The sequence below is a fragment of the Trinickia camelliae genome, assembly GCF_053525655.1.
On record NZ_JBCHAA010000001.1, the window covers coordinates 283,539 to 341,209 of the forward strand.

47 protein-coding genes and 1 riboswitch (1 of these 48 only partly in view) are annotated in these 57,671 nt (G+C 65.8%); of the genes, 30 read left to right on the forward strand and 17 right to left on the reverse strand.

Features of this window, described 5'->3' with window-relative positions:
* The 7 genes from AAHK20_RS01350 to AAHK20_RS01380 all read left to right on the forward strand — a co-directional run.
* Positions 1 to 819: the 3' portion of a sensor histidine kinase gene (locus AAHK20_RS01350; RefSeq protein WP_449179630.1), read on the forward strand. 780 nt of this gene lie to the left of the window's left edge; the window shows 819 of its 1,599 coding nt (coding positions 781-1,599); the start codon falls outside the window, past its left edge; its stop codon occupies positions 817 to 819.
* A gap of 142 nt (positions 820 to 961) precedes the next feature.
* Positions 962 to 1,420: a response regulator gene (locus AAHK20_RS01355; protein WP_449179631.1), complete on the forward strand. Its 459-nt coding sequence runs from the start codon at positions 962 to 964 to the stop codon at positions 1,418 to 1,420.
* Entirely contained in the window at positions 1,417 to 3,066 is a 1,650-nt protein-coding gene (locus AAHK20_RS01360; protein WP_449179632.1) for an ATP-binding response regulator, read from the forward strand. Before AAHK20_RS01355 ends, AAHK20_RS01360 begins: the two co-directional genes overlap by 4 nt.
* 108 nt (positions 3,067 to 3,174) lie before the next feature.
* The gene (locus AAHK20_RS01365; protein ID WP_449179633.1) at positions 3,175 to 3,627 is read left to right on the forward strand and encodes a BCAL1086 family glycoprotein; all 453 of its coding nucleotides are present in this window, start codon (positions 3,175 to 3,177) and stop codon (positions 3,625 to 3,627) included.
* A 67-nt stretch (positions 3,628 to 3,694) separates the two neighbouring features.
* The gene (locus AAHK20_RS01370; RefSeq protein ID WP_449179634.1) at positions 3,695 to 4,156 is read left to right on the forward strand and encodes an Rrf2 family transcriptional regulator; all 462 of its coding nucleotides are present in this window, start codon (positions 3,695 to 3,697) and stop codon (positions 4,154 to 4,156) included.
* 120 nt (positions 4,157 to 4,276) lie between these two features.
* Entirely contained in the window at positions 4,277 to 4,939 is a 663-nt protein-coding gene (locus AAHK20_RS01375) for an NAD(P)-dependent oxidoreductase (protein WP_449179635.1), read from the forward strand.
* 130 nt (positions 4,940 to 5,069) lie between these two features.
* Positions 5,070 to 7,685: a mechanosensitive ion channel family protein gene (locus tag AAHK20_RS01380; protein WP_449179636.1), complete on the forward strand. Its 2,616-nt coding sequence runs from the start codon at positions 5,070 to 5,072 to the stop codon at positions 7,683 to 7,685.
* Between the two features lie 21 nt (positions 7,686 to 7,706).
* On the opposite strand, the gene AAHK20_RS01385 is transcribed toward AAHK20_RS01380, so the two are convergent.
* On the reverse strand, positions 7,707 to 8,396 hold the full coding sequence (locus AAHK20_RS01385) for a cysteine dioxygenase family protein (RefSeq protein WP_449179637.1): 690 nt from the start codon (positions 8,394 to 8,396) through the stop codon (positions 7,707 to 7,709).
* A 125-nt stretch (positions 8,397 to 8,521) separates the two neighbouring features.
* Between AAHK20_RS01385 and AAHK20_RS01390 the strand changes: the two genes are divergently transcribed.
* Together AAHK20_RS01390 and AAHK20_RS01395 are read left to right on the forward strand one after the other, a co-directional pair.
* Complete coding sequence (locus tag AAHK20_RS01390; protein ID WP_449179638.1) at positions 8,522 to 9,004, forward strand: Lrp/AsnC family transcriptional regulator; 483 nt, start codon at positions 8,522 to 8,524, stop codon at positions 9,002 to 9,004.
* A gap of 158 nt (positions 9,005 to 9,162) precedes the next feature.
* A complete protein-coding gene (locus AAHK20_RS01395) occupies positions 9,163 to 9,372 on the forward strand; it encodes a hypothetical protein (protein ID WP_449179639.1) in 210 nt (69 codons plus the stop codon).
* A gap of 45 nt (positions 9,373 to 9,417) precedes the next feature.
* Here AAHK20_RS01395 and AAHK20_RS01400 read toward each other — a convergent pair whose 3' ends face one another.
* Positions 9,418 to 11,754, reverse strand: coding sequence for an FUSC family protein (locus AAHK20_RS01400; protein WP_449179640.1), 2,337 nt, complete (start codon positions 11,752 to 11,754; stop codon positions 9,418 to 9,420).
* Positions 11,755 to 11,998: 244 nt separating this feature from the next.
* On the opposite strand from AAHK20_RS01400, the gene recC reads away from it, so the two are divergent.
* The 4 genes from recC to arfB are packed head-to-tail and all read left to right on the forward strand — an operon-like array spanning position 11,999 to position 21,835.
* A complete protein-coding gene (gene recC / locus AAHK20_RS01405; protein WP_449179641.1) occupies positions 11,999 to 15,508 on the forward strand; it encodes an exodeoxyribonuclease V subunit gamma in 3,510 nt (1,169 codons plus the stop codon).
* A complete protein-coding gene (gene recB / locus AAHK20_RS01410) occupies positions 15,505 to 19,284 on the forward strand; it encodes an exodeoxyribonuclease V subunit beta (protein WP_449179642.1) in 3,780 nt (1,259 codons plus the stop codon). The genes recC and recB overlap by 4 nt, the downstream gene beginning before the upstream one ends.
* Complete coding sequence (locus AAHK20_RS01415; RefSeq protein WP_449179643.1) at positions 19,281 to 21,416, forward strand: AAA family ATPase; 2,136 nt, start codon at positions 19,281 to 19,283, stop codon at positions 21,414 to 21,416. The genes recB and AAHK20_RS01415 overlap by 4 nt, the downstream gene beginning before the upstream one ends.
* 14 nt (positions 21,417 to 21,430) lie before the next feature.
* Positions 21,431 to 21,835, forward strand: coding sequence for an alternative ribosome rescue aminoacyl-tRNA hydrolase ArfB (gene arfB / locus AAHK20_RS01420; protein WP_449179644.1), 405 nt, complete (start codon positions 21,431 to 21,433; stop codon positions 21,833 to 21,835).
* A gap of 63 nt (positions 21,836 to 21,898) precedes the next feature.
* Here arfB and AAHK20_RS01425 read toward each other — a convergent pair whose 3' ends face one another.
* The 5 genes from AAHK20_RS01425 to thiC all read right to left on the reverse strand — a co-directional run bounded on the left by AAHK20_RS01425 (position 21,899) and on the right by thiC (position 29,083).
* Positions 21,899 to 23,179, reverse strand: coding sequence for a sensor domain-containing phosphodiesterase (locus AAHK20_RS01425; RefSeq protein ID WP_449179645.1), 1,281 nt, complete (start codon positions 23,177 to 23,179; stop codon positions 21,899 to 21,901).
* Positions 23,180 to 23,527: 348 nt separating this feature from the next.
* Positions 23,528 to 24,457: a DMT family transporter gene (locus AAHK20_RS01430; protein WP_449179646.1), complete on the reverse strand. Its 930-nt coding sequence runs from the start codon at positions 24,455 to 24,457 to the stop codon at positions 23,528 to 23,530.
* Positions 24,458 to 24,591: 134 nt separating this feature from the next.
* Entirely contained in the window at positions 24,592 to 26,193 is a 1,602-nt protein-coding gene (locus AAHK20_RS01435) for an L-lactate permease (protein ID WP_449179647.1), read from the reverse strand.
* A 302-nt stretch (positions 26,194 to 26,495) separates the two neighbouring features.
* Complete coding sequence (locus AAHK20_RS01440) at positions 26,496 to 26,960, reverse strand: hypothetical protein (protein ID WP_449179648.1); 465 nt, start codon at positions 26,958 to 26,960, stop codon at positions 26,496 to 26,498.
* Positions 26,961 to 27,151: 191 nt separating this feature from the next.
* Positions 27,152 to 29,083: a phosphomethylpyrimidine synthase ThiC gene (thiC, locus tag AAHK20_RS01445; RefSeq protein WP_449179649.1), complete on the reverse strand. Its 1,932-nt coding sequence runs from the start codon at positions 29,081 to 29,083 to the stop codon at positions 27,152 to 27,154.
* 71 nt (positions 29,084 to 29,154) lie between these two features.
* A riboswitch (TPP riboswitch) is annotated at positions 29,155 to 29,281 on the reverse strand.
* A gap of 160 nt (positions 29,282 to 29,441) precedes the next feature.
* On the opposite strand from thiC, the gene AAHK20_RS01450 reads away from it, so the two are divergent.
* From AAHK20_RS01450 to AAHK20_RS01505, 12 genes are all read left to right on the forward strand, one after another.
* Positions 29,442 to 29,942, forward strand: a complete 501-nt coding sequence (locus AAHK20_RS01450) for a hypothetical protein (protein ID WP_449179650.1) — start codon at positions 29,442 to 29,444, stop codon at positions 29,940 to 29,942.
* Between the two features lie 215 nt (positions 29,943 to 30,157).
* A complete protein-coding gene (locus tag AAHK20_RS01455) occupies positions 30,158 to 31,033 on the forward strand; it encodes a DUF1223 domain-containing protein (RefSeq protein WP_449179651.1) in 876 nt (291 codons plus the stop codon).
* Positions 31,034 to 31,055: 22 nt separating this feature from the next.
* Positions 31,056 to 31,697 carry a cytochrome b/b6 domain-containing protein gene (locus tag AAHK20_RS01460; RefSeq protein ID WP_449179652.1) on the forward strand — a complete coding sequence of 214 codons (642 nt, stop codon included), beginning with the start codon at positions 31,056 to 31,058 and terminating at the stop codon, positions 31,695 to 31,697.
* Positions 31,698 to 31,721: 24 nt separating this feature from the next.
* A complete protein-coding gene (locus AAHK20_RS01465) occupies positions 31,722 to 32,519 on the forward strand; it encodes a molybdopterin-dependent oxidoreductase (protein ID WP_449179653.1) in 798 nt (265 codons plus the stop codon).
* A 482-nt stretch (positions 32,520 to 33,001) separates the two neighbouring features.
* A complete protein-coding gene (locus AAHK20_RS01470) occupies positions 33,002 to 33,700 on the forward strand; it encodes a response regulator transcription factor (protein ID WP_449179654.1) in 699 nt (232 codons plus the stop codon).
* Entirely contained in the window at positions 33,697 to 35,166 is a 1,470-nt protein-coding gene (locus tag AAHK20_RS01475; RefSeq protein ID WP_449179655.1) for a FecR family protein, read from the forward strand. The genes AAHK20_RS01470 and AAHK20_RS01475 overlap by 4 nt, the downstream gene beginning before the upstream one ends.
* A 72-nt stretch (positions 35,167 to 35,238) precedes the next feature.
* Positions 35,239 to 37,713 (forward strand): CHASE2 domain-containing protein, encoded by a 2,475-nt coding sequence (locus AAHK20_RS01480; RefSeq protein WP_449180041.1) that lies wholly within the window; start codon positions 35,239 to 35,241, stop codon positions 37,711 to 37,713.
* Positions 37,710 to 38,477, forward strand: a complete 768-nt coding sequence (locus AAHK20_RS01485; RefSeq protein WP_449179656.1) for a DUF4136 domain-containing protein — start codon at positions 37,710 to 37,712, stop codon at positions 38,475 to 38,477. The genes AAHK20_RS01480 and AAHK20_RS01485 overlap by 4 nt, the downstream gene beginning before the upstream one ends.
* Positions 38,478 to 38,797: 320 nt before the next feature.
* Positions 38,798 to 39,718, forward strand: coding sequence for an EamA family transporter (locus AAHK20_RS01490; RefSeq protein WP_449179657.1), 921 nt, complete (start codon positions 38,798 to 38,800; stop codon positions 39,716 to 39,718).
* Between the two features lie 190 nt (positions 39,719 to 39,908).
* Positions 39,909 to 40,382 (forward strand): hypothetical protein, encoded by a 474-nt coding sequence (locus tag AAHK20_RS01495; protein WP_449179658.1) that lies wholly within the window; start codon positions 39,909 to 39,911, stop codon positions 40,380 to 40,382.
* Positions 40,383 to 40,407: 25 nt separating this feature from the next.
* Positions 40,408 to 42,021, forward strand: coding sequence for a diaminopimelate decarboxylase family protein (locus AAHK20_RS01500; protein ID WP_449179659.1), 1,614 nt, complete (start codon positions 40,408 to 40,410; stop codon positions 42,019 to 42,021).
* A complete protein-coding gene (locus AAHK20_RS01505) occupies positions 42,014 to 42,679 on the forward strand; it encodes a hypothetical protein (RefSeq protein WP_449179660.1) in 666 nt (221 codons plus the stop codon). Before AAHK20_RS01500 ends, AAHK20_RS01505 begins: the two co-directional genes overlap by 8 nt.
* A gap of 6 nt (positions 42,680 to 42,685) precedes the next feature.
* Here the strand turns inward: AAHK20_RS01505 and AAHK20_RS01510 are convergent, their stop codons facing one another.
* Positions 42,686 to 43,573, reverse strand: a complete 888-nt coding sequence (locus tag AAHK20_RS01510) for a LysR family transcriptional regulator (protein WP_449179661.1) — start codon at positions 43,571 to 43,573, stop codon at positions 42,686 to 42,688.
* A 93-nt stretch (positions 43,574 to 43,666) separates the two neighbouring features.
* On the opposite strand from AAHK20_RS01510, the gene AAHK20_RS01515 reads away from it, so the two are divergent.
* Both AAHK20_RS01515 and AAHK20_RS01520 read left to right on the forward strand, forming a co-directional pair.
* Complete coding sequence (locus tag AAHK20_RS01515; protein WP_449179662.1) at positions 43,667 to 45,322, forward strand: MFS transporter; 1,656 nt, start codon at positions 43,667 to 43,669, stop codon at positions 45,320 to 45,322.
* Positions 45,323 to 45,469: 147 nt separating this feature from the next.
* Complete coding sequence (locus AAHK20_RS01520; RefSeq protein ID WP_449179663.1) at positions 45,470 to 45,769, forward strand: hypothetical protein; 300 nt, start codon at positions 45,470 to 45,472, stop codon at positions 45,767 to 45,769.
* Between the two features lie 63 nt (positions 45,770 to 45,832).
* On the opposite strand, the gene AAHK20_RS01525 is transcribed toward AAHK20_RS01520, so the two are convergent.
* The 9 genes from AAHK20_RS01525 to AAHK20_RS01565 form a co-directional block, all read right to left on the reverse strand.
* The gene (locus tag AAHK20_RS01525; RefSeq protein ID WP_449179664.1) at positions 45,833 to 47,041 is read right to left on the reverse strand and encodes an MFS transporter; all 1,209 of its coding nucleotides are present in this window, start codon (positions 47,039 to 47,041) and stop codon (positions 45,833 to 45,835) included.
* A 191-nt stretch (positions 47,042 to 47,232) separates the two neighbouring features.
* Positions 47,233 to 48,060 carry a phosphodiesterase gene (locus tag AAHK20_RS01530; protein ID WP_449179665.1) on the reverse strand — a complete coding sequence of 276 codons (828 nt, stop codon included), beginning with the start codon at positions 48,058 to 48,060 and terminating at the stop codon, positions 47,233 to 47,235.
* A gap of 42 nt (positions 48,061 to 48,102) precedes the next feature.
* On the reverse strand, positions 48,103 to 49,155 hold the full coding sequence (locus AAHK20_RS01535; RefSeq protein WP_449179666.1) for an ABC transporter ATP-binding protein: 1,053 nt from the start codon (positions 49,153 to 49,155) through the stop codon (positions 48,103 to 48,105).
* A gap of 33 nt (positions 49,156 to 49,188) precedes the next feature.
* Positions 49,189 to 50,049 (reverse strand): ABC transporter permease, encoded by an 861-nt coding sequence (locus tag AAHK20_RS01540; protein ID WP_449180042.1) that lies wholly within the window; start codon positions 50,047 to 50,049, stop codon positions 49,189 to 49,191.
* A 69-nt stretch (positions 50,050 to 50,118) separates the two neighbouring features.
* A complete protein-coding gene (locus AAHK20_RS01545; protein WP_449179667.1) occupies positions 50,119 to 50,943 on the reverse strand; it encodes an ABC transporter permease in 825 nt (274 codons plus the stop codon).
* A 79-nt stretch (positions 50,944 to 51,022) separates the two neighbouring features.
* Positions 51,023 to 52,096, reverse strand: coding sequence for an ABC transporter substrate-binding protein (locus tag AAHK20_RS01550; RefSeq protein ID WP_449179668.1), 1,074 nt, complete (start codon positions 52,094 to 52,096; stop codon positions 51,023 to 51,025).
* 134 nt (positions 52,097 to 52,230) lie between these two features.
* Positions 52,231 to 53,262, reverse strand: a complete 1,032-nt coding sequence (locus tag AAHK20_RS01555) for a substrate-binding domain-containing protein (RefSeq protein ID WP_449179669.1) — start codon at positions 53,260 to 53,262, stop codon at positions 52,231 to 52,233.
* Between the two features lie 62 nt (positions 53,263 to 53,324).
* Entirely contained in the window at positions 53,325 to 54,707 is a 1,383-nt protein-coding gene (locus AAHK20_RS01560) for an MFS transporter (RefSeq protein ID WP_449179670.1), read from the reverse strand.
* A gap of 8 nt (positions 54,708 to 54,715) precedes the next feature.
* Positions 54,716 to 55,153, reverse strand: coding sequence for a nuclear transport factor 2 family protein (locus tag AAHK20_RS01565; protein ID WP_449179671.1), 438 nt, complete (start codon positions 55,151 to 55,153; stop codon positions 54,716 to 54,718).
* A 768-nt stretch (positions 55,154 to 55,921) separates the two neighbouring features.
* Between AAHK20_RS01565 and AAHK20_RS01570 the strand changes: the two genes are divergently transcribed.
* The 3 genes from AAHK20_RS01570 to AAHK20_RS01580 all read left to right on the forward strand — a co-directional run bounded on the left by AAHK20_RS01570 (position 55,922) and on the right by AAHK20_RS01580 (position 57,586).
* Entirely contained in the window at positions 55,922 to 56,251 is a 330-nt protein-coding gene (locus AAHK20_RS01570) for a DUF4148 domain-containing protein (protein ID WP_449179672.1), read from the forward strand.
* 389 nt (positions 56,252 to 56,640) lie between these two features.
* On the forward strand, positions 56,641 to 56,967 hold the full coding sequence (locus tag AAHK20_RS01575; protein ID WP_449179673.1) for a DUF4148 domain-containing protein: 327 nt from the start codon (positions 56,641 to 56,643) through the stop codon (positions 56,965 to 56,967).
* Between the two features lie 322 nt (positions 56,968 to 57,289).
* Positions 57,290 to 57,586 (forward strand): cupin domain-containing protein, encoded by a 297-nt coding sequence (locus AAHK20_RS01580; protein ID WP_449179674.1) that lies wholly within the window; start codon positions 57,290 to 57,292, stop codon positions 57,584 to 57,586.
* Positions 57,587 to 57,671 lie beyond the last annotated feature (85 nt).

A 57,671-nucleotide genomic window follows, 5' to 3' on the forward strand; every position in this document is an offset into this window, starting at 1 on the left:
AACGATCTCGCGCGCCGCGCCGACGAGCTCGCGCACATCAACGAAACGCTGTCGCAGCAGACGCAGGAAAACGAGATGTTCATCTACAGCGTGTCGCACGATCTGCGCGCGCCGCTCGTGAACCTGCAGGGGTTTTCGAAGGAGCTCACGCATGCGTGCGACGACTTGCGCCAGGCCGTGCGCAGCTCGGCGCTCGCGCAGCACGAGCGCGAGCACGTCGAGCGCCTGATCGACGAAGACATCGGCGAAGCGCTGCGCTTCCTGCAAAGCGCGGTGCTGCGCGCCGCGCACATCATCGATTCGCTGCTGCGGCTCTCGCGCGTGGGCCGCGTCGAGTACCGGCGCCAGGAGGTCTATGTCGGCGTGCTCGTGCAGCATGTCGTCGAGGCGATGCAGGCGTCGATTCGCGGCGCGGGCGCGGAGATCGTCGTGCACGATCTGCCCGCGGTGTGGGGCGACCCGACCGCGCTCGAGCAGGTGTTCGCGAACCTGATCGGCAATGCGGTCAACTACCTGAGCCCGGAGCGGGCGGGGCGCATCGAGATCGGCACGATTCCGGCGCCGCCGGGCGTGCGCTCGCTGCGCATTTTTTACGTCAAGGACAACGGCTTGGGGATTCCCGCAGGCGCGCTGCCGCGTCTTTTCAACGCGTTCCAGCGCCTGCACGGCAACGTCGCGGCGGGCGAGGGGATCGGCCTCGCGCTCGTGCGGCGCATGGTCGAGCGCCACGGCGGCCGCGTCTGGGCCGAATCGACCGAAGGCGCCGGCACCACGTTTTACGTTTCGCTACCCGAGGCGGCCGCACCGGTCGCCGCATAAGGAAGGGCACAAGGAAGATGAATTACTACCCCCACGCTCACTATCGTTCGCTGCCCCCCGAGGGGGCTGTTGCCTCCCTCGGGGCGGCATGGGACCCGAGTAAGGCGCTGAAGCGCCAACTCGGGTCGACACGGGAGGCAACGTGACACAGCACGAGAGCTCGAGCCAATCGGTCAGCATCATCCTGATCGAAGACGACGACGGCCACGCCACGCTGATTCAGCGCAACCTGCGCCGCGCGGGGCTGACCAACGGCTTCATCCGGCTCACGGACGGCCAGGAGGCCATCGATTACTTCTTCGGCGACGATGCGCGCTTCGAGCACGATGCGCTCAGCGCGCCCGTGATCCTGCTCGATCTGAAGATGCCGCGCATCGACGGGCTCGAAGTGCTGCGGCGCTTGAAGACCGACCCGCGCACGGCGTCGCTGCCGGTGATCATGCTGACGACCACCGACGATCCGCGCGAAATCGAGCGCTGCTACGAGCTCGGCTGCAACGTCTACGTGACGAAGCCGGTCGAGAGCGAGGCGTTCATCGAGGCGGTGCGCCGGCTCGGCTTCTTCCTGCAAGTGGTCAAGCTGCCGACGGGCGGTCGATGACCGCCCACGTTCTCTTCGTCGACGACGACGAGGGCCTGCTGCGGCTCGCGACGCGCGCGCTTACGCGCGTCGGCTACCGCGTGTCGACGGCGGCGAGCGCGCACGAGGCGCGCGCTTCGTTCGCGTCCGAGCTGCCCGAGGTGATCGTCGTCGACTACACGCTCGGGACGGCCGAGACCGGCCTCGACTTCCTGCGCGCGCTGCGCGCGGCCGGCGTCGTGCTGCCGGCGATCCTTTGCACCGGTTTCGCCGACGAGGCGCGCGTGATCGAAGCGCTGCGCTCGGGCGTCGCCGACATCGTGCCGAAGAGCGAAGGCTATCTCGACTATCTGCCCGAGGCGATCGAGCGCGTGCTGCGCGAGACGCGCGTGCAGCGCGAGCTGGCGGAAGCGCAGCGCTCGAGCGAACGCGAAGCGCACTTTCGCACGCTCGCCGAGGAGCGCGAGCGGCTGCTTGCGTCGGAGCGCACGGCGCGCACCGAGGCGGAACGCGCGTCGCGCGTGAAGGACGAATTCGTCGCGACGCTGTCGCACGAATTGCGCACGCCGCTCAACGCGATCGTCGGCTGGACCCAGATCCTGATGCGCGACGCGAGCGAGCCCGAGCGCGTCAAGAAGGGGCTCGAAGTGATCGAGCGCAATGCGCGCGCGCAGGCGCAGATGGTCGACGATCTGCTCGACCTCTCGCGCATCATGGCGGGCAAGCTGCGGCTCGATCTCGAGCGGCTCGATCTCGGCGACATCGTCGAATACGTGATCCGCTCGGTGCAGCCGGCGGCCGACGCGAAGGAGATCCGCATCACGCCGATCATCGAGCCGGCGGTGCCGGTACAGGGCGACCCGGCGCGCTTGCAGCAGGTGATCTGGAACCTGATGAGCAATGCGATCAAGTTCACGGGCAAGCGCGGCTCGGTGGAGGTGCTGCTGAGCCGTGTCGAGGGCGAAGTCGAATTGACGGTCAGCGATACCGGGCAGGGCATCAAGCCCGAATTTCTCGCGCACGTGTTCGAGCGCTTCCGCCAGGAGGACACGGGCACGACGCGCCAGCACGGCGGCCTCGGGCTCGGTCTGTCGATCGCGAAGCAGCTGGTCGAGATGCACGGCGGCCGCATCAAGGCGATGAGCGACGGCGAAGGATGCGGCGCGACGTTCACCGTGCGCCTGCCGACCGCGAATATCGAGCCGATGCGCGTCGCGGGCGCGCGCTCGCAGCCGGTCGAGATGCCGCCTGCGCTCGCCGGGCTGCACGTGCTGATCGTCGAGGACGAGCCCGATGCGCGCGAGCTCGTCGAGCGCTTGTTGCAGGAGCGCGGCGCCACCACCACCGCGCTCGACAATGCCGCCGACGCGCTCGCCGCCTACCAGGCCGCGCCGCCCGACGTGGTCGTGAGCGATATCGGCATGCCGGGCGAGGATGGCTACGAGTTCATCCGCAAGCTGCGCGCGCTGGAGCAGGCAGCGAGCGAGCGCAGCGGGCAAAGCCGCACGACACCGGCCGCCGCGCTGACCGCGTTCGCGCGCAGCGAAGACCGGCGGCGCGCGCTGCTCGCCGGTTTTCAGACGCATATCGCGAAGCCGGTGGACCCGTTGGAGCTGGTCGTCGTGATCGCCTCGCTCGCGGGGCGCACCAGTGCGTTGAGCGATTAGCCGCCCAAAGAATCAACGGAACAGATCGGCGCGTTGCGAGGTCGTATCATTGCGTCACTTCAGAACAACAACGCCCTCTCGGTACGGGGGATCAATGCGAGTGTCACCATGAACTATCTCAACGGGTTGTCGCGCTACGCGATGGCTGCGCTCGTGCTGAGCGCGCTTGCCGCGTGTCAAAAGCATGACGAATCGGCTCAGCAAGCGGCTCAGCAGCAAGCCACGAAGCTCGGCGACGCTGCCGTCCAAGCGGCGCAGCAGGCTGCGAAGAGCGTCGATAAGGCCGCGAGCTTCGTCGGCCAGCAGATCGATACGGCGCGTCAGACGGCGCAGACGCACATCGATACGGGCGCCTCGGGGCCGTCGATCAAGCTGAACGCGAGCGGCGTGTCGGCCGCGACGCAGGCTCAACTGCAAGGCGCGGCGAGCGCGGCCAACGCCGTGCTCGGGCAGGCCGCCTCCACGGCGGGCTATGGCCTCGAAACCGCGGGCCGCAAGCTGCAGAACTGGGCGAGCCAGAACAGTGCGACCGGCAGCGCCGCTAAGTCCGGCGGCGATTGAATCTGAACTTGCGGAATCTCATTAATGTAACTATCATGATTGCACATTCTCGTCAGGTGGACTTGCAGTGAATACGAGCAGCCGGTTTGCATTTGCGATCCACGTCCTCGCGCTGCTGTCCCTCCAGGACGGCGTGCCGTTGTCGTCGGAAATGATCGCGGGCAGCGTCAATACGAATCCGGCGCTGATTCGGCGGTTGTTGTCGATGCTCGCCGAGGCCGGGTTGACGACGTCGCAATTGGGTGCGGGCGGCGGTGCGCTGCTCGCACGCGAGCCGGAAGACATCACGCTGCTCGAGGTCTATCGTGCGGTCGACGAAGCGCAGTTGTTCGCGTTGCATCGCGAGCAGCCGAATCCGGCGTGCATGGTAGGCAGGCAGATTCAGGGTGTGCTGACCGGGATCGTCGGCGATGCGCAGCAGGCGATGGAAGCGTCGCTGGCAGCGCGCACGCTGGCCGATGTGACGGCCGACGTCGTGCGCGCGGAGCGTCAGCAGGAGCGCAAGCGGCGGCGAGGCGAGGCGGGGTGACGCGGTGGGCACGCCGCGCGCATCGAATGCACGGGTATGGGAGGAGGCACGAGCCTCCGTTTTTTTCGCTATATATGTAACTAACGCGGTTACATAAACATCAGAAGCAGGAGAACGATGATGCAAAAGTCCTTGAAAATTGCGCTTTTCGGCGCCACCGGCATGATCGGTTCGCGCATCGCCGCGGAAGCGGCGGCCCGTGGCCACCAGGTCACCGCGCTCTCGCGCGACCCGTCGCGCGGCGCGCAAGGTATGGCCAAGACGGCCCGCGACAACCTAAAGGCAGCCAAGGCCGACCTGTTCGATGCCGCGAGCATCACTGCGGCGCTGGCCGGCCAGGACGTGGTCGCGAGCGCCTACGCGCCGCCGCAAGACGATGCCTTGAAGATCGTCGAGGCGTCGAAGGCGCTCGTCGCCGGCGCGCATGCGGCGGGCATCAAGCGGCTCGTCGCGGTGGGTGGTGCGGGTTCGCTCGAAGTGGCGCCGGGCAGGCAACTCGTCGACGCTGAGGGCTTTCCGGCGGCGTACAAGACCGTCGCGCTCGCGCACCGTGAGGCACTGGCGTTCTACCGCACCGTCACCGATCTCGACTGGACCTTCTACGCCCCGGCCGCGATGATCGCGCCGGGCACGAAGACCGGCAAGTTCCGCACGGGCGCGGGCGCACTGATCGCCGACGCGAGCGGCAACAGCGCCATTTCCGCAGAGGATTACGCGGTCGCTTTCGTCGACGAGATCGAGCAGGGCCGTTTCGTGCGTCAGATCGCCACCGTCGCCTATTAATAGGGCGCGGGCCAGGAGCCGCGCGCTGCAAGGCGCAGCGCCCGATGTGCGGCGTCTGGCTAACATTCGGTTACGGCTTCGATAGTGAGGCGCGGCTACACTGCGCTGTTCCGTACTGCGACCGAATGCCATGAAAGCAAGCCGCGCGCGGCGTAATGCCGGCGGCGGGGCGTATCGCGCCGTGCCGCCGGTCGTTCGTACCGCCACTCTCTTCATCGCGTGGGTCCTGCCCTCGTTGTTCCGCCCGCTGTGCCTGACGTTCCTGGCGCTGTTTGATTCATCGCGCGATGCCGGTGGACGCGTCACGCGGAGCGCGCGGCGTGTCGCCCAATACGCGTCGCTTGCCGCGGCCGCAATGCTTGCCAGCGCGGCTGGCGCACCGCTCGCGCAGGCAGCGACGCCGGTCGCGCCGCCGTCGCTGCAGAGCTTCATCAACGCTGTGGCGAATCCGGCGTCGGCGCCAACTCCCGGTTCGGCGGCTTCCGCCGCCGAGGCCGCATCGGCGCCGTCGCCCGCGAGCCAGGCCGAGATCGCCCGCTCGCTCGACAGCGTCATCTCCACGCTCGACAACGACCGTCAACGCACCGCGCTCGTCGGGCAACTGAAGAAGCTGCGCGACGCCACGCGCAATCTCTCGCCGGCCGCGGCGTCGGGTGCGCAAGCGGCGCAGCAGACGCCGGGTCTCTTGGGCGCGATCGCGTCGGGGGTCGTCTCGATCGAGGCGCAAGTGCGCCATGGCGATACGCCGCTGCGCTACTGGGCGAGCCGTCTGAGCGCCGCCGGCCTCGATCTGTATGCGATCGCGACCGGGCAGGGCGCCAATTCGCCGGGCCACGTGCTGATCGATTTGTGCGCGATGCTCGCCGCCTGGGGAGCCTGCGCCGGCGCGCTCGTCTATCTGCAGCGCCGGCTGCATGCGCGCTACGGCATCGACGCCGGGCTGCAGCCGAATCCGTCGACGAGCCAGCTGATGATCTTCGCGCTGCGCCGCGTGAGCCCCTGGGTGCTTGCGTTCGTCGTCGTGCTGTCGATCTCTCATTCGCTTGCCGACTCGCTCGGCCGCACGCTCGCGATGGTGATCGCTTATGCGATCGTCGCGGGCGCGGTGTTCTCGGCGATCTGCCTGATCATGTTTTCGATGTTCGGCTCCGGGCATCGGCGCGTCGCCGTGCGCGCGCTGCTGCTCCACGCGCGGCGTCTGTTGTTCGTGATCGGCGTTTGCGGCGCGCTCGGCGACGCCGCCGTGAACTATCAAGTGGCGGGCCAGATCGGCAACAACCTCGCGTCGCTGATCTCGACGGTCTCGAACATGGCGGCGGCCATCCTGACCGGCTACTTCGCGCTCGCGTTCCGCCGCCCGGTCGCGCACTTGATCCGCAACCGCAGTTACGAAAAGCGCGTGCGCCGCAAGGCCGCGACCGAAGCGTTCGACGTGCTCGCGTCGCTCTGGCAACTGCCGATGCTGCTGCTCGCGGGCGCGTCGGTCGCCGCGACGCTCGCGGGCATGGACAGCTCCGAGAACGTGCTGCAGATTTCGGTCGTCACGGCGCTCTTGCTGGTGCTGGCCTTTTTCCTGTGCGCGGTCGTGATGCGCCTGACGCGCCTGGACGAAGTGCGCGCCCGCCGGCGGCGCTCGGCCTACGTGACGCGTCTCCTGCGCTTTGTCGGCACGCTGATCACGCTGTTCATCTGGCTCGCGTTTCTGGAATTCGCGTCGCGGCTGTGGGGTTTTTCAGTCGCGCAGATGGTCGAGGACAGCGTGACCGCGCGCGGCATCGCGCATGCGGTGACGGCGATTCTGATGACGGTGTTCATCGCGTGGCTCGTATGGATCGCGATCGATACGGCGATCCTCGAAGCGCTCAATCCGAGTGGGCCGCGCAGCAAGGCGCGTTCGCCGGGCACGCGCGCGCGCACGATGCTGCCGCTCGTGCGCAACGCCGTGCTCGTGACGATCCTCACGATCGCCGCCATCGTCACCGCCGCGAACCTCGGCATCAACGTGACGCCGCTCCTGGCCGGCGCGGGCGTGATCGGCCTCGCGGTCGGGTTCGGCGCGCAGTCGCTCGTCTCCGATCTGATCACGGGGCTTTTCATCATCATCGAAGACACGATCTCGGTCGGCGATTGGATCGATCTCGACGGCGGCCACGCGGGCACCGTCGAGCACTTGACGATCCGCACGGTGCGCCTGCGCGACGGGCAGGGCGCGATCCACGCGATTCCGTTCTCGCAGATCAAGATGGTGAAGAACCTGTCGCGCGATTTCGCGTACGCGGTGTTCGAGGTGCGCGTGCCGTTTTCAGCCGATGTCGAGCACGTGACGCGCTTGATTCGCGAAGTCGGCGCCGAGCTGATGGCGGACTTCCGCTATCGCCGCGAGATGCTCGGGCCTGTCGAGGTGTGGGGGCTCGATCGCTTCGAGCAAAACTGGATGATCGTCAAAGGACAGATCAAGACGCGGCCGCTGCAGCAATGGAGCGTCGCGCGCGCGTTCAATCTGCGCGTGAAGCGCAAGATGGATCAGGCCGGCATCGACATTCCGGTGCCGCAGATGGAGGTGCACATGGCGGAACGCGAAGGGCCGCCTGTGGCATCAGGCGCAGCGAAGAGCGCTGCGGGAGCGCACGGTGTGGCGGGGGCGCACGACCTGTCGCATGAGCCGCGCCCGGCGCCGCCCGCCACCGATCAGACTGCGCCAGTGAAGCCGCAGATCTCCGCCACGGGCACAGACGGCAAGGTGTGAGCCCTGATCGGCGAGCGGGGTTTAGACCAGCTCGCCGGCTTCGACACGCACGAGATCGTTGACGTGCGTCGAGATCTGCGTGCCGGGCACACCGTAGAGATGCAGCGACACGGCCGGCGCCGCGCTGCAGTTGCCGAGCCTGTGGATGCCCGTCATCCCGGCGCGCACGTAAGACACGGCGCCGGTCTTGCGCGGATGCATCCGCGCTTCGGTCGCGCAGCCGGCCGCTTCGTTCCAGTCGTAGAGCGTTTCCGTCAGCGTGCCGTCGATCACCGCGTAGCCGCACCACGTATGGTGGGCGTGCACGGGGCTCGCCTGTCCGGGTTGCCAGACCAGCGCGACGAGCGCATAGCGCCCGCGCGGATCGGCGGCGAGCAAATGCCGGCGATAGCATTCGGCCGAACCTTCGCGTTGTGCCGGCGCGAGCAGGGTTTCGTCGGCCGCGGCAAGCGCCAGCGCCGCGCGCACGCGGCGCGCGAATTCGGCGCTGTGCGACGGCTCGTCGGCATGCGCGGCGGCGCGGAACGCGGCGTCGAGCGCCTCGCACAAGCGCGCGAGCGCGGGGTTCTCGGGAGCGGCGAAATTGGGCTCGGCGGCGTCTTCAAGGGGGCGCCGCTCGGCGAACACGATGGGCGTGTTCAGCATGGCCGCGTCCTTGCCGGACGCGCTCGAAGCGCGGGCGAGGGGGCTGAATTCGGCATCGTGGTTCATGGGAGCTCCGTCAATCGTTGGTGTTGTTCGATGCCATATTTATACCGGTTTGCACGTAGAAAGAGTTTTCATATAATTCCCCACATAAACTAAAAAGTAGAAAATTTTTCTAGGGAGCCGCGCAAATGGGAATGGACCTGATCGATAGAAAGCTCCTCGAATTGCTTCAGGAGGATGCGACGATGCCGGTGGCGGAGTTGGCGCAGAAGGTCAATCTGTCTCAGACGCCTTGCTGGAAGCGCGTGCAGCGGCTCAAGGAGGCGGGCGTGATCCGGGCGCAGGTCGCGCTGTGCGATCCGCGCAAGCTCGGGGTGGGAACGACCGTGTTCGTCGCGGTGCGCACGAACCAGCACACCGAGGAATGGGCGCAGAACTTCACGCAGGCCGTGACGCAGATTCCGGAAGTGGTCGAGGTGTACCGGATGAGCGGCGAGACGGACTATCTGCTGCGCGTCGTGGTGTCGGATATCGACGATTACGACCGTGTCTACAAGCTCTTGATTCGCGCCGTGCCGCTTTACGACGTCAGTTCGAGCTTCGCGATGGAGCAGATCAAGTATTCGACGGCGCTGCCGGTGCGCGGGCCGGTGATGGATCACGGGCGATGATTTGGGCGGCTCTGGCTCGCTGCTGAAAAACGCAGGATTTGCCTCGACGCGCGGCGAGCGCAAGACCACGGCATGCGCATTGCTGCAAGGCTTTAGCAAGCCGCATGCGCGTAGAATGCCGGCTTCCTTATGTTTTAAGCACTCGCAAAGTCCGCACCATGAGCGATCCGCGCAGCAACAAGAATCCCACCGTTCGCATCGGCATTTTCATCGTGGTCGTCGTGCTGCTCGTGATCGCGACGCTGCTCTATAACGCCATTTCCCAAAAGCGCGAGTACGACCGCGAGAACGCACCGGCTAGCGATACCCCGGCTGCCGCTGCCGCGAGCGCCGCGACGGCGGCTTCGGCGACCGGAGCGTCGCAGTAGCGAACGCATGCCCCACGGGCGCTCGATTGCATGGAGGGCGCCTTGTCACTCCTGCGGCAGCCGGATCACGCCCGCATCCTTACGGATCAGAAACGACGCCGCCAGCATCTGCTTGCATTGGTGCGCGAGCAGCTTCACTTCCTGCGTGAGTTCCGGCGAGAACGCGTCCGACTTTTCGGCTTCCACCGCCATCAAGTCCAGTTCGCGCGTGAGCTGTTTCGTGATTTCCGTCTGATCGGCGGGCGGCTCACCGGTAAGCGCCTGCGACAGATTCTCGCGAACAGACGACAACGCCCGCTGCAGCGCCTGAAATCCGCCTCCTTCGTGCTGCATCGTATTGCGCAGAAGCGGTGCCGCCGCCGTGATCTGCGAAGCGAGCACATGGCTTTGCACGAGCAGATTGTTGATTTCGGCGACGAAGTACTGGTGCGCTTTCGGTTCGAGCATCATGCGGGCAAACGCCTGCCCGAGATTGGCGAACGCGACGTGCATGTGCTTGCGCGCCAGGCGGTAGCGGAAATCGCGGTCGTGCGCGGTGTTGGCCGCCGTGGACTTCGATGCGGCGGGCGTACTTGCCGCAGCCTCGACAGAATGGGCGTGCGCGCCAGGTCCGGTGGCGACGGCGCCTGCTGCAACCGGTTCCGAAGGCGCCGCGGCGGCGACCGGCTTTCCGCCCATCCACCAGCTCGCCTCGAGATACTGTCGCGTGGCCGAGACCATGTCCTTGATGAGCTTGCCCATCAGCCGGTATTCCCAATACGGGAACAGGCGGCTTGCTGCGATCGCGATCATGCAGCCGACGAAGGTGTCGATCGCGCGCTCTCCGATGATGCGCATGCTGCCCGGCGCGAGCAGATGGAATAGCAAGAGCACATACGACGACGTGAACACCACGCTCGCCGCATAGTTGAAGAGCAAGAGGCTGTAGCTCATCACCATCGACCCGAACATGATGACGAGCAGAATCCACGGGTCTTTGACGAGCAGCATCAGCGCGATACTCGCCGCGCAGCCGATCGCCGTGCCGACGATACGCTGCGCGTTGCGCTGCTTGGTGAGCGAATAGCCGGGCTTCAAGATGATGACGCTCGTCATCACGATCCAGTACGCGTTCGTCAGCGGCAGCAGGCGCCCGAGCCAGAAGCCGACGGCCACCGCGATCGTCACGCGCAGCGCGTGGCGGAAACTCGGCGAGGCCATTGTGAGATTCGAGAAGATCTGCCGGAACGGCACGCGGCGGCTCGAGATGAAACGCGAGAGGGTCTGGTCGATACGCATCTCGGTGTGCGTCGGCGGCTCTTCGCTCGTGAGGCTCTTCTTGATCTTGTCGATCAGTCGCGTGGCGCTCCAGATGCGCCGGAACGTGGCCGACACCGCCGCGTAGGCTTCCGGATTCTTGTTCGGCAGGTCGTGCTTGCGCATCTGATCGAGTTCGTATTCGATCGCGCGCAATTCGGCCTTCATGCTGATATGCGAATGCGGCGGCCGGTTTTGCAGCACGGCGAGCCCGATCTCGTCGAGGTCGCGCGCCGCCTTGCGGATCAGGTCGCGATAGAAAATCATCAGATCCGAGTTGCCGAACGTCTTGCGCACGAGCGGGTAGTCGGGGTGTGCGCCGACGAAGAGGTCGTGCAGGTCGACCGAATTGATGAACAGATTGAAGAGCACCGTGCGGCGCGGGTCGAGCTTGCCGCTCCTCAACTTCGGCAGGTTGCGCAGCACGATGTCGCGCGCGGCGTCCTGCATTTCGACCACGGCGATCTGCTTGGCGACGAGGTTACGGTAACACTCGTCGAGATCGGATTCGAGGTCGTAGAAATCGGCGCGCGCGAGCAGATAGTTCGCGCAGGCGAAGAGGCCCTCGGCGAGCGCCTGCTTTTCGATCCGGTACGCCTGCCAGCGCGATACGAGCGTCGCCCAGTACGTGTACCAGAGGCCGCCCGCAAGAATCCATCCCGCGTTGACGAGGGCCTGCATCGGCGTGAATTTGTCTTCGAGCGTCACGACCATCATGAACAGCGTGGCGAAGCTGATCTGCGGCCAGCGGTTGCCATACACGACGATGAGCGACAGCACGAACGTCAGCGGCACGACGGCGGCCCACAACGCAAGCACGTTGAACGTGGCGAGGCCGGTGGCGAGCGCGGACAGAAAGCCGATCACGCTGCACGCGAGCATTTCGTTGTGCTTGTACTTGAGCGGACCCGGCATGTCGACGACGCACGCGCCGAGCGCACCGGTGGCGATCGTGAAGCCGAGCTCCTGATTCTTGAAGACGATCAGGCACAGCACGGCCGGCAGCGAGACGCCGACGGCGATGCGCAGCCCGCCAAAGAAGTACTGGCTATATAGAAACTTTTTGATTTCGACCGAATAGCGCATCGATTGGGCTGGCAGACAACGGGGAAACGGGGGCGGTAAAGCGGACAGGCGGGCCTTGAGGGGCCACATCCCAGACTGGCGTCGAGTCTAACGTATTTTGCTGTCGCGAAAACTCGGCCGAACGGCCTAGTTTTTCGGCCTTTGCACCCTTTGCTATGCTGGCGCTTTCGTTCGGCGTGCGCGGCTCTCGCGAAGGTGTCTTTCACGCTGTTCCTCGCGCGCCGCACGCTTTCGCAAAGGCCCCATGCTCCAGCTTTTCTACTCGAACCGTTACGAAACTCTGGTTGACGCGCTGCTCGAAGATTTATCGGCGGCGCCGTCCGATCCATGGATCGCTCAGCAGATCATCGTGCCGAGCGCGGCGGTGCGGCGGCGGCTCGAGCTCGATATCGCCACGCGCCAGGGCGTGTGCTCGAACGTGAACTTCAGCTATCTGGCGCAATGGCTGTGGGCGCAGATCGGCGGCGTGATTCCGGTGCCCGCGCATTCGCCGCTGGCGCCCGACCGGCTCGTCTGGCGCTGCTATCGGCTGCTCGGCGAGGACCATGCCGACGGGCAATGGAATGCGTCGCCGCGTCTTTCGACCTATCTAGCGGCCGCCGACGCGCCGATGCGCTACGAGCTCGCACGGCGCGTCGCGACCGTGCTCGACCACTATCTGACTTACCGGCCCGAGTGGCTCACGCACTGGCAGCAGGGCGGGTCGATTTTCGCGGGAAGCGGCGACGCTTCGAGCGGCGCCGAGAGCCGCGGGCCGAACCTGCGCGGCGCCAGCGCCGCTGCGCGCGAGGACGAGCGCTGGCAGGCGGCGTTGTGGCGCGCGCTGCTCGCCGAGCTGGGCGGCGGCGCGGATGCCCGCTCGCTTGCCGCGGCCACGCCGCCCGCGTATTGCTTTCTCGCCGAGGCACGTTCGCTCGACCTCGATGCCGTGATGCGCGCGCGCTGGCCGGAGTCGGTCAGCGTATTCGCGCTGCCCACGATGCCGCCGCTTCATATCGCGCTGTTGCGCGAGCTGTCGCGCTGGATCGACGTGCGTCTTTACGCCATGAACCCGTGCCGCCAGTTCTGGTTCGACATCGTGAGCGAAGGGCGCATCGAAGCGCTCGATGCGGCTGGCCAGCTCGACTATCAGGAAGTCGGCCACCCGCTGCTCGCGGAGTGGGGGCGGCAGACTCAGGCGCAGTTGCACATGCTGCATGAACTGACCGAGAGCGCCGCGTCGGCAGAGGCCACGCGCTACGCCGAAAACCCCGCGTCGACGTGGCTCGCGAAAGTGCAGAACGCAATTTTGGACCTCGAGCTGGAAGCCGAGGCGGAGGCGGCCGATGGCGAAGTACCCGGCGAGCGCGGCATCGAGGTTCATGTCTGCCACAGCCTGTCGCGTCAGCTCGAAGTGCTGCATGACCGCTTGCTCGCCTGGTTCAACGAGTTCGACGATCTCGCGCCGTCCGATGTGCTCGTCGCGTGCCCCGATCTCGCGGCGGCCGGGCCGTTGATCGATGCAGTGTTCGGGACCACGGCGGGCGGTGCCGCGAGCGATGGGCGTCGAGTGCCCTATCGCATCACCGGCTTGCCGCCCTCGCAGGCGAATCCGATCGCGCGTGTCCTGCTCGACTGGCTCGCGCTTGCCGAGCGCAGTGTCGGTGCGCCGGAGCTGGTCGAATGGCTGCGCGTCGATGCGGTGGCGGCGCGCTACGGCATCGATGCCGCCGCGCTTGAAACCGCGCAGGAATGGCTCGCCGCCGCAGGCGCCCGGCGCGGCCTGGCTCCGACGGTGCCGGCGGACGAGGCGGTGCCCGTCGCGCGCCATACGTTCTCCGATGCGCTCACGCGGCTCTTTCTCGGCTACGCGATGCCCGAAGGCGGCGAGCCGGTCGATGCGTGGCTGCCGGTCGATGGCGCGAGCGGCTCCGAAGGCGAGCTGCTCGGGCGGCTCGCGCGCTTCGTCGACGATCTCGACGGCTTTGCGCGCCGCACGTCGCAAGCTCTGACGCCGCAAGCGTGGAGCGATTTGCTGCTCGACGCGCTCGCGCGATGCTTCGATCCCGGCATCGCGTTTGCCGATTCGCTCGCCGACGTGCGCGACGCGATCAATGCGCTCGTCGACGTGATGCGCGAGGGCGCGCAGGAGGTCGAGCTGCCCGCGGCCGTCGTGCGCGCGGCGCTTACCGAAGCGCTCGACGACCCGGCACGCGGCGGCGTGCCGTGGGGCGGCGTCACGTTCTCTTCGCTCACGAGCTTGCGCGGCTTGCCGTATCGCGTCGTGTGTCTGATCGGGATGGACGACGGCGTGCTGCCGAGCCTCGCGCGCGCCGACGAATTCGATCTGATGGCGGCGTTCGGCAAGCTCGGCGACCGGCAACGGCGCGACGACGAGCGCAATCTGTTTCTCGACTTGCTGCTCGCCGCGCGCGACCGGCTGTTCATTGGCTACACAGGGCGCAGCATTCGCGACAACGCGGCATTGCCGCCGGCCGCGCTCGTCGACGAATTGCTCGACCATCTCGCGAAGATATCGGCAGGGCCGGACGCGGCGCCCGCGCAAGTCGACGAGGCGCGGCGCGCGTTCATCGTCGACCATCCGCTGCAGCCGTTCGCGGCAGAGTACTTCGAGGGTAAAAGTACCGACGGCAACAGCGGGCTCTTCACATACGACGCCGAGCGCGCCGTACTGGCTGAACGCATCGCGAGCGGCGAGCGCGATGCTGTCCTTCCGTTCTTCGCCGATCCACTGCCGCTCGAAGCCGCCGAATCGATTGCATTCGACGAATTTCAGCGCTTCTGGCGGCACCCGGCTCGCGCGCTTCTGCGCGACAGGCTCGGCATCGTGCTCGCCGATGCGCAGGGCGAGCTGATCGATACGGAGCCGTTCGATCTCGACTATGCGGGGCGCGATGCGCTCGCCGAGCGCTTGCTGCCGGCGCTGCTCGAAGCCGACGACGCCACCGTGGCGGCGCGCGTGCAGCGCGTAGCCGTTGCAAGCCCGGAGCTGCCGGGCGGCGCGACCGGTGCGGTCTGGCGCAACCGCGAGCTGAGCGCGCTGAGAAGGCTCGCCGACAACGTGCGCGGCGAACTCGCGTCAGGCATCGAGCGTCTGCCGTTCGTGCTCGATCTCACGCCGCGCTGGCCCGATACGGGCGGCGTCGAACTTTTCGGCATTCACGACGCGGCACTGCGCGAGAGGCTGGAGGCGACCCGCGTGCCGCTCGCCATGCACGGCACGCTGAACCTTCTCACCGAAACCGGACAAGTGATCTTTCGCTATGCAAGCGCGACCGCGCGCGACTATCTGTCGGCGTGGCTCGCCCACCTGGTCTATTGCGCGGTGCGTCCCGACGGGCCGCGCCGCACCGTCTGGCACGGCGGCAAAGAGAGCTTCGAGCTGACGCCGGTCGCAGCACCGCTGGACCACCTCGCGCCGCTCGCCGCGCTCTTCATCGCGGGCCGCGCGCTGCCGTTGCGGTTTTTCCCGAAGAGCGCCTGGGCCAAAGTCAGCGATAGCGATTCCGCCGCGCTCGGCGCGTGGATCAACGACCGCGTGCGCGGCGAATCGGACGACCCGGCGCTACGCATCGCGTGGCGCGGCGCGAACTTGTCGCTCGACGAGCCGTTTCCGACGCTCGCGCACCTCGTGTTCGATCCGCTGATCAAGCATGTGAGGAGCGGGAACGACGACCCCCACGCTCACTATCGTTCGCTGCCCCCCGAGGGGGCTGATGCCTCCCTTGGGGCGGCCCGGCGGGAGGCATCATGAGCGACATCCGCTTCACTTCCCCCTCGCTGCCCGCGCAGGAGCTCGACGTCTTCGCCTGCGAACTCGACGGCGTGAACCAGATCGAGGCGTCGGCGGGCACCGGCAAGACCTGGAACATCTGCGCGCTCTACGTGCGCTTGCTGCTCGAGAAGAATTTCAACGCCGACCAGATCCTCGTCGTTACCTTCACGAAGGCCGCGACCGCCGAGCTGCACGAGCGGATTCGTGGCCGGCTGGCCGAGCTCGAGCGCGCGATCGAAACGGGCGACGACGGCGGCGACCCGTTCATCGCGCGTTTGTTCGAGACGACGCTCGCCGCCGGCGGCGGCATCGAGCCGGAGGCGGCGCAAAAGCGCGTGCGGCGCGCGCTGCGCACGTTCGATCAGGCGGCGATTCACACGATCCACGCGTTTTGCCAGCGTGCGCTGCAAGAGGCGCCGTTCGCCGCCGCGATGCCGTTCGCGTTCGAGATGGAGACCGACGACGCGTCGTTGCGCTTCGAGCTGGCCGCCGATTTCTGGCGCGAGCGTGTCGAGCCGGTGGCGGCGGCTCATCCCGCGTTTGCGTCGTGGCTCGTGGCGAAGCGGGCGGGGCCGATAACGCTCGACGAGCAGTTGGCGCGCCGTTTGAAGAAACCGCTCGCGCTGTTGCGCTGGGGCGGACCGGACGCCGACTCCGCAGCGAACGATGCGGCGCGCACGGCAGAACGTTTCGATGAAGCCCGAGCGCTTTGGCAAGCGGAGCGCGACGCGATCGTCAAGCTGCTCGACGCAGCGCAAGCGGTGCTCAAGCAAACCACGCACAAACCCGATGCGGTGAGCGCCGCGATCGAAGCGTGGTCCGCGTATTTCGACGAAGGCGATTGCCATGCCGCGCCGCCGCGCGCCGCGTTGAAGCTCACGCAGGAGGCGCTGAAAAAGGCGACGAAGGTCAAGCAGGCGCCGCCCGAGCATCCGTTCTTTACGCTCGCCGACGATTTGACAGCCGCGCTCGACGCCGCCGAAGCCGCGCATCGCGCACGTTGGCTCGAACTCATTGCAGCGTGGCTCGACGAGGCGCCTGCCGCGCTCGCGACGATGAAGCGCACGCGGCGCGTCGTGTCGTTCGACGACCTGTTGTCGAATCTATACAGCGCGCTCGCCGCGCACCCGTGGCTCGCCGACGCATTGCGCGCGCGCTACCCGGCAGCGCTCATCGACGAGTTCCAGGACACCGATCCGTTGCAGTTCGCGATCTTCCAGCGGATCTTTGCGCAGGGTCCCGGCACACCAGGTCCGCTGTTCCTGGTCGGCGACCCGAAGCAGGCGATCTACAGTTTTCGCGCGGCCGATCTGCACACCTATCTCGCGGCGCGCGCGTCGGCGTCGGAGCGTTACACGCTCGCGGTCAACCAGCGCTCGACGCGGCCAATCGTCGACGCGTGCAATCGCATCTTCGGCGCCAACCCGCAGGCTTTCGTGCTCGATGGGCTCGACTATCAGCCGGTGCGCTCGGGTTCGCGCGAGCGGCCGCCGCTGGTGGATGACGCGCAAGGGGCGGCTGACGCCGGCGACTTCCGCGTCTGGCTGCTGCCCGAGGGCGACGCCGTGCTGCAAAAGCGCGAGGCGCAGCGGCAGGCAGCCGAAGCGTGCGCGGCCGAGATCGTGCGGCTCATGCGCGGCGCGCGCGAGGGCACGGTGACGATCGGCGGCGAGCCGCTCGCACCGGCTCGCATTGCCGTGCTCGTGCAGACCCACAAGCAAGGCAGCCTCGTGAAACGCGTGCTGGCGGCGTGGGGTGTCGGCAGCGTGGAGCTGGCGCAGGCGTCGGTGTTCGGGACGCTCGACGCCGAACAGATCGAGCGCGTGCTGGCCGCGATCGATACGCCCGGCGACTTGCGGCGTCTGCGTGCCGCGCTCGCGACCGATTGGTTCGGGCTCGACGCCGCCGCGCTGTGGCGCCTTGAACAAGCCGCCGATGCGTCCGATTCCGCGCAGTCCTTCGAGCCATCCGCAATCACCGATGCCGCCGACGCCATGAGCTGGGTCGAGCGTTTTTCACGCTACCGCGCGCTGTGGCACGAGCGCGGCTTCGCGCTCATGTGGCGCACGCTGATGCGCGAATTGCGCGTGGGCGAACGGCTCGTCGCGGGCGCGGATGGCGAGCGGCGGCTGACCGACGTCAATCATCTGGCCGAACTGGTGCAGGCGCGCGCGGCCACTCAGCCCGGGATCGCGCCGACGCTGCGCTGGCTCGCCGCGCAACGCGAAGCGGGCGGCGGCGACGAAGCGCAGTTGCGGCTCGAATCGGATCGCAACCTCGTGCAGATCGTGACCGTGCACAAGTCGAAGGGGCTGGAGTACGCGGTGGTGTTCTGTCCGTTCCTCAACGATGGGGCGCTGCGCGAGCCGCCCGCGTCCGGCCTGCCCGATGCGCGCGAATATCACGACGAGGCGGGCATGGCCGTGCTGCACTACGGCTGCGACGGCGAGGAGGCCGAACGCGCCGAGCGCGATGCGGTGCGAGAGCAGGCCGCCGAGCGCGCGCGGCTTGTCTATGTGGCGCTCACGCGGGCCGTGTACCGCTGCTATCTGGTGGCGGGCACCTATCTCTCGTCGCGCTCGACGAAGGAGTCGCGCCGCAGCGTGCTGAACTGGCTCATCGCCGGCAGCGGCCAGGCGTTCGACGCGTGGCTCAGCGACCCGCCCGAGGAAGGCGCGCTCGCCGCGAGCTGGCAGGCGCTCGCGGGCGGTCCGATCAGCTTGGCTCCGTTGCCTTCGCCGCCGCGGCGCGAACCGCTGCAAAACGAACACGCTCGCGGGCGGCGGCTGACGGCCCGCACGAGCCGTCGTACCTTGCATGACGCATGGCGGATCGCGAGCTTCAGTTCGCTGATTGCAGCGGGGGCGCGGCATGAGACGGGCGGCCCGGAGCTCGACGAGGCGCGTCCCGATCACGACGAACTCGCCGAGGCGGCGGCGCTCGCGCGTGCCGATCAAGCCGAACCCGCGGCAGCGCAGCGAGCGGCGGCGCAAATGCCCGCTGCACCGGCCATTCCCGCCGACGACATCCTCCTGTTCCCGCGCGGCGCCGCAGCGGGCGAGTGCCTGCACCGGCTGCTCGAACTGGCCGACTTTGCCGTTCCGGCAAGCTGGCCGCAGGCGATCGAACGCGCGCTGCGCGAGCGTCCGGCGCCGGCCACGCAAGAAGAGGCGCAGCGCTTGCCGGAGATGATGGCGAAATTCCTCGCCGATATCGTCGCGACTGAACTCGTCCCGGGCATGACGCTCGCCGCGCTGAACCCTGAGCGCCGCCTTAATGAACTGGCGTTCCTGTTTGCTGCACCGGCCCTGGATTTCGCGGCGTTGCGGCGCTTGCTCGCGGCCAACGGCTACCCCGATACCGCGCTCGAACCGGGGGCGTTGTCCGGTTTCGTCAAAGGATTCATCGACATGATCGTCGAACACGACGGCCGCTATTGGATCGTCGACTGGAAGTCGAACCATCTCGGCACGACGCCCGAGCAGTACGATGCGGCGGCGCTCGACATCGCGATGGCTGAGCACGCTTATCACTTGCAGGCGCTGCTTTATACCGTCGCGCTGCATCGCTATCTGAAGGCGCGTAAGGCGAACTACAGCTACGACGCCCATATCGGCGGCTATCTGTATTTGTTCGTGCGTGGCGTGCGGCCTACATGGCGTGATGGCGCGGCGCCTGCGGGCGTGCATGCGCGCACGCCGGGGCGCTCGCTCGTCGAAGCGCTGGATACGCTGATGGGCGGAGGGGCAGCATGAGCGAGACACGTCAAGCCACGTCAAACGCTGCCACAAGCGCCGCGCAGGCCGGCGCAGCCGACCCCGCCGATTTCAGCACGGCGCTTGCGGAAGGCTTCGCGCGGCGCATCGGCGTGTTGTCGCGGCGCTTGGGCGCCGACGGCGGAAGCGTGCGCTGGGCGCAACGCGCTGCGTTCGCCGCGAGCCGCGCGACGACTGCCGGACACGTCTGCGTGCCGCTTGCGAGGCTTGCGCGCCGCTATGGCGAACCGCTGGCCGACGTGCGCGCGGCGCTGTTCGCGAGCGGCGTAGTCTCGGGCGGCGCGGAAGACGCGGCGGCGCTGCGTCCGCTCGTGATCGACGAAGCCGGGCGCTTGTATCTCGCGCGCTATTTCGACTACGAACGGCGGCTCGCAACGGCGCTCGTCGAGCATGTGCAGGCACGCGAATCACCAGATCATTCGGAATCCTCTTCACAGGATGTCGAAGGGTACGGCGACGCCAAGGCGCTCCAAGCCCGCTTGCTGCGCTACTTCGGTCCGCCGCAGGACGACGAAGTCGACTGGCAGCGCGTCGCCGCCGTGGCCGCCTTGTCGGGCCGTCTCACGATCGTGAGCGGCGGTCCCGGCACGGGCAAGACGACGACGGTCGTCGGCGTGCTCGCTTGTCTGATCGACGAAAACCCGGGCTTGCGCATCGCGCTGGCCGCGCCAACGGGCAAGGCCGCGCAGCGCATGCAGGAGGCGTTGCTCGCGCAGTCCGGCAAGCTGCCCGCCGAGATCGCGGCGCGCCTGCCGCAGACCTCGCACACGCTGCACCGGCTGCTGGGCTCGGGGCCGAACGGACGTTTCAGACATCATCGCGGCAATCCGCTGCCGTATGACGTGGTGGTGGTCGACGAGGCGTCGATGATCGACGTCGCGATGGCCGTGCATCTCGTCGATGCGCTCGCGCCCGATACGCGTCTCGTGATGCTCGGCGACAAGGACCAGCTCGCGGCCGTCGAAGCCGGCGCGGTGTTTGCGGAACTGAGCGCGCGGCCTGCGTTCAGCGCGCCGGGTGTCGCGCGGGTCGCGCAAGCGCTTGGAATCGACGAAGGACGGTTCGCGGCGGCGCTGGACCATGGCACGGATGATGTTGAACCGTACGCTGCGGAGTCGGTATTCGATGACGAGGCTTTCTTCGCGGCGTCGGATGACACCGAGCCGCTTGCCTGGTTCGACGAGCCGGATCGTGTACTCGACGATGATTTCGTCGACCCTAGCAATGAGGACGCGCCTACAGCTATCGATCGCCGCACTCCTGCATCCACGCCATTGACCGACTGCGTCATCTGGCTCGAACGCAACTATCGATTCGGACTGGATTCGCCGGTCGGGCGGCTCTCGGTGGCGATCCGGCATGGCGACGTCGGCGGCGCACTCGACGCGTTGTCGATCGATCCCGAGACGCCGAGCGCCGCTGCGCTATACGAAGACGCAGGGCCGACGCTTTCCGAGCGCACGGTGGCGCGTCTTGCGCAAGGTTTCGCGCCCTACGCGCAAGCGCTTGCCGACGCGCTGTCTCAACGCACGCCGGACCCCGCACCGCTCTTCGACGCGCTGAACCGCTTTCGCGTGTTGTGCGCGACGCGCGCGGGGGCGCGCGGCGTCGATCAGTTGAACACGTTGATGGCCGCGCACGTGCGGCGCGCCGCGGGCGTGCCGCTTGGCGTCGGCGCGAGCTGGTTCGCCGGCCGTCCGGTGATGGTGACGCGCAACGACTATGCGTTGGGCCTCTTCAACGGCGATATCGGCATCGCGCTGCCCGCTGCGGGAGCGGGAGCGGAGGGCGCGCTGCGCGTTTATTTTCGAGCGGCCGATGGCAGCCTGCGAGCCGTGTCGCCCGCCGCGCTGCCGCCGCACGACACCGCGTTCGCGCTGACGGTTCACAAGTCGCAGGGGTCCGAGTTCGATCATGCGGTGCTGGTGCTGCCGGGCACGGCGAGCCGCGTGCTATCGCGCGAATTGGTGTATACAGCCGTCACGCGCGCGCGTCGCGCAGTGCAGGTGATCGGCTCGCGAGCGGTGCTGAGCCAGGCGATCGCGACGCCGACGCAGCGCGATTCGGGCCTCGCCGCGCGCATCGCGGCGGCGCTGCGCGAACCCACGTAACGACTGACCAAACCATGACTCTGCGCTATAGCCTCGCACCGAGCGAGATCGAGTTGACCGCTGTTCGCGCCCAAGGCGCGGGCGGGCAGAACGTCAATAAAGTGTCGAGCGCGATTCATCTGCGCTTCGACATCCGCGCGTCGTCGCTGCCCGAAGTCTTGAAGATGCGGCTGCTTGCGCTGTCCGATCATCGGATTACGCGCGACGGCGTCGTCATCATCAAGGCGCAAGAGCATCGCACTCAAGAGATGAATCGCGCGGCGGCGCTGGCGCGTCTCGACGAGCTGATCCGCAGCGTGAGCGTGACGCGCCGCGCGCGCGTCGCGACCAAACCGACGCGCGCGTCGACGGCGCGACGTCTCGATGGCAAGACCCATCGCGGTGCGATCAAGGCCGGGCGCGGCCGGGTAACGGACTAACGCGCTGAATAACGCGCGAGCGACTCGTCCGCTCAATCGAGGGCAAGCGGGGCGGCGTACGAGTCAAGTCCCGTCCGCATGGACGGGCGTGTGCGCTTCCATCAGAAAGTCGACGCAGAACACGTCGAGCGCGCCGTTCAAGGTGACGGCGACGGCGGCGGTATAGCAATCCTTGCCGTCCGATGGCGAGAAGTGCGGGCCCATCACCGCGACGCGGCCGGGCGACGCGAGCGCGCGCTTGAAGTACGCGCGCCGCGACCAGTTGCTGTGGATGTCCGGAAAAAGCGGCGCAAGGCGCTCGGGCCGCAGCGCGCCGGCTGCGGCGATCGACGGGCGCTGCTGCTCGCCGTGCGCGTCGATCACGAATACGCGCCGCGCTTCGGGCACGCGAAACGCGCGCTCCGCGGCCTGGGCGAGATCGCCGCTCGCCTCGTAGGCGCGCGCGGCGGTGAGCACCGCCGCTTCGAAGCCCGTGCACGAGCGCAATTTGCTGCTCGAATGGGGCTTTGCCCGCGAGTTGAAGCGCTCCCACATCGTTTCGATGAGCGCGGGGGTGGCCGCGTTCGCAGCATCGATCGACGCCTGCGGGCGGGCGAGCCAGAAGCCCTGCACGAAATCGATGTCGGCGCTCATCAGCGTCATCAGCTCGGCCTCGGTTTCGATGCCTTCGGCGAGCACCATCGCGCCCGCGCGATGCAGCATCGTGACGAGATGCGTGACGAACTGATGATCGCTGCCTGTGCTCGCGATCCGAGTGACGAGCGAGCGGTCGAGCTTCACGATGTCCGGCCGGAACTGCCAGACGCGATCGAAGTTCGAAAGGCCCGTGCCGAAATCGTCGATCGCAATCAGGAAGTCGCGTTCGCGCAGCATCTCGACGGTCTGCGCAAGCAGCGCTTCGTCGTTGGCGGGCTGCTCGAGCACTTCGATCACGACGCGGCTGTGAGGCATGCCGAAGTGCGCGCACAGTTCGTCGACGAAGGTGTGGTGCGGCCAGCCCATCTGGAAGAGCCGCGGCAGCGCGTTGACGAAGAGCCAGTCAGTCGCGACGTTCTGCTCGGCGAAGTTGGCGAAATGCAGGCACCGCGTGAGTCGTTCCAGCGTCAGCGCCGCGCCGAACGATTGCGCCGCGCCGAACAATTCGTCAGGCGTGATCGCGCGGCCGTCGGCGGCGGTTGCGCGCAACAAGGCTTCGTGACCGACGATGCGCTTGTGCGCAATTGACAGCACCGGCTGGAACGCCGAGCGCAACGTGACTGATTCGTGGATGGCGTACCAGCCGGTTTCGTCGCGTTGGAGCCGTGGCAGGAGGCCTGCGAGCGTGAGATCGCGTCTCGTGGTCATGAGAATGCACGCTCGCAGGAGGGACGCATCGGGGATTCGTCGCGGCTCGCTGCATAAAAGCGGCGATACGTGACGCGGGCCACATGGGCATTTAATTCGTACGAGAACTCGTGAACGAAGAGGCTAGCCATGCCGGACTCCGCTGAGGCACTGCGTTTCGAGTGTAACAAAGCGGCTGTTGCATGGGACCGGGGTAAGCGTTAAAGCACTCACTCCGGTCGACAGGCAATCGATGGACGTCAGGGTAAGTCCAGACCCGAACGAAACTATGTGCGATCGGGTACGGTGGCGAAGGATTGGCGGATCGGGGAAGGGTGTTTCCTTATGCGGCAGCGAACTTGAAAAGCGCTACGACACTTTTCCTGTCGTGCGCCGCCACGGCATGCCTTTGATGAAGCCCGTCGCGAGCGCGGTGCCGAGCAGCACGATCGCGCAGCCTTCGAGCATCGCCGGCGAGACGCGCTCGTTGAGGAACAGCGCGCCCCACAGAATGCCGAAGATCGGGATCACGAAGGTCACGGTCATTGCGCGCGCAGGTCCGGCCACATTGAGCAGATGGAAGTAGAGGAAGTACGCGATGCCCGTGCAGGCCACGCCGAGCGCAAGGACCGCGCCCCACGCGTGCCACGAGACCGGCGCGGCCGGCCACGTGAGGAGCGCGAACGGCAGCAGCACGATCGTCGAGCCGGTCATGCTGCCCGCCGCGAGCGTGAGCGCATCGACGCCGTTCAAGTGGCGCTTCGTGTAGTTCGCGGCGATGCCATAGCACAGCGTCGCGGCCATGGCGGCAGCTGCTGCGAGTGCGCTCGCCATGGGCGTCGCCGCGCCGTTGACGTGCGGCGCCGCGATCTGATCCCACACGAGCGTGAGCACACCCGCGAAGCCGATTGCGAGACCTAACGCACGCGGTGCGTTCAAGCGGTCCTTCAGCCAGACGAAGGCGACGAGCGCGCCCCAGAGCGGCGTCGTTGCATTGATGACGGACGTCACGCCCGCCGACAGCGTCAACTCGGCAAACGCGAACAGGCAAAACGGCGCGCCCGAATTGAGCACGCCGAGGATCACGAGCGGCACAGCGTGCTGCTTCAACACGCTCAACGCTTCGCGCGGCGGCTTGCGCGCGAACAGCAAGCCGAGCAGGAAGAGCGCGCCGATCGCGACACGCAGCGCCATCAGCGGCGCCACTCCGAATTCGGTCACACCGACGCGAATAAACAGGAACGACGCGCCCCACAGTGCGGCGAGCACCAAGAGCTGGACAGCGTTTTGGAGTTTCATCGAGAGGCGTATTGAAGCGATCGGGACGGGATGCGCTCGCATCTTATCACCGGCTCGCCGCCGATATTTCACGCCGAGATGAAACAGCAAGAAACAGCAAATTTCGCCACGAAGGGGCTTGCCAAGGCGCGTCGTCAGTGCGGCGGAATCATCCCGGTCAACACGTTCTGCTGCAACCATACGAGGATGCCGAGCAGCACCGTCAGCAGGATCGAATGCTTGAACGTCTTCGCGAACACGAGACCTTCCTTGCCTTTGAGGTCGGTGGTCGCGACGCCGGTCGAAATGTTCTGCGGCGAGATCATCTTGCCCATCACGCCGCCCGACGAGTTCGTCGCCGCCATCAGCACCGGGTTCAGGTTCGCCTGATGTGCGGCCACCACCTGCAGGTTGCCGAACAGCGCGTTGCCCGACGTATCGCTGCCCGACAGGAACACGGCCACCCAGCCGAGGAACGCCGACACGAGCGGGAAGAACGCGCCGACCGAGGCCACCCCGAGACCGAGCGTGTAGTTCAGCCCCGAGTAGTTCATCAGATAGGCGAGGCCGACGATCGTCGCCACCGTGAAAATGGCGATGCGCGTTTGCACCCAGGTATCGACGATCGCGTTGAGGAACTCGCGTACCGGCAGCTTGACGATGAACGCGGTGATGATCGACGCGACGAGAATCGCGGTACCGGTCGCGAGCGGCTGGAAGTCCCAGATGGCGCCGTACGGCGTGTTGTACAGGGTGATGAAGACCGCTTTGTCGAGGCCGGGCCACGGCACCTTGACGTCGCCGATCGCGAAGATCTTGGCGATGGTCCACACGATCACGACCGCCGAGACGACCAGCCAGGGAATCCACCCCTGCCAACCGCTGACCTTGCCACGCACTTCGCCCACGCGATCGACATTCACCGCGAACTGCGCGTCGGCGGCGGGTTTCCAGACGCGCAAAAAGGCGATCGTGAGGATCAGCGACACGAGCGAGGACAGCACATCGGTCAGGCTGTAGTTGATGAAGTTGGACGTGACGAACTGCGTGAGCGCGAAGCTCGCGCCCGACACGAGCAGCACCGGCCAGATCCGCAGCATGTTGCGAAACCCGGCGTACACGGCGATCACATAGAACGGCAGCAGCAGCGCGAAAAACGGCAGTTGCCGGCCGACCATCTTGCCGAGCGAGTCGACGGGCAGGTGGGTGACCGCGCCGAGCACGGTGATCGGCACGCCGAGCGCGCCGAACGCGACCGGCGCGGTGTTGAAGATCAGCGTGAAGGTGAGCGCTTCGAGCGTCGGGAAGCCCAGCAGGATCAAGAGCGAACTCGTGATGGCAATCGGCGTGCCGAATCCGGAAATGCCTTCGAGCAGCGCGCCGAACGAAAAACCGATCACGACGAGCACGATGCGCCGGTCGTTCGGCAGGTTGTCGATCATCCACATGCGGAACGCCGCGAAGCGGCCGGAGCGCTGTGCGATGTTGTAGAGCACGATCGCGTTGAAGACGATCCACATCACCGGCCAGACCGCGAACACCGCGCCCGCTACGACCGAATTGATCGCGAGGCCGACCGGGAACTGCCAGCCGGCGATCGCGATGACGAGCCCCACGACGAGGCCGGCGAGCGATGCCTGCCATGCGGGCCGCCGGGCCCAGCCGAGCAGGACCAGTACGACGACGATGGGGAGGATCGCTACGATGAACGATGGCAATAGCGCATTGCCGATCGGGGTGAGCAATTGATGGAACATCTCGGCTCCTTCGTTGTTGTTCGATGCCGGTTGTGTGCCGCTGAACAGACTTTTGGTCGGTTGGTCTCTTGGTCCTTTACCGCGCTTCCAAGCATAGAAGGAGGGGCCGCTCAGTCAAGCCGGGTAAGTACGGCCTTAATGAAGAACGAGCGGGGGATGGGGCGGCGGGGAGCGGAGCCGGCTCGGTCAGCCGGCTTGGCGGACGCTGATGTGCGTAAGAAGCGTTGGATTGGAGCAATCGGGGAGGGTGCGGGCGGCCGGCGGAGCGCGCCGCCCGTGGGCTAAGCGGCAAGCGGCGAGGCTCAGTGGCCGTGCCATCCGCCGCCACCATGCCAGTAGCCGCCGCCATGCCATCCGCCGCCGCCCCAGCAACAGCCGTGGCCGCCCCACCAGCCGCCGATGCCGATCGAGACGGTCGGCCCGCCCCAATACGGGTAGCCGTAATAGGCGGGGTAGGCCGCAGGGTAGGCCGGATAGTACGCGGGGTAGGCGGCGTATGCGGGGTAGCTCGGAACGTCCGCGACGGCGTACTGCGCGGGCGGCGCCTCCGCATAGGCCGAGGCGGGCGGAGGAGGCGGCTGGTTCGGCGGCGGAGGGTGGGCCGCGGCGTACGGCGGCGGCGCGACCGGCACCGCTTGCTGCGTTGCGGCAACGGGCACCGTCGGATAGTAGTAGCCGCCGTATGGATCGTATCCGTAGGGGCCGTAGTAGCACCCGGCCAGCGACACCGCGCCGGCCAGTGTCGTCGCAGCTAATTTGATATTCATGACTCGCACTTCCTTGAATCGAAACGTCCCGCTGACCTGACGCGGGGCGGGCATCGTGCGAGCACTGTACGCCAATGCGGCAGCCGCGACATGGCGTGCCGGTTACCGATCGTTTCAATCGTGATGGAAAGCAAAAAGCCCGCACGAGGCGGGCTTTTTGTCTCGACTCAGTTCAGCTCACGCGGGAGCGTTCACTGCTTCTGATAGATCTCCGAGCCGCTCTTGACGAACTCGACGGCCTTCACTTCCATCCCCTTCTTGAGCGCCAGGTCCTCCGTGATGCCTTGCGCCGCCGCGAACTCGCGCACGTCCTGCGTGATCTTCATCGAGCAGAAGTGCGGCCCGCACATCGAGCAGAAGTGCGCGACCTTCGCCGAATCCTTCGGCAGCGTTTCGTCGTGGAATTCGCGCGCCTTGTCCGGATCGAGGCCGAGGTTGAACTGGTCTTCCCAGCGGAACTCGAAGCGCGCTTTCGACAGCGCGTTGTCGCGCACCTGCGCGCCAGGATGGCCCTTCGCCAAGTCCGCCGCGTGCGCCGCGAGCTTGTACGTGATGATGCCTTCCTTCACGTCGTCCTTGTTCGGCAGGCCGAGGTGCTCCTTCGGCGTGACGTAGCAGAGCATCGCGGTGCCGAACCAGCCGATCATCGCCGCGCCGATGCCCGACGTGATGTGGTCGTAGCCCGGAGCGATATCGGTGGTGAGCGGCCCGAGCGTGTAGAACGGCGCCTCGTCGCACCAATCGAGCTGCAGGTCCATGTTCTCTTTGATGAGCTGCATCGGCACGTGGCCCGGACCTTCGATCATCACCTGCACGTCGTGCTTCCACGCGATCTGCGTGAGCTCGCCGAGCGTCTTCAATTCGCCGAGCTGCGCTTCGTCGTTGGCGTCGTAGATCGAGCCGGGACGCAGGCCGTCGCCGAGCGAGAAGCTCACGTCGTAGGCCTTCATGATTTCGCAGATGTCTTCGAAGTGCTCGTAAAGGAAGCTTTCCTTGTGATGCGCGAGACACCACTTCGCCATGATCGAGCCGCCGCGCGACACGATGCCCGTCATGCGGTTGGCCGTCAGCGGCACATAGCGCAGCAGCACGCCCGCGTGGATCGTGAAGTAGTCGACGCCTTGCTCGGCCTGTTCGATCAGCGTGTCGCGGAAGATTTCCCAGGTCAGGTCTTCGGCCTTGCCGTTAACCTTTTCTAACGCTTGATAGATCGGCACCGTGCCGATCGGCACCGGGCTGTTGCGGATGATCCATTCGCGCGTTTCGTGGATGTGCTTGCCGGTCGACAGGTCCATCACCGTGTCGCCGCCCCAACGGATCGCCCACGTCATCTTGTCGACTTCCTCGCCGATGGACGAGGTCACCGCCGAATTGCCGATGTTCGCGTTGATTTTCACGAGGAAGTTGCGGCCGATGATCATCGGTTCGCTTTCCGGGTGATTGATGTTCGCGGGGATGATCGCGCGGCCGCGCGCCACTTCCGCGCGCACGAACTCAGGGGTGATCTCGGTGAGTGCGTTCGGGCCGAAGGCCGCGGCGCCGAACGCCTGGCCCGGGTGCTGGCGGCCCATCATCGCGGCGAGCTTCGCGCCGTTCGGGCCGCTCGCCTTGAGGCTCTCGAGGTACTCGGCGCGGCGCTGGTTCTCGCGGATCGCGATGAACTCCATTTCCGGCGTGATGATGCCGCGGCGCGCGTAATGCATCTGCGTCACGTTGGCGCCCGCTTTGGCGCGGCGCGGCGTGCGGTGCAGGCCCGGAAAACGCAGTTGCGCGGTGGCCGGATCGGCGGCGCGTTCGCGTCCGTACTCGCTCGTCAGACCCGGCAGCGTCTCCGTGTCGCCGCGCTCGTCGATCCAGTTCTCACGCAATGCGGGAAGACCCCGGCGTACATCTATCTGATTTTTGGGATCAGAATACGGGCCGGAGGTGTCATACACGTAGATGGGGGGATTCTTTTCCCCACCGAAGGCGGTCGGCGTGTCGGCCTGGGAGATTTCGCGCATCGGGACCTGGATATCAGGGCGTGATCCGCTTACATAGACCTTTCGGGAATTCGGCAGCGGCTCGACGGCGGCAGCATCGACGTGCGCGTCCGCGGAAATGAATTTGGGGTTGGCGTTCATGCAAATCTCCTGATGTGGGTTGCTAAGCAGGAGACGAGAGGAAGGTAGGGCAGATTCGGCGCGGTGAACTGCGGTGGAGCCCTGACGCTTCCCTGCGCTGGCATTATCCAGATCAGGTTCAAAGGGTATTTCTCACCCGCGCACGCCATTGCTATGAACTATCAGCTTTAGCGCAACACAGGACCCCCGCGTTAGCAGCGCACAAGATACACCGGGTCGCCGCACGTTGGCAACCGACAATCCAGTAGGTTCCACGGCGCGACGGTTTGACGCCTTCTGAATTTTGAGACTGGACCGATAAATAAAGAGTTGTGAACAACCATTCAGCCGCGAAGCGGCAGTCAACCGGGAGTCCATGATGAACGCGCGCACCTTTCACCCCACCACCCTAGTCGCCACGGCTTTGTGTGCGGCGGCTGCCGCGACGATGCCGATCCTGTCGGATGCGGCCGGTCCGACGAGCGGGCCCGGCGGCGTCATCACGTTTATCGGCGTCATCGTCGGGCCGGGTTTCGACATCAGCAGTGCGCCGATCGGGCCGGCCGCCAAGGGCGGGGGCACGCCGGAGGTGACTCCCACGAGCAATGGCGTGAAGGTGACGTTCGCGGCGCCGAATGACGATATGCCGGGCGCGAACGTGTCGTTCGTCGCGAACGACGCGGCGCGCTCGACGATCGGACCCAACGCCAAGAACGATGTCGTGACGCGCTTCGTCGACCCGAAAGGGCGCGCTTTCCCGTGGCAGCCGGAAGGGCGCTATCACCTGAATCCTACGGGTGGGGTGCTGTCGTTGACGGTGCCGCGCGGTGGTCCGCAGACCGCTTCGAAGCCGGTCACGCTGGTCATGAGCTATGACTGACGGGGCGGCCATCCGTCGGGCGACGATCCGTGGGGCGGCGATCCGTGGGGCGGCGATCCGTGGGGCGGCCATCCGTGGGGCGGCCATCCGTGGGGCGGCCGTCCGCTGCGCGGCGTCCGCCCGGTCGTCCCCTTTTTAAAAAAATATCGCCGGCGCTGTCATCCCTTTCGCGTGCGCTCGACTAACGTACATCTCATGGGTCGAGGAGCTGCATCATGCACATTAGTACGCGCACGAAAACGATAGGGCGCTTGGCGGCATGGGCGATCGCGTTGATGCTGTCGCTCGGCGCAAACGGACTGGCTCTGGCGGGCGTTGCGTGCAGCGCGCACAGTCCCGCGCATCGCGTCGCGCTCATCGAGCTGTACAGCAGCGAAGGATGCAGCAGTTGCCCGCCGGCGGATCGCTGGCTCAGTCAGTTGCACGACGGCAGCCCGGGCGCGGACTTCGTGCCACTCGAGTTGCACGTCGATTACTGGAACAGCCTCGGCTGGACCGATCGCTTTTCGCAGCATCGCTTCACGGTGCGGCAGCAGGATCTCGCCGCTTTCGCAGGCGGTCATCTGATCTATACGCCTGAAGTGTTCGTCGCTGGCCGAGAAATGCGCGACTGGGGCGCGTCGGAATTCGACGGACGTCTTCGCGAGTTGGCGGCCCAGCCTGCGCAAGCCGATGTCACGATTCGGCTTGCGCCCGCTACGCCTGGCGCGGTGAGTCAGGCGAGCGGAGCGGGTGTAGGGGCCGCGGCCGGCGTGAAGACGCACACGTTCGGTGTCGACGCGCAATTCACCGCGCACTCGACTGCGCCGCGCACGCTGAACGCCTATGTTGCTGTCTACGAGAATCAGGTCAGCTCGCAGGTCGACGCGGGCGAGAACCATGGCGCGACGCTGCATCACGACCGCGTCGTGCGCGAATGGCTGGGGCCGGTGCCGCTCGTCGGCGGCGTGGCGCAGATTCGGCGCAACGTTGCGCTGGCCGCTGACGCCAGCGATACCGCATCGCCCGGCCGTTTCGGCGTGGCTGCGTTCGTCGAGGACGCGGCGACCGGCGACGTGTTGCAAGCCGCCGATCTGCCGGCTTGTCATTGAGAGCGAACAGGAGGAGTCCACGATGTCCACACCGCAAGCTCACGCGAGACCCGCCGAGACGCCGCGCGAACGGCGCGACGCGCCCATTCATCCGGGCTGGGTCCGCATCACGCACTGGCTCAACGCGCTCGCCGCGATCGCGATGATGCTCTCGGGCTGGCAGATCTACGACGCGTCGCCGATTTTCCGGAACTTCATGTTTCCGCCCTCGATCGCGCTCGGCGGCTGGCTCGGGGGCGCGCTGCAGTGGCACTTCGCGGCGGTGTGGCTGCTGCTCGTCAACGGGATCGTCTATCTCGTGCTGAACGTCGCGAGCGGCCGTTTCTTTCGCACGTTCTTCCCGCTTCCGCCGCGCGCGGTGTTCCGCGATCTCGCGAGCGCGCTGACCGGCAAGCTGTCGCACGCGGATCTGCGCCACTACAACGCGGTGCAGAAGCTCGCTTATCTGGTCGTGATCGTCGACTTGATCGTGCTTGTCTTGTCCGGCCTGGCGATTTGGAAGTCAGTGCAGTTTCCACTCTTGCGCGAACTGATGGGTGGCTACGATTCGGCGCGCGTCGTGCACTTCTTTGCCATGGCGGTGCTGTTCGCATTTCTCGTCGTGCATCTCGTGATGGTCGCGCTCGTGCCGCGCTCGCTGCTCGCGATGCTGCGCGGCCGATAAGACGATAGACAGAGGTCGAAAATCATGAATCCATCCGATCCCAACTTCGCCAAGGACGCGCCAGGGCTCAGCAAGCTCGACCGCCAGGCGATCATGACCGACGTGCGGCGCGAACTCGCCTTGCCGTCGCGCCGCGCGTTCGGCAAACGCGTGTTGACGCTCGGCGGTCTTCTGATGCTGACGGGCTGCTCGCTGAGCGACGACAAGTCCGTCAACGCGTTTCTGCTGAAGGTGTCGAGAATGAACGACCGCGTGCAGGCGTGGCTCTTCGATCCGAAGCAACTCGCGCCGACCTATACCGAAGCGCAGTTGACGCGGCCGTTTCCGTTCAACGCGTATTACGGCATCGACGACGTGCCCGACGTCGACGCCAGCGATTTCAAGCTGCATCTGGGCGGTCTCGTGACCGGCAAGCGCGTATGGACGCTGGACGAGCTCTACGCGCTGCCGCACGCGGACCAGATCACGCGCCACATTTGCGTGGAAGGGTGGAGCGCGATCGGACATTGGGGCGGCACGCCGTTCGCGGATTTTCTGCAGCGCGTGGGGGCGGATACGAGCGCGAAATACGTCGGCTTCAAATGCGCGGACGACTATTACGAGAGCATCGACATGCCGACGGCCCTGCATCCGCAAACCCTCCTCACGTTTCAATACGACGGCCAGACGCTGCCGCCGCAGTACGGCTTTCCTATGAAACTGCGCATGCCGACCAAGCTCGGCTACAAGAATCCAAAACACATCATGGAGATCTTCGTTACCAATACTTACCCCGGCGGCTATTGGCCCGACCAGGGGTACAACTGGTTCGGCGGGTCCTGAATAAAGCGCAGGCAGATCGAGTGCAAAGCGCCGATGAAATCCAATCGAAAAGTTAATTGGCGGCGGTGATTGGCAACGAGCGGCAATATGGGGCAATGAGCGGCATTAAAGCGGGTGGCGCAAACGGCGCAGGCCCGTGACCCCAAGCGAAAATGCGCACACATATATAGAAAGCCGGGTAAAAACCCGGCTTTTTTTCGTCTGTACGCCGGATCTGACAATCTTTAAACGTTTCCGCATTGCGTGCTTCTTATACTGTGCTGTACGGGAAAAAGCGCGCGTTAATGGAATAGAAAGCTTTCGAATATGACTGGGTCAACAGAAAAGTCATAACACTTTTTCGCTTATCATGAAAAAGCGGATCGCCGCTGTAACCGAGGGGCCCGAATGCGCCTCAATTTTGAGATGCACGGGCGGTGAGCCGGCGATGACGGGCGCACAGTCAAAAAACTACGAAGAATGAAATGGTGTCGCGGAGTGCTATGAGAATCGCAGTACTGGATGACGATCCGGCTCAGACCGATTTTGTTTGTCAGACGCTGGCGGCGGCGGGGCATGTTTGTCACGCATTTGGAGAAGGGCGCGCACTCGTGAAGCAGTTGCGGCGCCAAACGTTCGACTTGCTCGTGCTCGACTGGAACGTGCCCGACATGTCCGGCGAAGACGTGCTGAACTGGGTCCGGCAGAGCGTATCGGACCGCTTGCCGGTGCTCTTCATGACGAGCCGCAGCCGCGAGACGGACATCACCTCGATGCTCAACATCGGTGCCGACGACTACGTCGTCAAGCCCGTGCCGGCCGCCGTGCTGCTCGCGCGAGTGGGCGCGCTGCTGCGGCGCGCCTATCAGCTCAATCCGGCCGTGACGAAGGAAGTCTTCGGCGAATTCGAATTCGACCTGAGCGCCAAGCACGTGCGCGTGAAGGGCGCGGCGGTGACTCTCACGCAAAAGGAATTCGAGCTTGCCCTGCTGCTGTTCCAGCATTTGAGCCGGCCGCTGTCGCGCGCGCACATCCTCGATGTGATCTGGAAGCAGGCCGCCGATATTCCGTCGCGCACGATGGATACGCACGTGTCGATGCTGCGCGCGAAGCTCGGGCTGCGTCCCGAGAACGGCTACCGTCTCACGCCGATTTACGGCTACGGCTATCGCCTCGAGCGTCTCGAACAGGAGGGCGCGTGAGGGACGCGAGCCGGGCGGCGTTCGCACCGCAGCGGCTCGCAAGGTTCCCGAAGCGCGCGGCGCTCGTGGTTTTTGCCGCGGCGCTCGCGGCTTGCGGCGTGCAGTTTGCGGACGCGCATCAGGCGAGCGCGTCCGGCGCGTCTGGCGCATCCGGTTCAACCGCCGCCCAATACGCCCCCTACGTGACGAAGACCGGCGACAACCTCTTCGATATCTCCGACCGCTATCTGCGCGATCCGAACGACTGGCGCGTGCTCGCGCGCCTCAATCGCGTTTCCGAGCCGCGCCATCTGCCGCCCGGCATGACGCTGCGGCTGCCGGTCGCGCTGCTCAAGCGCACGAACCTGACGGCGAGCGTCGTCGCGATGAACGGGCCAGTCGAGCGTGCGTTTCGCGATGGTCCGTTCCTGCCGCTGACCAACGGCGCGACGTTGACCGAAGGCGATCGCCTGCGCACCGGCGACAACGGTTTCGTCACGCTGGAACTGGCCGACGGCACGCACTTGTCGCTCCCGTCGAACAGCCAGCTCGATCTCCATACGCTCAAGCAGACGGCGCTCACTGGCACGACGGTGCGTCAGTTCGAGCTCAAGCGCGGCGAAGTCGACAGCGAGGTCACGCACGCGACGCGCAAGGACGATCGCTTTCAGATCCGCTCGCCGTCGGTGGTGGCCGGCGTGCGCGGCACGCGGTTTCGCGTGGACTATGACGACGCACAGCAGGCGACGGCGGTCGAAGTGCTCGACGGCACGGTCGGCGTAGACAGTGCGGGCGCTGCGAGACCTCTGCCTCAGCAGGATGCGATGGCTGCCGCGCAGCTCGTCCATGCGCGCTACGGCAGTGTCACGCGAGCGACGGGCGGCGTCGGCGGGCCGCTCCCATTGCTGGGCGCGCCCGCGCTGACGAATCCCGCGAAAGTGCAGGACGATCCGGCCGTGGCGTTCGACTTGCAGCCGCTCGACGGCGCGGCGCGCTACCGCGTCGCGATCGCGCGCGATGCGGGCGTGCTCGATCTGGTGCGCGACGAACGCGTCGACGGGCCGCACGCATCTTTTGCCGATCTGACCGACGGCACCTATTTCGTGCGCCTCTCGGCAATCGACGCGAACGGTCTCGAAGGGCTGCCGCAGACCTACGCGTTCGAGCGCCGCTTGACCGGGCTTTCCACCTCGGCGGCGCGCCGCCCCGGCAGCCGCGACTTCGAATTCCGCTGGCTCGTGAGCCACGCGGATCAAGCGGGCCGCGCGGACGACGCACAGGCCAAGACGCGCTTCCGTTTCGTGCTTGCCGCCACACCGGACTTGCAGCATCCGATCGTCGATCGCGTCGACCTCGACGCCGGGCATATCGTCGTCTCGAATTTGCCGGCGGGCGTCTACTATTGGACGGTCGTCGCCGAGCAATTCGAGAACGGGAAGTTCTATGAAAAGGGCAGTCCGGTGCAGTCCTTCACGCTGGCTTACTAGGTGAGCTTCGATCTGCTGCGCACGCGCGCGCTGCGCGCCGCCAGGCTTAGAAGACCGGTCGGGCGCCGCTTCATGATCGAGTGGTTCGGGATCTGCTGTCTCGGTGTCGCGGTGGTCGTGCTCGGCTCGGTGGGGCACCTGAGCGGGAGCATCGACCGGATTGTCTACGACCGTTTTCTGCTGTGGCGTCCGGCGCCGGTTTCGTCCGGCATCGCGATCGTGCAGATCGACAATGCAAGCATCGATCGCCTTGGGCGCTGGCCGTGGCCGCGCAGCGTGCATGCGCAGTTGCTCGACGCGCTCGCGAAAGCGCACCCCGCGGCGATCGTCTACGACGTGCTGTTCACCGAGCCCGAAGCGAGCGACGCGCAGTTCGCGAAGGCGATCGCGCTCACGCCGACGTATTTGCCGCTGCTGCTCTCGTCGCAGGCAAGCGACGGCAGCCGCAGCGCGACGCTGCCGGTGCCCGCACTCGCAAAAGCCGCCGCGGCGCTCGGCCATATCAATCTTGAAGTGGACCCCGACGGTATCGTGCGTAGCGTCGCGCTATTCGAGGGCGATGCGGGCATGCGCTGGCCACAGCTCGTCGTGCCGGTTTATCGCGCGCTCGCGGATGGCGCACTGAAGGCGGCGCTCGTGACACGGCCGGCGCGCGATGGGCTCGGCATCGCGGCAGGCGAAGGTGCAAGCGCGGCCGCAGCGCTTTCCCCCACGACAGACGAGCGGCGCTTCCTGATCCCGTTCAGCCGTCTCTCCGGCGACTACGCGAGCGTATCGGCCACGAGCCTCTTGGCGGGCGACGTGCCGCCCGACGCGCTGCGCGGCAAGATCGTCTTCATCGGCGCGACGGCGTCGGGCCTGTTCGATCGCTTCGCGACGCCGGTATCGGGCGAACTCGGCCCGTTGCCCGGCGTGCTGATTCACGCGAACGTGCTCGACGCGCTCTTCACGGGGCGCGAGATCGAGCCGGCCCGCGCAGGGTGGGTGTGCGCGGCGGCGATCGTGCCGCTCGCGGCGCTGCTCGCGGGATTCCTGTTCCTGTCGCCGTGGCGCTCGCTATTGCTCACGGCCGGACTCTGCGCGGCGGTGACGGCGGCGAGTGCCGCGCTCCTCTACGGCGCGCGCGTGTGGATGTCGCCGGTGCCCGCGATCGCCGGGCTCGTGGCCGTCTATCCGCTATGGAACTGGCGCCGGCTCGAAATGACGATGTCGTACCTGCGCCGCGAGTTGCAGCGTCTCGCCGACGAACCGTACCTGCTGCCCGAAGCGCCGGCCGGTCACGACGGCCTTGCTGCGTCGTCCCATCATCACGCGCGCCGCGAGCCCGTGAAGCGAGGCGCATATCGCAAACCCGGCAGCAAACCCGGCGGCGAATTCGGCGGCGATGTGCTCGAACGCCAGATCGCGCTGATGGCGCAAGCGTCGCAGCGCGTGCAGGACATGAAGCGCTTCGTCTGGGACAGCTTGAACAGCGTGCCGGAGCCGATCTTCGTCACCGACCGCCGCGGCATCGTGCTGATCGCGAATCACGCGGCGCGCGCGCATTGCGCGGGCCTCGGCGCGCCGGCGCCGGAAGGCCGGCCGATGCAAGAGGCGCTCGCGGGCCTCACCTTCGTGAAGCCGATCGACGACGACGCCGACGCGGAAAGCTTCGCCCGCGCGCACTGGCCGGCGCTGCTCGACCCGACGCAGCAAGCGTGCGCGCGCCTGCTCGAACGCGGCATCGAGGTGCGCGACGCCAACGAGCGCGATCACCTGCTGCGCTGCGCGACCTGCACCAATGCGCACGGCGAAGCGACCGGCTGGATCGCGGGCCTCGTCGACGTGACCGCGCTGCATGCCGCCGAACGTCATCGCGAAGACGCGCTGCGTCTGCTCTCGCACGACATGCGCTCGCCGCACGCGTCGATTCTCGCGCTGGTCGAGACCGAGCGGGCGCGGGTCGAATCCGAGCGCACGCGCGAGCTGCTCGCGCGGATCGAGCGCTACGCCGAGCGCGCGCTCACGCTCGCCGACGATTTCGTGCAGCTCGCGCGCGCCGAATCGCAGGCGTACGTGCTCGAGCCGGTCAGCCTGATCGAGCTCGTGATCGATGCGAGCGACGAAGTCTGGCCGCAGGCGCACGCGAAACAGATCCAGCTCGATACGCGGATCGGCGACGAGCCGCATTGGATCTGCGTCGACCGTTCGCTGATGACGCGCGCGCTCGTCAACGTGCTGGCCAACGCGGTCAAGTACAGTCCGCCGCAGACGCAGATCACCTGCATGGTGAACGGCGACGCGGCGGGCAAGCGCGTGCGGTGCACGATCCGCGATCAGGGCTACGGCATTCCCGAAGAGCAGCAGCGGCATTTGTTCGAACGCTTCCGGCGGTTCCAGAGCCCGGGGCAGCCGAGCGTGAACGGCACGGGGCTTGGGATGGCGTTCGTGAAGACGGTTGTCACGCGTCACGGCGGGCACGTCGACGTCGACAGCGCGTCGGGCAAGGGCACCGCGTTCACGATGACGCTGCCCGCGTTCGACGACACCGCGCCGGAGGCGACATGAGCGCGCTGCTTGTCGGCAATGCCGCCAATCGCACGACGCATGAAGGTGCCTGGGATGAGTCGCGCAACTATCGGAGTCGAAACGAAGTGAGCAACATGAAACGCTTTTTTGTCTGCGCTGCGTTCGCTGCGGCGATGTTGTCCGGCTGCGCCAATGTGAACACCGAGGTGCGCGCGTCGAGTGTGCCGGCTGGGTTTGGCGGCGAGCGGACGTACGAACTGGTGCGGGCGCCGTCGCAGGTAGAGAGTTCGCTGCAAACGCAATACGAAGCGCTCGTGCGCGACGAACTGGCGCAGCGTGGATTCGTGGGCGGCCAACCGTCCGACGGACCCGCGCCAAGCTCCACCGCGCCGGCCGCCGCTGGATCAAACGACGCTTCGTCGCCAGCCGCCAGTCACGCGCGCTATCTCGTTTCGCTTGCCTACGACACGCATCCCGCCGCGGTGCGCGCCGCGAGCGGAGAATGCACCACCGACGATTGCGGCGAGCCGTCTTCGAGTGGGTTCTCGTGGCCCGGCACGCACCCGTTTGTCCACTCGCTGACATTGCGCTTCTTCGAGCGGGCGACCGGCCACGAAATCTATCGCGTAACGGTATCGAGCCGCGATCACGACGCCGACCCGCTCCACGCGAGCCCCTACTTGGTCAAGAGCGCGTTCGCCCAATTTCCGTTCGCCGATCACGAGGCGTGGCGCGTGACGCTGCATCCGTCAGAGGCCGGCGCTGCGCCCGGCATCGTGTCCGTCAAGCCGGTCGAGCGGTGAGTCGAGCTGTGAACCGAGCGGTGAAACGCGCGGGCCGGTAAAAGTCACCGACTGTCGTCAGCAAACATCACTTACATTTCTTTCAGCTCGGCTCGACGTTCATTTGCGATTCCTTATTGCATAATGCTGCCGGTACGCGATGGGCGTCTAAAAGCGCCCGTCATCTCTTTATTGGCCGCGAATTGCGGCTTTCTTGCTCTATCTGTTCGACATGCCGTCCTGTCTTGCCCGGTTTACCGCGTCCGCGACGCGGCCCACGCGCTCAAGCCATCTGGTGACGCCCGCGTGTGCTGAACGCTTACCGGTCTGGGCTTAAGCGCATGACACCGCGTTTCTCTCTTTCTTCTCTTCGTTTCCGCCTGCGTCTGCCGCAATCTCGCAACGGCCAGATCGCACTCGCGCTCGCCGTCGTCTATCTCGTTTGGGGATCGACCTATCTCGCGGTGCACGTCGCGCTCGAATCGTTCCCGCCGCTTTTGCTCTCCGGGCTGCGCAATCTGTTTGCCGGCATCGGCCTCTTCGTGCTCGCGGTGCGGCGCAAGCCCGCCATGCCGACATTGCTCGAAGTGCGCAACGCGGGAATCGTCGGCACGATGCTAGTCGGGCTCTCGAGCGGCTTGCTCGCGCTCGGCATGCGCAGCGTCGGCACCGGGACCGCGGCTGTCATGGTTGCGACCGTGCCGCTGTTCGCCACGGTGATCGCCGCCGTCGCCGGACGGCAGATCGCCAAAGGCGAGTGGGTGGCCGTCGGCCTCGGGCTCTTCGGGATCGTCGTGCTCAACCACGGCGACGCGTCGCCGAGCTCGACGCTCGGCACTATCGTGATTCTCGGCGGCGCGCTGTTCTGGGCGGGCGGCGCGCATTTGGCGGGGCGCCTCAAGCTGCCGTCCGACCTGTTTCTGTCGACAGCGCTGCAGATCGGCCTCGGCGGCGCGATCTCGACGATCGTCGCGTGGTTCGTGGGCGAGCGGTTTCTCACGATCGAATTCTGGCCGGTTGTCTCGTTCGTCTACCTGATGCTGGTCGGCACGATGCTGGCTTATATCGCGTACGGATTCCTGATCCGGCACACGAGTCCGATCATCGCGAGCAGCTGCATGTATGTGAATCCGGTCGTCGCGGTCGCGCTTGGCGCGCTGATCCTTGGTGAACCGGTCACGCGCTGGACCGTGATCGCGACCGGCGTGATTCTCGCGAGTGTCGCGCTGTCGTTCTGGTTCGACCGGCGCAAGGCCGGGTGATTGGGGCTTGTGGCGCGCAAAGCAATTGGCCGAGACGCTGGTTTTTCTCTCTATTGGCATTTCGCTCCATAAAGACAGATATGTCGACCGTTTTCCGTTATTGAATTGCACCCGCTTATTCGAATAAGGATATTTTGATCGCGAATGAGCAACGGTTATAGTGGGACTCCGCTGAATCGAGGAGCGCACAATGAACGGTCCACACGATATGTCTATTTGTGACTCCGTGATGAATATGGCGGGCGACGATATTCGTCCCTTTTTATCCGGATACCTGACGGAAGGCTATCGGGAGGACGACTTGGTCATGAAGTCGGTGTGCTTTCGCGGCGATTCCATTGACGGTCAATTCAGCGCGGAGCATGCCTATATTCCTGGCGACGGGCATGGATTTCATCTTTCGATGATTTCGGCGGCCAATTGCATTTCTCAATTGAGCATTATTTTTGCCTGTCTGGATAGTCGAATGCCGGAAAAGCCGGGCGAAGTCTATGCATCGGATTTTTCGATTCAATTCAAAAGGCCGGTCAGGGCGCGCAGTTTCAATATTTTTCTGCGACGCGATGACGTCGAGATCCGGAACCGGACCAAGCGTTATCGCGTTTCGGGCACGGTCGCGGACGGGCATTTCGAATACGGCATGACGTTCGTGTTTCCGCGTTAGCGCCACGCCAACCGGGCTGCTCGCGATGGAAACCTGGTCGGACTCTCTTGATTTCGGCGCGCTTTCGGCAAGATATGGCTCTCCGATATACGTCTTCTGCAAATCTCAACTGCTTGGCAATTTCCAGGATTACGTCGATTTCGTCGGGCAGGCCAAGAACGTTGCTTATCCGGTAAAAGCCAACCCCGCATTCCCGCTATTGCGCACGTTGGCGAGGCTCGGCAGCAGCGCGGATTGCGCATCCGGCGCGGAGATCGACCTGGCTCGAAGCGCAGGTTTTCCCGCCAGCGCGATTTTTTACAACACCCCGGCATTCTCGACGGATATCGCATGCGCCGTGCTCGCTTCCGGCGGCTCGGTCGTGCTCAATTCGGAAAACGCGGCGCGTCAGCTCGCGAAGGCCAATCCCGGTTATGAGGCGAGCCAGCTGTTCCTGCGCTGGAATCCTGAAATGACGCCGTCCGCCGGGCATAAGCTGGCGAAAGCGCTGGCTCACGGCGCGCCGTCCTCGCAATTCGGAGTGGGCGCCCGCGCGGCGATCGACGTATTGAGCGAAACGACACTGCGTATCGGCGGCATCCACGCGCATGTCGGGAGTCGGGTTGCCGATCTGGACGTGTTCGCCGCCTATATCGAGAAATTTCACGCTTTCGTCGACGAGATCCACGCCAGGACGCATCACTCCATTTCGACGATCAACCTCGGCGGCGGGCTGGCCGTGGCTTTCAACGAACGCGACAACGTGCCTTCGATCAAGGCGTTTTCGTCGCGCCTGGCGCCGTTGCTGCGCAGCGATACGGCTTATGTCGTCGAGCCGGGGAATTCCCTGGTGGGGAATTGCATCGGGCTCCTGACCCGGGTCGTGCAAATGGGCAGCACGCGAGTCGGACGCTATGCCATCGTCGATGCGGGAAGCAACGAGTTGATCAAGGTCACGTTGCCCGCCTTGCCGTTGCAGATCGTCGATGCGCGTCACGCGTGTCTGCCCACGGACGGGAATGATCTGGTGGCGGGCCCAATGTGCTTTGCCGGCGACGTGCTTCTGCCGTCGACGTCGCTCGCCGGCGTGCGCGAAGGAGACGTGCTTTTTATCCAGCACTGCGGCTCGTATTGCTACGCGCTGGCGAATCATTTCAATGGACGCTACTCGCCGGCGATGGTCGCGCTGGAGGTCGACGGCAGGATCGAATGCTGCAATACGCCCGAAGCGGTTTGGAGCGATTCGGTCCGCTCGACTTATCGCTGGGAAACCGATCATCCGCGCTTTGCCGTTGCGCAGCGAATGACGGCAGTGGCGGGCGGATTTCCGCCCGGCGTCGAAGTCGTACGAGCGGAGTGCGTCTCCGAAAACACCTGCGAGTTCTCGCTGAAACTCGGGAATGGGCGCCTGGGAACTACCGATCTCATGGCGATACTCGTGCGTCTTACGCAAGCCTGCGTGTCGTACCTGCATGCGGTGTCGCATGAGATCGAGTTCCGGCATCTCGCGCTCGATACAGGGTTCGCCGCGAATCCGATCGAGCGCGACGTGTCGTGCTGGATCGCGCTTTCTCCGTGGCAAGGCGGCGAGGCGCTCGTGCGCTTCGGCATGGGGAGTCTGCTCAGCGGTCACGGGCAGATCGGGGTCCCGAATGAATGACAACGATCTGCTCCACGTCCACGACGGCATACGCTACGAAGTGCTTCGGCAACGGCACGTCGAACGCGCGGCGGAATGCCTGTGCGCGCGATTCAGCGCTTCCGGGCCGCTTGCGTCTGCGCTGGGGCTGAGCGCATCGGAGCTGCGTCCCGTCGTCGAACCCGTTTGCGAGCAAGCGGCACGCGACGAACTCTCGCTCGTGGCGCTTTCCGGCTCGGACGGCGAGGTGCTGGGGTGCCTGGTCATGCTGGACTACGCCGTTTCGGTGCTTGCCGATGACGCCGATGCCGATGCACCCTCGCTGCCACAAGCGGCGCCCTTATTTGCGTTTCTCGATCAGCTCAGGGCGCTGGCGCCGGACTTGAACCACGCAATGGCCGGACAGATTGCTCACTGGGCGATGGCCGCTGTCTCGCGCGAGGGACGCGGCATCTGCACGGCCATGCTCGGACTCGCGCAAACGCGAGCGCGCGAGCGCGGTTTCCGGAGCATCGTCGCTGAATGCACGGCTGCTGGCTCACAGCGCGTGGCCGCCGAGAAATTCAAGCATGTCGTCAGGGCGGAGTTGCGCTACGCCGATTTCGCCTATGGCGGCGAGTATCCGTTTCAACGGATTCGGGAACCGTCATCGTGCTTGTTGACGTTCGGGGCGCTTTGACTTCGGCTACTTTGCCGTTTGCTTCGCATACTTTAGAAAGGCGCGCACCGCCGGAGCGTGCTCGTGCCTGCGAAATGCCAGCGCGATCTCGGAGACGATCGGCTTGCCGCTGATGGGCCGATAGACGACCCCCGGGAGCGCCACGCAGTCGCTGAGCGTTTTCGGCACGACCGCGACAAAGCCGCCGAGCGCGACGCAGGCCACGACGGCAACCAGCGAGCCCGGCCTCGGGCCCAACTGTGGCTGGAAGCGTCCCCGGCGCCCGACTTCGAGCGTGCCGAACTCCTGCTCAGGCAATGCGAAGCAGCAGTCGCGCAATTGCGCGGGTGCGACGCTTGCGGATGCGGTCAACGGCGAGTCTTCTGGGATCGCGAGGACGAACGCGTCGCGGTGTGCCGTCAACGCCTGGATGCCTTCGGGGTAATGCATCGGCGGCCGCACATAGGCGACATCGAGTTGGCCGTCTTCCAGCATCGCGGGCACGCGGTCCATCGCGACTTCGCTCAGTGCGATCTCGATGCGCGGATTGGCTTGGCGGAAGGCGCGCAAGGTGGTCTGCAACACGCCCGCGAACGCCGCCGACGCCACATAGCCGACCTCGATCCGTCCGAGCTCTCCGCGTTCTGCCCGCTCGGCAAGCTCCTGCCCGCGCTCGAGATGGGCGAGGGCCGCGAGCGCTTCCGGCAGATAAGCCGCACCGGCATCCGTCAGCGCGACGGAACGCTTGGTGCGATGGAATAGCCGCACTTGCAAAAGCTGTTCGGCTTCCTGAATTTGCCGGGTCAGGTAGGGCGGGGCGACGTCCAGCTCTTCGGCGGCGCGTGCGAAATGAAGATTTCGCGCGACGCAGACGAAGGCGCGGATATGGCGGAGTTCGAGTTTCACAGTATTCATTTTTTTGTGAATAGTGTTGTCAATTTACGCTAATGACAGGAAATAGAGCAATCAATACGATGGCAGGCGTCGATTTCCTGTTCAACGCGTTCCATGTCTCAAACAACCGAAGAAAACGTCGTGCTGCCAGTGCGCGCGGTGCATGACGCGCCGCTGCTCGACGCGCGAGCGGTAGCGGCACCGGCCGACAGCGGCCCGGCCAATCGATCCGCCGCGCGCCGCGTGCTCGGCATTGCGTCTGCCACCTGCGCGGTCATCGTCCTCGACACGAACGTCGTCGCGGTGTCATTGCCGTCGATCGCGCGCTCGTTTCATGCGGGCTTCGCGGACGTCGAGTGGGTCGTCAGCGCCTACATGGTGGCGTTCGCGTCGTGTCTGCTCGCCGCGGGTGGCTTTGCCGACCGCTACGGGCGCAAAAAACTCATGACGATCGGCCTCGGCGTGTTTTTTCTGGCGTCGCTCGGCTGCGGGCTGGCGCCAAGCGTGCTGCTCCTGAATGTCGCGCGAGCCGCGAAAGGCGTGGGCGCCTCGATGCTGCTGACGTCCGCCCTGGCCGTGATCGCCAACACCTTTCGCGACGGACCTGAGCGGGCCCGCGCCTGGGCGGTCTGGGGCATGTGCATGGGCATCGCGACCACGGTTGCGCCGCTCGTGGGCGGCGTGATTACGCAGTGGATCGGCTGGCGCTGGATCTTTCTGCTGAACCTGCCGATCTGCGCGGTCCTCGTGTGGAGCGTGCGGCGCTTCATCGGCGAATCGCGCAACCCGAACGCCGGCCCGATCGACTTGGCGGGCAGCGTGCTTTTCGGCGCATCGCTCGCACTCGGCATTTGGGCGTTGATCGGCACGCAGCGAGATAGCTGGAGCAGCCCGCACACGGTTGCCCGTCTCGCCGGATGCCTGGTGTTGTTGATCGCGTTCGTCCAGTTGGAGAAACGGCGCTCGCACGCGATGATCGATTTGACGCTGTTCGGTCAACCGCGCTTCGTCGCCGCGGTGCTCGCGATGTTCGGCTATGCCGCGTGCGCGCAGGTCATGATGACGTTCCTGCCGCTGTACTTGCAGAACGCGTTCGGCTGGTCTGCGGTCAGCGCGGGCGTCGGCATGCTGCCGTTTGCGCTCGCGATGATTGCTGGCCCTCGTGTCGGAGCGTGGCTTGCCAAGCGCAGGTCGAGCATGGCGTTGCTTACGATCGGTTTGGCGACGATAGGCATCGGCGACGTGCTGACCGCGTCGGTCGCCAGCCGTGCGAACTACGCGCTCGTTGCGCTCGGCATGATCGTGACCGGATGTGGGGCGGGGATTCTGAACGGCGATACGCAGAAGGCCATCATGGCCTGTGTGCCGGCCAGCCGGACCGGGATGGCATCGGGCATCAGCACGACGACGCGCTTTACCGCGATCGTGATGTCCGTCGGCGTGCTCGGCGCGGTGCTGTCGGGGCAGACGCGCGCCGCGCTCGACGCTCGCTTGGCATCGGCACCGCACGCGCAAAGCGCGTTGAGCGCGCACTTCATGTCGCAGCTCTTGGCGGGCGATGCGTCGCGGGCGATAGCGCAGCTCGCGCCTTCGGCGCGGGAGGTGTTGTCGACAGCGGCGCCGGCGAGTTTTGCGAGCGGCTTTGCGGCGTCATTGAGCGCGGCGGGCGGGGCCGCGATTCTGATTGCAGCGGCGGTGTGGTTCTTGGCAGGCAGGGCGAGCGCGGGACGGCATGACCGAGCGTCCGCGCGCGCGTCCATCGTCGATTAGAGGCGGTGAACCTTCCTCGCTAACGAGCGCTGCCGCCACATATTACGCATGAGTTCTGCCGATAACTTTGTTGCACTTCTGTAACTCAAGGACGGCGGCGGCCAGCTACATTGAAGCCATCCAATCACCGATGTGACGGAGGCTGAAATGAAAAGCAAACTGTTGGCCGCGTTGGGACTCGGGGCCGTCGTGCTCGGCGCATCGCAAGCCGCGATGGCGGGCGGGGTGTCGTTCGGCGTGAACATCGGCGTGCCGGTTGCGCCGGTTTACGTCGCGCCTGCGCCGGTTTATGCGCCGCCGCCGGTCGTCGCTTATGCACCGCCGCCGCCCGTCGTGCCGGTAGCCTACGTGGCGCCCGCGATCGTGATCGGCTGGCACGGCGACCGCTATTGGGACGGACGTCGTTGGTACGGCCGGCGCGATTGGTACGGGCGCCGTCACTGGTAAGCCAGCCAAGCGCAGTCCGGTGTCCGTCGGAAGGCGGGCACCGGAAAGTAGCCGACGCGCTTCCTACGCGCTTCTCCGCACGGCAACCGGCTCGCGCCGCGAATGCACCCATGCGGCGAGCGCGGCGAACAGGAAGCCCGCAATACACACGCCGACCCACCCGAAATTGCGCCACGCGACCGCGCCCACGGCGGACCCGGTCGCGCCGCCGATGAAGTAGCACACCATGAACACCGTATTCACGCGGCTGCGTGCTTCGGGCTTGAGCGCATAGATGCGCGACTGATTCGAAATCTGCGCGGCCTGCACGCCGATGTCGAGGATGATCACGCCGGCGACCAGCCCCGCGATGCTCGCGCCGGAAAATCCGAAGATCACGAACGCAACCGCAACGAGGCCGATCGACAGCGAGATGATCGCCTGCGGTCCACGCTTGTCGGCGAAGCGCCCGGCGAGCGGCGCCGCCATCGCGCCCGCCGCGCCGACGATGCCGAACAGGCCCGCTGCCTGCGGCCCCAGATGAAACGGCGCGCCCGCCAGCAGCAACGTCAGCACCGACCAGAAGAGACTGAACGCCGCGAAGATCGCCGCGCCCGTGAACGATGCGGCGCGCAGCCCATGCAATTCGACGACGAGATGCCACATCGAGCCGAGCAGCTTGCCATAGGGCAGCGTCGAGGTCGGCTTGCTGCTCGGCAGGCGCATGACCACGACCACCGCGAGCACGATCAACGCCGCCACCGACGCGCCGAACACCGCGCGCCAGCCGAAGTATTGCGCGACGAAGCCCGCTGCCGTTCGCGCGAGCAGAATGCCGAGCAACAGGCCGCTCATCACGGTGCCGACCGCGTGTCCGCGTTGCGATGCCGGTGCGAGTTCAGCTGCGAACGGGACGGCCTGTTGAGCGATCGTCGACAGCACGCCGATCGCGAGGCTCGCGACGGCCAGCACGGCGAGCGACGGCGCCGCGGCTGCGGCGATCAAGGCCAGCGACAGCCCCGCGATTTGCAGCAGGATGATGAGCCGCCGGTCGAAGCGATCGCCCAGCGGCGCGAGAAAGAACATCCCGGCCGCGTAGCCGAGCTGTGTCGAAGCCGGCACTGCGCCGATCCACGGCGCGCTGGCCGGAAACGACGTGCGCAGTGCGTCGAGCAGCGGCTGGTTGTAATAGATGTTGGCGACCGAGACGCCTGCGATCGTCGCGAGCAACAGCAGCATGCCGCGCGAATAGTGGATCGAGGCGTCGGAGTGGACGGACTTGTCGGCGGGCATAAGCGAAGCGAGCGAGTGGAGCGCCGCCGCGCAGTAGCACGACAAAAATCGTGCGGCAACGACGCTGAGCGAGCGATCATACCGGAGCTTTTTCGAGTCTGCCGGGGACCCGCGGCTCGCCTGTCAACGCGCTCTCAACGCCCTTGCATGTGCGCTCTCGCGCTCCGGCGGGCTTCGCTCGCGCCCTTCGCTCAGTCGATCAGCGCGCCCGTCGGCTCGTAGAACGGATACGGCCCATCGGCTTCGTCGACGTAGGCGTGATGCGTGACGAACCCCGTCGCCGCGTCGTAGCGATGCAGCGCGAACGCGGGCGGCTCCATGCGGAATGCGGACGGCGCGTCGTCGCGCAAATCGAGCGCCACCTGATGCGCGGGGGAGGGGATGGCCATGGCGATCGTCCCGGCGAAGCGCGTGAACATCGCCCGGTGCACGTGTCCGCACAGCACGCGCTCGACGTTCGGATGGCGGCTCACGATCGCGGCGAGCTTGTCGGCGGCGGCTGCATCGAGACGCAGCTGGTCCATATGGCCGATTCCCGATACGAACGGCGGATGGTGGAGCGCGACAATGACCGGCTTGTCGCGCGCGGCGTCGAGCTGTTGCGAGAGCCAATCGAGCCGCGCATCGCACAGGTCACCCGCACTTTGACGCGGCACCTGCGAATCGAGCGCGATCACGCGCAGCGGGCCGATATCGATTGCGTACTGCACGAACTCGCCGCCTTCGCGCAACTCGGCGCGCTCGGCGAACACCTCGCGCAGCGCCGCACGATCGTCGTGATTGCCGATCAGCAGGTAATACGGAATTTGCAGCGCATCGAGCAGCGATTTCAGATGGACGTACTCCTCGACGGTGCCGCGATCGACGAGGTCGCCGGTCACGAGCACCGCGTCGGGGCGCGGCTCGAGCGCGTTCAGACGCGCGACGCAGCGCGCGAGCGAGGCGGCCGTATCGACGCGCTGATAGGCGAGCGCGCCGGGCCGTTTGATGTGCAGATCGCTGATTTGAGCAAGCAGCATGTAGGGGTTCTCTCGGAGTGTTTGTTGTGATGGTACGGTGTGCTACGTAAGCGCAATCAACCCTTCTGGCGCAATCGAAATGCCAACCGCCGTGCCGCGCGCGAGTTCGATGCGGCCCGCGACGTCGATGAAGAGCGCATCGGGCGCCGCGCCGCCGATCGTGAGCCGCGTGCGCTCGCCGAGAAACGACACCGCTTCGATCGTGCCGCGCAACTGCGCGCCGGCCGGGTCGGCGAGATGCGCGTCTTCGGGTCGGAAGAAGAGTTCCGGTGCCTGCCGCTCGCGAATGGCGCGCATGCCCTGATCGAGCACGATGCTGCCGCCTGTCGTCTCGAACGCGCCGTCTCGCCATTGTCCTGCAAGTCGGTTGATCGTGCCGACGAACTGCGCGACGGTCCGGTTCGCGGGCCGGAAGTAAATGTCGCGCGGTGTGCCGATTTGCTCGATGCGGCCCGCGCTCATCACGACGATGCGGTCGCCGAGTTCCATCGCTTCGGCCTGATCGTGCGTCACGTAAATCGTCGTCACGCCGAGGCTGCGCAAGAGCGTGTTCATCTCGCTGCGCAAGGTGTCGCGCAGGCGCGCGTCGAGGGCGGTGAGCGGCTCGTCGAGCAGCAGCACGCGTGGCTGCAGCGCAAGCGCGCGAGCCAGCGCCACACGTTGCCGTTGTCCGCCCGAGAGCTGGTCGATCGGTTTATCGGCGTGCGCGTCGAGCCGCATCATCGCGAGCAGCTCGTCGACGCGCTGGCGCGCGACGGCCGGATCGGTCTTGTTGATCTTCAGGCCGTAGCCGATGTTGCCGCGCACGGTCAGGTTCGGAAACAGCGCGTAACTCTGAAACACCATGCCGACTTGACGGCGTTCGATCGGCAAGCGCGTCACGTCGTCGTCGCCGAAGTGCACCTGGCCGCCCGCGTCGGGCGTTTCGAGGCCGGCGATGATGCGCAGCGTCGTCGTCTTGCCGCAGCCGGAGGGCCCGAGCAGCACGAGCGTTTCGCCGGCGCCGATCGCGAGATCGAGCGGCTCGAGCACGCGCGTGCCGCGAAAGGTCTTCGCGCATTGCGTGAGCGTGATGGGTACGGGAGCGAGTTTCATCGTGGTCGGGTCGTTCGAATTCGATCGAAGGAATCAGGAGGCGCTGGACGTCTTGCTTTTCTTGCCAGGCTTGCGACCTAAGCGGCGCTGGCCGGTAGCATCCACGCCGAGCCATTGCATCGCGACGAGCAGCGGCATCGTCATGATGAAAAAGAGGATCGTGTACGCGCTGCCGACTTCGATACGCAGCGACGCGTAGGTATCGGCGAGGCCGACGGGCAGCGTCTTCGTATCGGGCGTATGCAGCATCCACGTCAGGTTGAATTCGCCGATCGAGAGCGTGAGCACGGCGAGCGCGCCCGCGACGATGCCGGGCCGCACGTTCGGCAGCACGATCGTCGTGAAGCGTTGCCAGAAGGTCGCGCCGAGACTCGCCGCGCCTTCTTCGAGCGTGCGCAGATCGCTGCTGGCCGCGACGGCCGCGACGGCGCGCACCATGAAGGGCAGCGTGAACACCACATGGCCGACGACGATGAACGCCGCGCTCGTACGAAACGCGGTGATGCCGCCATAGAGCACGAGCAGCGCGAGCGCCGAAGCGAGACCCGGCAGCGCGATCGGCAGCACCAGCAGCTCTTCGACGATGCGCGACGCGCGCGTCTTGCTGCGCGCGAGCACGTATCCGGCGGGCACGCCGATGATGAGCGTAATGATCAACGTGGCGGCCGCGATTTCGAGCGACAGGAACACGGAGTCGTGATACTGCGTCCACACTTGTTCGAGCCACTTCAGCGTGAGTCCGCTCGACACGCCGCGGAAGTAGTTCACGGTCAGGCCCGCGAGGATCGACATCACGACCGGCACGATCAGGAACGCGCAGATCAGTAGCGTGACGGCCCATTGGCCGGCCGCGAGAAGATGGCGCAGCGAGAAGCCGTCTTTGACGCGCAGCATCGCGCGGCGCGTGGCGGAGGTTTCGGTGGGTGTTTCAAGCAGCGTGCTCATCGATTCGATGCCTCCTTCTCAAGCCGTGGCCGCAACAGCCGAACCCGTCACATTGCGTGCAATCGCCAGCACGAGCCAGGTCACCACGCCGAGCACGATCGACAACCCCGCCGCCGTCACCATGTTCGCGTTCAGCGTGAACTCGGTGTAGATCGTCATCGGCAATACGTCGATGTCGGTCGCGAGCGTGAACGCGGTGCCGAACGCGCCCATCGCCGTCGCGAAGCACACGGCGCCCGCTGCGATGAGGCCAGGGGAAAGCGCGGGCAGCACGATGTCGCGCATGATCTGCCACGGCGACGCGCCGAGCGAGCGCGCGGCTTCCTCGAGCGAGCGGTCGAGCTTCGTCGCGGACGCCATCACGGTCACGATCACGCGCGGAATCGAGAAATACAGGTAGCCGAAGAACAGACCGGTCATCGAATAGGCGAACACCCACTTGTCGCCGGTGAGCCGCAGCGACAGCGCGCCGATCAGCCCTTGCCGCCCCGCGAGCATGATCACCATGAAGCCGACCACGACGCCCGGAAACGCGAGCGGAAACGTGAGCAGCGCGAGCAGCGTGCGCTTGCCGAGGAATTCGCGGCGCGCGAGCAAAAGGCCCGAGATGACGGAGAGCGCGAGCGTGGCGAGCGTCACCGCGGCGGACAACGCGACCGTCGCGCCGAGGCTCCTCATGTAGCGCCCGTTGGCGAGCAGCGCGCGATAGGTATCGAACGCATGACCGTCGGCGCTCACCTGGACGAGCATGCCCATCGGCAGCAGCCAGAATGCGGCGAAGACGGCCAGCGCCGGCGCGATCAGCGCGATGCGCCAGCGCAGCGGAAACGTGATGTCGTGCATGGGAAAAGGTGCTTCAAGGGGCGGGGGAAGGGCGCGGGCGTGGCTTCGAACGCTGCGCCCTTCGTCACCGCGATCAAGGTCAATGCATGATCTGCAGATACTGTTCGCCGAATGCCTGCTGCTTCTCGGCCATCTTGCCGAAGTCGACGGGCTTGGCGCGCGCGTAGTCGCTCGCGGGAAGGAATTTCGAGGCGGCGTCCGCGCTCATCTGGTTCGCGCGCACGGGCCGCAGATACGCATTCGCCCACAGCTTCTGCCCCTCGTCGGAGAGCACGAAGTCGAGCACCTTCTTGCCGTTCGCTTCGTGCGGCGCGCCCTTCACGAGACTCATCACGTAGGGCACCGCGATCGTGCCTTCCTTCGGAATCACGAATTCGACGTTCGCGTGATCCTTGTACTTCGCGCGGTACGCATCGAAATCGTAGTCCAGCAGGATCGGAATTTCACCGGACAACACGCGCGCATAGGCAGTCTGCTTCGGCACGATCGGCGCATTCGCTTTCAGCTGACGAAACCAGTTGAGGCCTGGCTCGAAATTGTCCATCGAGCCGCCGAGCGCGAGGTTCACCGCCACTGCGCCCGCGTAGCCGACGAAGGCGCTCGACGGATCGAGATAGCCGATCATCCCCTTGTACTCGGGCTTGAGCAGATCGGCCCACGAACGCGGCACGGGCTTGCCTTCCAGGGCGTCCTTGTTGACGAAGAAGCCGAGCGTGCCCGAGTGGATCGCGAACCAGTAGCCTTGCGGGTCCTTCATGTTCGCGGGGATGTCGTCCCAGTGCGCGGGCTTGTACGGCTGGATCACGCCCTTGTCCTTCGCCTGGAACGCCGACGACACGCCGAGATACACCACGTCCGCCACCGGGCTCTTTTGCTCGGCCATCAACTGCGCGATCGCCTGGCCCGAGTTCTTGTTGTCGGAGGGCACGTGGATGCCGGTCTTCTGCTGGATCGCCTGGAGCTGGCTCGCCCAGTCGGCCCATTCGGGCGGGCAGTTGTAGCAGATCGCGGTTTCGTCGGCGTGCGCGGGCTGCGGCGCGGCGAAGAGCGCGAGGCCGGCGCCGGGCACGGCCGCGGCGACCAGCGCGGCGGCGCCTGCCTTGGCAAACAGACGGCGCAGGGGCGCGCGAACGGAAAATGAACGACGTGTCACAGCGGGTCTCCTTGCGGGCGAAGGGTAGGGGCTTATGGGGTGTTGCGGGTGATTCCGATGACGCGGGTTGAGGCGAGAACTAATGTGGCTGGCGCGCGTGGCTCACGTGGCTTACGTGGCGAGCGGTGCACTGCTCATCGTTGGCCGACGATGTCCGAGATCGCGCAAATCGTCTCGCCCGCGCGCAATGTATGCGGCAGCGTCAGCGAGAGCGATTCGCCATCGTCGGTGCCTTCGATGCGGTTCATGAGCCGTTGCCACGCCGCGCAGCCGATCTCGCGGTTCGGCGTGCACAGGCTCGCGAGCGGCGGCGACAGCAGTTCGCCGACCGCGAGGCCGTCGAAGCCGAGAATCGACATGTGCTCCGGCACCGCGTAAGACGCACGGCGCAGCCCGCGCATGACGACCATCGCGAGCAGGTCGTTGCTGCAGAAGAGCGCGGTGGGGCGGCTTGTGCCTGCTGTGCCCGTCGTCAGGTGCGCGAGCACCGAAGGCGCGAGCTCGTCGGCATTGAAATCGACTTCGAGCGCGGGCGCGGGCGTGAGGCCCGCTTGCTGCATCGCCTGCGAATAGCCGACGTAGCGCAGCCGCGCGCGGTCCGACTCGGCGAGCGTGCCGGCCAGCATCAGGATGCGCCGGTGACCGTGAGCGATCAGCGTGCGCACGCCTTCGTAAGCCGCGAGCCGGTTGTCCACCGATACCGCCGGACGGCGCACCGTGTCGTTGTGCATCAGGACGTAGCGCGGGCCCGCGTGGTCGAGCTCGTCGAGGAGCGGGTGCGTGTCGGCATCGGCGACGGTCAGGATGAGGCCCTCGACGCGTTGCGCGCGCAACGTTTCGATCGCATGGCGCTCGCGGTCGGCGTCGTATTGCGTCGTCATCAGCATGAGACGGTAGCCTTGCGCCGACGCCAATTCGTCGATGCCTTGCAGGCATTCGGCGAACACGGGGTTGGCGAGGGTGGGGAGCACCACGCCGATCAGGCGCGTGCGGTCGCTGCGCAACTGGCGGCCGAGCGGGTTGGGGGTGAACTGAAGCGCGTCGATTGCCTCGCGGATCTTTTCGAGCGTGACGCGATTCACGGAATGGGGGGCGTTGATCGCGCGCGAAACGGTCGCGATCGAAAAGCCGGCATAGGCGGCAACATCCTTGATGGTGTGTTTCATCCTGGTAGTGCGCTGATGTAATCGTTTTCGGTGAGGGGAATTATCTGGAAATAATATGTCCCTCACATGACGGTTTTGCGCACAGTTGGTGCATCGGGCGAACTTTCACGGCGGGACGTCGCCCACCAAACCGCCGCCGCGACGACCGAAACGGCGACGACTACCCCGAGCGCCACGTGCATCGCCGCCTGGAACGCGTGCAGCGACGAGATGAAGGTGCCGAAGATCGCCACGCCGAGCGCCGCGCCGCTCTGGCGCGCGGAATTCAGCACGGCCGCCGCGACGCCCGCGCGGCTTTTCTCGATGGTGCCGAGCGCAGGCGAGGTGGCGGCGGGGGAGATGAAACCCGACGCGAGGCCGATCGCGAGCATCGGCGCGATCGCCATCCAGTAGGGCGAGTGGGCTGTCGACAGCGTCATGCCGAGCGCGCCCGCCGCGTACAGCCCGAACGCCGCGCACATCGACCCGCGCTCGCCGAAGCGCTTGACGAGACGGCTCGAACCGAGCCCGCCGAGCGCGACCATGACGGTCATCGGCAGGAACGCGAGCCCGGCATCGAGCGGTGAATCGCCGCGCTCCTGCTGGAAGAACAGGCTGAACGTGAAGAGCATCCCGTAGAACACGAACGCGGACGCCATCGACACGATCGTCGATCCGCTGAACAAGGCGCTGCGGAAGAAATGGAGCGGCAGCATCGGATTGCTGCCGCGCGCCTCGATGACGATGAACGCGGTCCACGCGAGCACGCACACGGCGATCCCCGCCAGAATCACTGCCGAGGTCCAGCCCAGCACGGCGCCCTCGATCAGCACGGCGATCAGTGTGCCGAGCGCGACGATCGCAGCGGCCTGACCAGGCCAGTCGAAGTGGCGGCGCATCAAAGCCGCGTCACGCTCAACCGACAACGTCAGCCCAATGCCGGCGAGTCCGATCGGCACGTTCACGAAGAAGAGGCTGCGCCAGCCGAACAGATGGATCAGCAGCCCGCCGATCAGCGGCCCCGCCGCCATCGCGACGCCGCCGCAACCCATCCACAGGCTCACCGCCCCCGCACGCCGGGCCGGCTCGGGGTACGCATGGTTGATGAGCGCGAGCGAGCAGGGCACGAGCATCGCGCTGCCGATGCCCTGCAACGCGCGCGCCAGCGTGAGCGCCGCGAGATTCGGCGCCACGCCGCACAACGCCGAAGCGAGCGCGAACACGGCGAGGCCCGCGAGATAGACGTTGCGCGAACCGAGCCGGTCACCGAGCGTGCCGCCCGTCAGCAAGAAGCTCGCGAAAGTCAGCGTGTACGCGTTGACGACCCATTGCAGACCGGCCACGCCGCTGTCCAGCGTGTGGGCGATCGCCTTCAGGGCGACATTGACGATCGACGCATCAAGCAACACGATCGTGTAGCTGATGCAAGTCGCCGCGAGCACGCGCCGGGCCGTACGATTCGACACGCCGCCGCTCACGGCTGCGCAGCATGTCGAGCGGCCGCGGCCATGAGCGACTTGAAGCCGACCCATCCCCAATACACGCGATGATGGGCGATGAGCCCACCCTCGAGATCCATGAACTCGACGAGATCGACCTGGTCGCCTTCGGGCGTCTGCCGCGGGTACTCCCAAACCAGCTGCTTGCCGTTGGCGAAGAAGACACCGGTGCGATACCAGCGCCCAAGGCTCGCCGGAAGCTGACGCAGGCCCGCCGCGAAGAATTCGCGGATGTCCTGTCTGCCCACGAGCATGCCGTCGCCGCGCTCGGGCAGCGTCGCTACGATCAGCGGCGTTTCGAGGATGGCGTTCTCCGCGTAGAGCGACACGAGTCCGTCGAGATCGCGATTCGTGACCGATCGATGCCACGCCTCGTAGATGTGAAGAATTTCGGAGTCCGTGCTGGTTGTCATCGTAGTCGTCCTATCGGTTGAGTTTGATGACGAGCGTAGCAGCCGCTTTGGCTGGATGTTTCGACGCGGATCGAAACGTCGAGGCAAGGGGGCGCGCAGTTGGTGCATCCGCGGGGCGATGGTAGAATCGCGTCCGCCCTGCCCGGGTGATGAAATTGGTAAACATAGCGGACTTAAAAAATTGAGTGCCCGAGCCGGAAACGGCCGGTGCAGAACCCTTCAAATTCGGTGAAACCCCTGGCTCCCCACGCACTCGCGAATCGCTCGCGAGAGCCCTCGCAGCCGAGGCAACGCCGAGCCAAGCCCGATACCGGCCGCAACGGCCGCTTCTGGAAGGTGTAGAGACTAGACGGGGGGCGCCTACCGCTCGCCGCACGAAAAGCTCGTGTGGCATGCCACGGCGAAGGCATAGTCCAGCGCACGAACGGCGAAACGCAGATCGCCGGCTTCGAAAGATTCAGTGTGATGAAAATCCGCCGCTTAACGGCTTGCCGGTTCGAGTCCGGTCCCGGGCACCACATTCCCGCCTGTTAGCTTATCGAGACGCCTTGCGTGTCTCACTTGCCGGTGCGCAGATTAGGCGCGTTTTTGTATCGATCGCGTCGATTTCGCCAACCCTCGCTCGGCCATTGTCCCGATTCGAAGAATAGTGAATTCGGATCGTAGGTATTTACCCTAGACCGCTGCACTCCTACACTGACTTCCAATCGCTGCAGACAAACACAGAAGTTTGCAGCTTCGGAAATCAGATATTTGGAGGTAGTGATCATGAAATCGCTCATCAAGGCTGTTGCCGTCGCTCTCGTTCTTGCTGCTCCCGTTGCTTCGTTCGCGCAATCGAACCAGCCGGTGACGCGCGCTCAAGTGCGTGCCGATCTGGTCCAGCTCGAAAAGGCCGGTTATACCGTCGGCGGTGAAAACACCACCTATCCGGTCCAGATTCAAGCAGCCGAAGCCCGCGTCGCTGCGGCAAACAGCGTAGCGCAAGCGAACACGAGCGGCTTCGGTTCGGATGCGAGCGCCACGTCGCAATCGGGCCAGCGTAGCAAGACGTTCAGCAGCTACTCTGCTCCGATCTCGGTCTATGCCCATCCGTAATCGGTAATCCGGCCCGTTTCGAGCCGACGCGGGCGCCCACATGGGCGCCTGAGATCGAATCGACGCAAAGCAGAATGAGCAGTTCCAGTGGCTGCTTTGCCATCCACGCGAAATCTCCGTCGCTTGCCCTGGCGACTTTGCCCAGTCCGTTTTCGGACTGGGTTTTTTGTTTGTGCGCGCTTGTCGGCGCATCTCGGCACGCATCAGCAGTTCAATCGCACCGTCACAAGTGACACTTGAAAGCGATTTGTCATTGTGACGCGGCGAGCAACTATGTTTTCGCCATTTAGGTATTAACCCTTAAGAGTTGCGCGACTACACTGTCTTCATTGGCTCCGGACACAAGCGTTTGCGAGCCCTGACAAGACAATCTTTGGAGGTAGTTCATCATGAAATCGCTGATCAAGGCCGTTGCCATCGCCGCCATCCTCGCTGCTCCGGTTGTGTCGTTCGCCCAGCAGTCGAACCAGCCGTTGACGCGCGCTGAAGTCCGCCAGCAACTCATCGACGTCGAACAAGCCGGCTACAACCCGGCCCGTGCGAACGATTACAACTATCCGGCTGATATCCAGGCCGCCGAAGCGAAAGTCGCCGCGCAGAAGGCAGGCGAGCCGCAATCGCAAGCAACGGGTTACGGTTCGGCCATGAGCGCATCGTCGCAATCGGGCAGCGCGGCGCCGGCTGCCGGCACGAAGCCGATTTTCTTCGGTCAGTAAGCAGGCGAGGCCGGGACGGTAACCCGGCCGCCCAAGCTTTCCACGCAGCCGGAACACCCATCGCTTAGCGGCGTTCCGGCCGCCAGAAACTAGATGCCGGCCCGCAGTCGAGTCAAACGCATCAAGAAGGCCGGCTCAAGAATTTTGCCGTTACCTCCGCCGCCGGAAAACCGGTGGCTTCGCCCGGTCACCCTGTCCGGGCGCTTTTTCCCGTTCTGAACTCCGAATCGAAACCGGCTGTACCGGCTTGCCGCCGGTGCGCTGTATCGGGAAGCTCGCGCGTTCCGCTTTTATGATGCGGTTTTGTCAGCGAGCGATGTCTATGTCCCTGATCGATTTCGATACGTTTGCCGCAAGCTTGCCCGACGCCTGGAAGTCGTCGATCGTCGGGCACGTTGGACCCGCGCGGATCAAAGTCCTCAAGATGGATGAGCAAGCGTACGGCGAAGAGACGCACGACTACAACGAAGCGCTGATCGTCGCGAGCGGCGAGTTGAAGCTTCAGGTCGCTGGGGAAACCATCCTGGTCGGCGCGGGGCAAATGTATCTCGCCGAGGCCGGCGTGCCGCACGCGGTACTTCCCGGCAGTCACGGAACGCTGGTGATCGTCGACGTTTAGTTTGGCGTCAAGATAGCAAAGCTTTTCACGAAGCTGCATCCGCTGCTACAGTCATCCTCCCTTCACTCTGAAGCAACGAGGCCCG

Coding starts and splice junctions, on each gene's coding strand:
- AAHK20_RS01360 (WP_449179632.1), top strand. CDS start 1,417: ATGACCGCCCACGTTCTCTTCGTCGACGACGACGAGGGCCTGCTGCGG.
- AAHK20_RS01365 (WP_449179633.1), top strand. CDS start 3,175: ATGAACTATCTCAACGGGTTGTCGCGCTACGCGATGGCTGCGCTCGTG.
- AAHK20_RS01375 (WP_449179635.1), top strand. CDS start 4,277: ATGCAAAAGTCCTTGAAAATTGCGCTTTTCGGCGCCACCGGCATGATC.
- AAHK20_RS01380 (WP_449179636.1), top strand. CDS start 5,070: ATGAAAGCAAGCCGCGCGCGGCGTAATGCCGGCGGCGGGGCGTATCGC.
- AAHK20_RS01385 (WP_449179637.1), bottom strand. CDS start 8,396: ATGAACCACGATGCCGAATTCAGCCCCCTCGCCCGCGCTTCGAGCGCG.
- AAHK20_RS01390 (WP_449179638.1), top strand. CDS start 8,522: ATGGGAATGGACCTGATCGATAGAAAGCTCCTCGAATTGCTTCAGGAG.
- AAHK20_RS01395 (WP_449179639.1), top strand. CDS start 9,163: ATGAGCGATCCGCGCAGCAACAAGAATCCCACCGTTCGCATCGGCATT.
- AAHK20_RS01400 (WP_449179640.1), bottom strand. CDS start 11,754: ATGCGCTATTCGGTCGAAATCAAAAAGTTTCTATATAGCCAGTACTTC.
- recC (WP_449179641.1), top strand. CDS start 11,999: ATGCTCCAGCTTTTCTACTCGAACCGTTACGAAACTCTGGTTGACGCG.
- recB (WP_449179642.1), top strand. CDS start 15,505: ATGAGCGACATCCGCTTCACTTCCCCCTCGCTGCCCGCGCAGGAGCTC.
- AAHK20_RS01415 (WP_449179643.1), top strand. CDS start 19,281: ATGAGCGAGACACGTCAAGCCACGTCAAACGCTGCCACAAGCGCCGCG.
- arfB (WP_449179644.1), top strand. CDS start 21,431: ATGACTCTGCGCTATAGCCTCGCACCGAGCGAGATCGAGTTGACCGCT.
- AAHK20_RS01425 (WP_449179645.1), bottom strand. CDS start 23,179: ATGACCACGAGACGCGATCTCACGCTCGCAGGCCTCCTGCCACGGCTC.
- AAHK20_RS01430 (WP_449179646.1), bottom strand. CDS start 24,457: ATGAAACTCCAAAACGCTGTCCAGCTCTTGGTGCTCGCCGCACTGTGG.
- AAHK20_RS01435 (WP_449179647.1), bottom strand. CDS start 26,193: ATGTTCCATCAATTGCTCACCCCGATCGGCAATGCGCTATTGCCATCG.
- AAHK20_RS01440 (WP_449179648.1), bottom strand. CDS start 26,960: ATGAATATCAAATTAGCTGCGACGACACTGGCCGGCGCGGTGTCGCTG.
- thiC (WP_449179649.1), bottom strand. CDS start 29,083: ATGAACGCCAACCCCAAATTCATTTCCGCGGACGCGCACGTCGATGCT.
- AAHK20_RS01450 (WP_449179650.1), top strand. CDS start 29,442: ATGAACGCGCGCACCTTTCACCCCACCACCCTAGTCGCCACGGCTTTG.
- AAHK20_RS01455 (WP_449179651.1), top strand. CDS start 30,158: ATGCACATTAGTACGCGCACGAAAACGATAGGGCGCTTGGCGGCATGG.
- AAHK20_RS01460 (WP_449179652.1), top strand. CDS start 31,056: ATGTCCACACCGCAAGCTCACGCGAGACCCGCCGAGACGCCGCGCGAA.
- AAHK20_RS01465 (WP_449179653.1), top strand. CDS start 31,722: ATGAATCCATCCGATCCCAACTTCGCCAAGGACGCGCCAGGGCTCAGC.
- AAHK20_RS01470 (WP_449179654.1), top strand. CDS start 33,002: ATGAGAATCGCAGTACTGGATGACGATCCGGCTCAGACCGATTTTGTT.
- AAHK20_RS01480 (WP_449180041.1), top strand. CDS start 35,239: ATGATCGAGTGGTTCGGGATCTGCTGTCTCGGTGTCGCGGTGGTCGTG.
- AAHK20_RS01485 (WP_449179656.1), top strand. CDS start 37,710: ATGAGCGCGCTGCTTGTCGGCAATGCCGCCAATCGCACGACGCATGAA.
- AAHK20_RS01490 (WP_449179657.1), top strand. CDS start 38,798: ATGACACCGCGTTTCTCTCTTTCTTCTCTTCGTTTCCGCCTGCGTCTG.
- AAHK20_RS01495 (WP_449179658.1), top strand. CDS start 39,909: ATGAACGGTCCACACGATATGTCTATTTGTGACTCCGTGATGAATATG.
- AAHK20_RS01500 (WP_449179659.1), top strand. CDS start 40,408: ATGGAAACCTGGTCGGACTCTCTTGATTTCGGCGCGCTTTCGGCAAGA.
- AAHK20_RS01505 (WP_449179660.1), top strand. CDS start 42,014: ATGAATGACAACGATCTGCTCCACGTCCACGACGGCATACGCTACGAA.
- AAHK20_RS01510 (WP_449179661.1), bottom strand. CDS start 43,573: ATGAATACTGTGAAACTCGAACTCCGCCATATCCGCGCCTTCGTCTGC.
- AAHK20_RS01515 (WP_449179662.1), top strand. CDS start 43,667: ATGTCTCAAACAACCGAAGAAAACGTCGTGCTGCCAGTGCGCGCGGTG.
- AAHK20_RS01520 (WP_449179663.1), top strand. CDS start 45,470: ATGAAAAGCAAACTGTTGGCCGCGTTGGGACTCGGGGCCGTCGTGCTC.
- AAHK20_RS01525 (WP_449179664.1), bottom strand. CDS start 47,041: ATGCCCGCCGACAAGTCCGTCCACTCCGACGCCTCGATCCACTATTCG.
- AAHK20_RS01530 (WP_449179665.1), bottom strand. CDS start 48,060: ATGCTGCTTGCTCAAATCAGCGATCTGCACATCAAACGGCCCGGCGCG.
- AAHK20_RS01535 (WP_449179666.1), bottom strand. CDS start 49,155: ATGAAACTCGCTCCCGTACCCATCACGCTCACGCAATGCGCGAAGACC.
- AAHK20_RS01540 (WP_449180042.1), bottom strand. CDS start 50,049: ATGCTGCGCGTCAAAGACGGCTTCTCGCTGCGCCATCTTCTCGCGGCC.
- AAHK20_RS01545 (WP_449179667.1), bottom strand. CDS start 50,943: ATGCACGACATCACGTTTCCGCTGCGCTGGCGCATCGCGCTGATCGCG.
- AAHK20_RS01555 (WP_449179669.1), bottom strand. CDS start 53,262: ATGAAACACACCATCAAGGATGTTGCCGCCTATGCCGGCTTTTCGATC.
- AAHK20_RS01565 (WP_449179671.1), bottom strand. CDS start 55,153: ATGACAACCAGCACGGACTCCGAAATTCTTCACATCTACGAGGCGTGG.
- AAHK20_RS01570 (WP_449179672.1), top strand. CDS start 55,922: ATGAAATCGCTCATCAAGGCTGTTGCCGTCGCTCTCGTTCTTGCTGCT.
- AAHK20_RS01575 (WP_449179673.1), top strand. CDS start 56,641: ATGAAATCGCTGATCAAGGCCGTTGCCATCGCCGCCATCCTCGCTGCT.
- AAHK20_RS01580 (WP_449179674.1), top strand. CDS start 57,290: ATGTCCCTGATCGATTTCGATACGTTTGCCGCAAGCTTGCCCGACGCC.